Raw genomic sequence first — 57,671 nt, forward strand, 5'->3', positions numbered from 1 at the left:
CGGATGCGTTTGGCTGGGATTTAGCAACATGGCCGTCAGCGAACGGAGCGAGAATTTGTGAGACAATTCGCTGTGCGGAATCGAAGGTATTCGTCGCGCGGCGGATGCGAGCCCGAGGTCATCAAGCTCGTCTGCATCGAGATTCTCGATCAGCGTGTCGATCGCCGACGGTGCTGCCTCGGCGGTCTCGAATCGATCGTCAGGCTCGTGACACGCGACACAACCGACCGTGTGATACAGTCTTTGCCCGGTGGTCGGATCGCCATGCCGCCAAAATTCATGGATCACCGGCAAAGCACCGCCTGCTTTAGGTTCGATGAATGCCTTCGTTCTCGATCCCAAGTAAGCGACCAAAGCGTCGATCGCGTCGTTTTTTTCGACCGACTCAAATTCTGTGAACATCGCCGGCATGGTCGCCCCCGGCTTTGTCGATTGTGGATCGTGCAAGAACGCCCGTATCCAGTCACCGTCTAAACGATTGCCAACTCCGTCAAGACGTGGGGCGAGCTTCGGAGTCAGACGAAGTGCGGAACTTGCATGACATGCGATGCAATTCAATTCGCTAACCAGCAGTGCTGACATCAGCTTTTCATCCACTTCCCCGTGTCGGCCGAACCGCTCAAAGCCAATCACGAAAGCAACATCAGAGTCTTCCGCATAGACACTTGCTGTAGCGAAGGTGATGGCATCCAGTCCGAACGCCATCACGATCCAGACAGAGGTCCGGTGCCACCACGTCAGCCTTTGCCAGCCGCCCATTACTTCTACTCGCGCGAATCCAACCAACCGACGAACACGTCACCGTCCATCGGTGGATCGTCACTTTGAATATAGTCGCTTCCACGACCGAGCGTGGGTTAAGGCGGGCCCTCCACGCGATTGGATGTTGATTGATTAGGAGTCGAGCAAGTCAACAATGTTATCGATCGGCCGACCGATGGCAGCTTTGTCACCCTGGATGACGATCGGGCGTTCAATGAGTTTCGGATTCGCGACCATCACATCGATCCAATCGCGATCGGTAAATGACTCCGCATCCAAATCCAGTTCCTTGTACAACTTCTCCTTCTTCCGCACGAGCTGTTCTGGCTTGATGCCAAGCTTTTTAATCACTTGGCGTAGGACCTTTGCCGAGGGCGGATCGTCCAAGTATCGGATTTCTTCGAATTCAATCCCGCGTGACTTTAATAGCTCCACCGCTTCTCGTGACTTGGTGCAGCGTGGGTTGTGAAACACTTCGATCATGCCGTGCGATTCCTCTTGAGTGGCGTCTTATTCCGTCAACGGCACATCACGATACTTGACGTGGCAAGCTTTACAGTTGGCCGAGATTCGTTGGACCAGTTTATCGAGCGACTCAGGCGGGGCGAAGCGGTTGCCGGAAGCATTCCATTTTTCAAGCTGCTGCTCAAGTTCTTCAGTCGCTTGTTGAGAATCCAATAGCCACGCACGGAAGTCGGCAGGCTTACCGGTGACCTCGTTGGTTCGCAAAAGTTCGGCGTAAAGCTCGCGGTTGAGCAACACCTCATGCGCGGGATCGAGATCGGGGTGATTGGGGGGCGATTTCCAACTGGCGTTTGCAATCGCGACCAGATGATTATGCGTGTGACTCATCGTCACCATTGCTTCCGCCATCGGCGGGATCGCTTGGACCTCCTTGAATTCGACTTCCAGATCCGACAACTGGTCGGGCGAAATCGGCGCGGCCTTTTCGGCTGCCTTGTAAAGGCCTTTGTAGTTCGGATTGGTGCCAGCGAGTTCCAAGATGGCGACTGCTTGGCTGGACGGGATCAGGCCAGCGGAGACGCAGGCCACACTTGCCGCCGCAGGACTGCGGTGTTTTCCATGGTGACAGTGAATGTAGATCGGCCCCTGCAGTTCTTTGACAGCTTTGGCCAATTCTTTGACTCGTGAAGCAGGGATGCCATCGTAGCCGTGCGGCAAATGAACGTAGTGCAATCCGTACTTCGCTGCGGTATCGATGTCAGGAGTCATCCCATCAACGCTGATGATCGTTTTGATGCCACGCTCGGCAAGCTCGCGAAACGCTTCGTCGCCTTCGGGCAAACCGCCCGAAATGACGCGATCGTGGATACGGATCGGATTCGGTAGGTTCGAGTTCTCGATCCGTCGTGGTGTAACGTTGGTCGCAGTCTGGGCGAGCGTGGAATTGTTGCCCCACTCGTAGCTACAGCAGACGCCGATCAGCAACGTCGAAATCCTAATCAGCCGATAGACGCGAGCCGACCGTCGAAGCGAACCCACCATGAACAATTCTGCCAACGCGAAAATGAACCCGACCGACAAGCCGCAACCGAACGCCACTCGCCGGCGGCAGCATTCTACCAAACAACCGAGAACTCAAGTTCCTCCATTGTGGCCAGCGACCAGATGAACTTGCCGAGCTTTATCGCGCGGATTCGTTGGAATGGGTTCAGGCGTGGCAACGTTCAAGCATCAACGCCGGCCCCTCCGGGGCGATCGTACTTCGTGTCATTTCATCTCTCGGGGCTGCCGCCCCGAGCTACCAATGAAGACTCCTCCGGAGCCAAAAAACACCGCCACGGGACCGAGACGAGTGCCTAGATGACGCAAGGCGATCGTCGTTCACCGAGACACATCGTGGTCAGAAGAAGCCTGGCCAACATTCATCTGGCACGGCCCGTTTGGAGCCGTGCGTTTTCAACAATGCGACGCCACAGAAGATGTCTCCCAAAGTTCACCCGATAGCTCGAATCATCGCCCCGGGGGGGCCGGCTTCGTTAGCTCGGGGCGGAAGCCCCGAGACTTGCGGTCCATCAAACGTAACCGCCCCGGAGGGGCCGACGTCGGTCGAACACCGCATCAACGCTGGCCCCTCCGGGGCGATCGTACTTCGTATGATTTCATCTCTTGGAGCTGCCGCCCCGAGCTACCAACGAAGACTCCTCCGGAGCCAAAAACACCAGCACGGGACCGAGACGAGTGCCTAGATGACGCAAGGCGATCGTCGGTCTTGAAACACACCTTCGCTTCAACGATTTGACAAACCCGTCTGCGGAGCATTCTTCTGCTCGAACACAAACGTCAAATTCGAACCGCTCGTGACAGGTACGCAAAAAAGCGGCGCACGCATTAGGCGGCAGGGCGTTGGACCGGGCCCTGAACAGAAACAGCGGATGGGGTGGGATTCGAACCCACGGTAGGTTGCCCTACGCTGGTTTTCAAGACCAGTGCCTTCGACCACTCGGCCACCCATCCGGCATTTTTTTGATTGACTTGCGATAGCTTAGCACCGACTTCACGATTGGAAAACCGGTTGTCCACTAAGCAGCCTTAGACAGTCCGTCGCCCTGTTCGGGTTCGCTGCTCGCAGACGCCTCATGCTCGGTTTCTGCGGCGACATCGCTCTCTTCGTCAACGGTCTCGGCTGCCGCGGTCATTGGAATCGAAACTGGGCCCGAATCCTGCTCGTCGGCTTCTTCGACCTCCGCCGCAACGGTGGACTCCTCTTCGACGACCGCTTCTTCGGTCACGATTTCCTCAGCAGGCTCCTGTGAATCCGCCACAACCTCTTCGACGACGTCGGTTTGGGCGACCACCGCTGGTGTTTCTACGGCGTAAATCTCTTCGCCAGAGAAAACGACGATAATCGATCCGTCTAATTCACGGATTTTCAGCTCGTCAGGTTCCATGAACCAAGTCGCCCGAATCTCGCCTTCCCCGGTTCCGATACAGAACGTTCGTCCGACATAGTAGCCTTCGCGAATTAAAATCGACTCCGACGCAATTCCGACCGTCGCCTGACTCTCGAACTCCGCCAAATCCATTCCGGCAGCGTAGGTGGCTTGAATCCACCTGCGTAAGTGGGCGCGAACGGTCGTCAGTCGTTGGGAATTGGTCATTCGAAGCGTCTTGCCGCGGGGGTTCCTGCACTCGTGCTGTTAAGCCTGTCGGTGTATCGTTCATCGGTTCATAATGACGGTTGCATCGCATTTGCGAGTTGGAGAACGCAAGCGGAGCCCAGCTTGCCTAGTTCGCCAAAAAGCTTGTGTCGGCAATCCCCAAAACGTGTTTGGCGATCCGCTAAGGTGACTTGCGAGACCCTCCCGAGACTCACGAATAACGCCGCTGTTGCGATGCAATGACATCAGATGTGATGTGACAGAAACAAGTGATCGGCCGCAGACTGTGGCGGATTCGACAAAGAATGAAATTTTTTTCGCTCGGGACGACCGATCGTGCCGCCAACCACTTCAATGGCGGAGAATCGTCCCACACTGGAACAACAGGAATCTGGATCGAATGCGAGTTTTGTTGGACGAACAACAATTACAGGCCGGCGTCGAGCGACTGGCCACCGAAATCGACCGCTTCTACGGGAGCGAACGCCCGCTGACCGTGATCGCGGTCATGACGGGAAGCTTGGTGCTGTTTGCGGATTTGATCCGCCGTCTGTCGATGCCGCAGCGCGTCGGCGTGATCCAGGCGTCAAGCTACCGTGGTGGTACGGAATCGGGCCAGCTGGATGTCTCCGCCGATATGTTGATTGACGTTGCCGATCGCGAAGTGCTGCTGGTCGACGACATTTTTGATACAGGCAAGACACTCGACCGCCTGACAGGATTGATCAAAGACCGCGGCGCCAAATCGGTCAAGACCGCCGTATTGCTTCACAAGCACCGTGAACACGCCGTGTCGCTCCGTCCCGATTTTGTCGCGTTCGAAATCCCCGACGAGTTCGTCGTCGGCTATGGACTCGACTACCTGGACATGTACCGGAACCTGCCATACCTGGCTGTTCTGGAACCCGAAGAAATCGCCGCGACTGAGCATAAATCGAAGCAGTGAATCAATCGGATCGTCGGCTCCGTGTGCTGTTGATCGGTCGCCATTTCTGGCCATTGGGTTCGTTCGACGATGCCGGACACCTGATCGACTTGGCGACGCGGCTACATCAACTCGGCCATCATGTCGAAGTCGTTACGCCACGCCAGGCCAACACCTGGTCGGAGCAGTTTCAATTTCGCGAGTTCGCGATCCATCGGCCACTAAGAATCTTCCGCTCCGGTTGGACCAGTCGTGGCGACCGTTCCGTAGGCAAGTACATCAAGTCCTTGCGTGATTGGGTCTGCGAAAATCATGCGTCGGCGGACTTGATCTATTGTGACGGGGCGACCGAAGAGTGCGTGGCCGCCGTCGAATCGGCACGCAAACTGAATCTCCCCGTCGTGGTCCGTGTCGCCGGTTTTGGTGCCGCAAGCGACTTAACTTCTAGCGACAGCCGCCGGAACGTGCGGCGCTGCATCAGTGCGGCTCGAGACGCCGACGCAGTGGTCGTCAATTCAGCTTCCGTGCACCGACGGATGTTGAGTGAAGGGTACAACGACGCGAAGTTTTGTCGGATCCCGATCGGCATCGGTCGAGTCCCCGATTCATCGCTCCACGACAAAGCCGAACTGCGCACGGCATTGGCCAAAATTAACGGTGACCTGCACGTCTTCGACACCATGTCCGTCGTCCTGTCGGTCGAGCGGATGTGCCAAGATTCAGGGCTAATGAAACTGGTTCAATCGGCACGCATCTTGAGCGAACGGATCCCCGGACTTCAGTATTGGATGATCGGAGACGGGCCGAAGCGTGATTCGATTTTTTCACACCTCAAAGGCGAAGGACTTCGCCAAGCGATGGCGATGCCGGGATCATTTGGGATCATCGGCGACTTGTTTCAAGCAGCGGATCTGTTGGTCCATGCCGGGGATGACGGATACCAAAGCCATCTTCCGCAAGCAGTCGCACACGCGATCCCGTTGGTCATCGCGAACACCGAAGTTGCTCGTGAATTCTTCGCGGTATCAACTGCCGAAGTCCAGCAAGAGATCGCTGACGGGCGATTCGAATCTGGCATTCGCTGGTTTGAACCACAACGGCCTCGCACGCTTCGCATCGCGATCGAATCCATTTTGAGTGACATTCCGGCAGCACAGCGCCAATCCAAGGAACTTTTCAAACGCATGCACAGCTTGCGAGACGAGAATGAATCGCTGCAGGCTTACGTTCGACTGTTTCGGGGATTGGTTCAAGATCGAAACAATTCGAACGGACATCGCATGCAGGGTGCTTAGAGAACGATGAAGCGAAAACTGGCATTGATCATCCCCACGATGGACCGTGGTGGTGCGGAAAAACAGCTCGCACTGCTGGCTTGCAATCTTCCTCGCGACGAATTTGACGTGAAAGTCTTCTTGCTGACGCGGGGTGGCCCACGATGTAACGAACTACGCGATGGCGGTGTCGACTACACCGTGATTGGGAAGCGTTTCAAAGCCGATCCGAGCGCGTTGTTTCGACTGAGAAACGAACTGCAACAGTTCGCACCCGACATCGCGCACACTTGGATCTTCGCCGCAAATGCGTTCGGGCGGATGGCCGCACGTCTTGCGAAAGTCCCGGTGATCATTGGCAGCGAGCGTTGTATCGACCCGTGGAAAACATGGTGGCACTGGAAAATCGATCGCTACCTGGCAAAGCACTCTGCCGCGATGACAACCAACAGTGCCGCGACGCAGACGTTTTATACCCAGCATGGAATTTCAGCGGAGTTGTTCCATGTCATTCGCAACGGAATTCCCGCCAGGCAACCATCGTCGATCGATCGCTATGAAGCGTTCAGGCGATTGGGCGTGGCGCCGGACCGTCGTTTGATCATCTCTGTCGGTCGTCTGTGGGCACAGAAACGCTACCGTGACTTGGTCTGGGCAGGTGAGCTCGTTGGTGCGACACGGCAAGACACGACTTTCGTGGTTATTGGTGAGGGCCCGCAGCGTGACGAACTGCTTCGGTTTCGCGATGCGGTAACGACCCCAAAACACGTCGCCTTCGTCGGTCAACGCAACGATGTGGCTGATTTGCTGCCCCATGCAGATCTGTTTTGGAATGGAAGCGAGTACGAAGGGCAAAGCAACGCGGTTATCGAAGCGATGCAGGCCGGCGTGCCTGTGATCGCATCAGATATTCAGCCCAATCGAGAGCTGATCCGGAACGGGGAAACGGGTCGCTTGGCACCACTTGGTGATCGTGCCGAATTCGCTCGACACGCATTGGAGTTGCTGGACGATCCCGATGAATGCCTGCGATTGGCTGAGAACGCCAAAGCACTGGTCGAGCGTGACTTTTCCGTTTCGCAAATGATTGACGGCCATGTCGCGCTCTATCGCAAGTTGATGGCAGCACCAGCAGCGTAGCCGTTTTACTGTTTTCGGAGCTTGGACGAATGGTGGTGACAGCGGGGGGGAGGCACGAATCGGTGCGAATGTCCGTACTTGAGCATTTTATCCAGTTTTGACGGCAAGCCCTGATAAGGCATTCCGTTCGTAACGATCACGCGAACGCAAGGCTTCGGAAAATGAAATGAAACATTGGATTTGCTTCAGTTCAAAGTTGAGTAGCGGTGGCTGACAGATAACATCAAAGCGTCAATCGGAAACGCACCTGCGAAACACTTCGATCGATGCTGGCACGCCTCAGTGACGGACCTGACGGCTTCCATGCCAGCCCCACCCGCGCAAGATTGGACTCTATCGAACCCAATGGACATGCGAGAAACCCGCCGACAAACGTTCGACGAAGTCGACTTGTTGCTGGCCAATGCACGGCTACGGGACGAGCTGGAGCCCTACCGCGACGAGTCGATCGATCACTCGATCAATCGCATGCCCCTGCATGCCGAAAACGAGTACTTGGCGTCGATGCTCGCATGGGAACGCGCCCCAGCATTGCCGATCGCCGAATGGTTTGACCCGCCGCTCGCACTCGGTTCGCCGGACTCGATCAGCGAACGCGAACTTGCTGTCACGCTGTACGAAACGATCGAACGACTGCACAGCAAGAACATTGTACTACGGTGCACCGATCACCTCAGTGATCGTGACCTTTACATGATCATCTATCGCGACATCCTGCCATGCTGTGAAAAGATGGTCGACGTCCCCGGCAAGGCTATCGAGTGGATGTGTGTCGAAGACACAGACACTTGGCTGCGATTCTACGCCAGTGCCGTTGAACGACGGCGCTACCAAGAAGAACGTGGTGTTCCATTGCCTCCGGCCGAAACACCAATGTATCCACGCCATTTGCCTGAATAAGGCAGGCGAATGATCAAATGAGTGCTTCACTGATCGCGATGGTCATCCGACCGCGATCAGGATTCTTTGCGAACCAGCGTTCGTTTGGCTAAACGCCCGATCCCTTGGAAACCACGTCGGAACCATCCGCGGTTTCGATAGCGCCACATACATGCGAACGCCGCGACACCGTCTTTCCAGGTGATCTTTTTGCCTTCTTCGTAGCTGCGGTATTCGTAACCGGTCGGGACTTCTGCAATTCTGACACCGCGGGCAGCAACCTTGCTGGTGATTTCTGGTTCGAATCCGAAGCGGCATTCGCGAATCGAAATCGATCGAACGAGATCGCCACGAAACGCCTTGTGACATGTTTCCATATCGGTCAGGCGCTGGCCGGTCATACAGTTGCTGGATGCGGTCAGTACCCAATTCCCGAATCGGTGCACCCAAGACGGGTCATCGATCTCGCCCAGGTAACGCGACCCATACACGACGTCTTCGTCGCCTTTCAAAACCGGCTCGATGACTTGCAACAGATCCTTGGGATCGTATTCGGTGTCGGCATCTTGAATCGCGACGACACGACCTTGGCTATGGCGGATCCCCAATCGCACAGCCGAACCTTTGCCATGATTGCAGATCCGGCGAAGGATTTTGCGGTTGCTTCGCTGCGGCAGCGACGCCAACCAAACCGAGGTGCCATCGGTGCTGGCATCATCGATGACGATGACCTGCGTCGACTCTGGCATAACCTCATCAATCCGCTCTAAGATCTTTGGCAGCGTTTGCCGTTCATTAAAAACGGGAACGATCACGCTGAGTTCGAACGGATATTCGGCTTGGTCGATTTGTTCGAGTTGGCCGTCCACGTTTGCCAAGGCATCGTCAATTCGATTGACCAATTGGCGTGTGTCGGCGTAGTTCGAATCAAAGGCAGACACGTTGGGTTGGCTCACCGTCGTCGTGTTCGGGGTATTCATGGATGAAAAAACGATACTCTTCGGCAGGCATGGTCGTCGAGCGGGGCGCAGTGAAGAGTTGCGTCCAATTGCGGACCAGGCGTCTCGAAGCGTTCACGTCATCCTGGCGAGTACCCCTCATTGTGTTGATCGATCCGATTGCAAGGATCATTCACTTGGTCCATCAACCCGCCCTTCGTCCAGCTCCCCCTCGCGGTTGCTCGGAACTGGCTTATGATATACCAAACCAATCCACGAACTCTCTGACCGGGAAACGATGCCGCTGGAGCCTTTCTTTCTGCTGATCGCGTTGTTTCCGCTGATCGCGTATTTGTTGCTGCTGGCGATGATCCGGTTAAGCGGTCGCGTTCTGGTCACCACGGGCGGCCGCGACATCGCCGCGATCAGCTTTGCGATTTGTGGGCTGATCGCGATTGGTCCGGGGGAACTGTTTTTCCCCAAAGCAGCGGCCGGCGCTTTTGGACCCTGGGTTTGGGTCGCATTGATCACCTTTTACGCCTTGATCGTAACACTGATCGCAATGACCAGCCGACCGCGTTTGGTTGTCTATGGCCGCACGCCGGAACAGATTCTCGAACCGTTGTTAGCCGCGGCTCGCGAAATGGACCCCGATGCGAGTTGCGACAAACAGGTCATGCAAGTGTTTTTGCCGCGACTGAAAGTGCACCTGCGAGCCGCCGGAAATAAAGCTGTCGATTCGGCGACCGTCGAATCATTCGAACCGATTATCAATGCCGCATTCTGGGAAACGCTGCTCGGTCACTTGCGACACAAAGCGGCATTGACGCCGCGGCCCACACCGACACGCGGGGCGACCATGTTGCTGGTCGCTATCGCTCTAGCCAGTTACGTCGCCTTTCGCGCGATTAACGAACGTCAACAAGTCGTTGAAGGTTTTCGCGAATGGCTTTGGCGGTAGTTCCGCCGCTCGTTACATCCGCACGCCAACCGTCAGCAAAATGTTGGCGTAGCGTTGCTGGTCCGCCGTTTGGATCGTCAGAACGTGATCTTCGGTGCTGACCGCTTTGTAGAAGTCCCACTTCTCGATCGGTTGTAAGTCGAGATCCAGGCCTTCGTTGCGAATCGTCTTTCGATAATCATCCCAGACCGGCGGGTCCCCGTCCAATGCATAAGGCCCCTCCGTTTCCGTTTTCATCGTCTCGATCTTTTCCACCGGGATCGCCGAAATCAACGCTTCCAAAACCTGGTCGCAAGTCGGGACACCTGGCATCAAATTCAAACTGACCAGTTCCGCACGAGGCCCCCGTTTGCTGGCAGCCGGATAGTTCCCGTCGGCAATCAAAATGGTACTGTGATGCCCGGACGCTGCCAAAATGGAAGAGATCTGGGGGTGAATCAGTTTGTGGCGTAACATAGTGCGGTGCGGTACAAGAGAGAGGCTTTCAATGTTGCGATCGACGATCCGGTTGTTTGCCGATCCAATCAATTTCCCGATCATACCCTTAGGCTGACCGCCGTGTGGCAGCAACGACTAAACCTGGGCACCTACTTCGGAATCGCCGTTTACGTCCACTGGTCGTTTGCGCTGCTAGTGGCCTATGTCGGTTACGCAGGCTACCAGGATGGTCTGTTAGGAACCCTATTCGGCATCGCCGTTCTAGGCGGCATGTTTTTCTGTGTCACGCTGCACGAATATGGCCATGCATTGACCGCCAGGCGTTTCGGAATCGACACGCTTGATATCACTTTGTTCCCGATCGGCGGCGTCGCACGGTTAATGAAAATTCCACGCGTCCCGTGGCAAGAATTCTTAGTGGCGATCGCCGGCCCAGCCGTGAACGTTGTGATCTTGATCGTGCTGTTTACGGCTTGGTGGTTTCTACCAGAGGACTGGTTGCCTTCGCCGATTTCGATTTTGACCAACGAGGTCGCCGAAGCCAAATTTGCCGAAGCGTCGAATTCGATCGGCTTGATGGGCTACATGATCGCCATGGTTGCGGTAAACACAGTGCTGATCCTGTTTAACTTCATCCCCGCCTTCCCGATGGATGGCGGACGAGTCTTACGCAGTATTCTAGCGATGGCTCTCGAGTATCGCCGTGCGACCCGAATTGCGGCGACAATCGGAGTGTTCTGTGCCATCCTGATGGGCTGGGTAGCGATTCAATTTCAAGCCATTCCCGCCGGGCTGATCGCGTTGTTCATCTGCTATGCGGGAATCTCCGAAGCACGTCATGTAGATATCGTCGAACCGTTGCGTGGCTTCTCGGTTTCGCAAGGCATGATCCTCGACCCACCGGCCGTCCATTTCACAACGCCACTGGTGGACTTGGTACAGCGGATCCGCAGCATCCCGCTGGAATGCATTCCGGTGGTTGATGGTGCCGGCTACAACATCGGGGTAGTGACCGTCGCCGACATCGCCGAGGCCCTCAAGAATGACGCAGACCTGTCGACCACAGCCGGACAACTGGCGCGTCACGATGTACCGGTACTACCTCCCGATGCACCGCTCGAATCCATCATCTCGGGACTGCCGACGCAATTTCGTCAATTTCCAGTCACCGATCCTCATGGACGTCTGCTTGGCGTCTTAAATCTTAGCTCTGTCCGCGACCGGATCTCACTCGGGCCGATTGGCTTGCCAATGGAACAGGTCTCGCCAGCCGAGCCGGAACTGTTCATCTAAAACTGAATCGCACCAGATCACGGGACAGCGCCGGGCGACGGTGTCTTTCTGCGACCTGATGGAAATTTATCGCGGGTGCCCATTTCGCGCCCCATCTGGCCTCCATTGATGCCCTACGCTAACGAGTCCTAAGGTGACTCGAACGACTCGTGTAGGCGAAATCGCTGTGAATGAGGCAATCAAAGACTTTCTAGACCAACTGTTTATCGGACCGGTTTGGCCAGCCTCGGTGCTGGTCTGCTTGATGGTGCTTTATGCACTGATCGCGATGATCGGATTGGTGGATCTAGGTCTCGAAGGTGACGTTGATATCGACGGTTCTCTGGACCTTGATCCAGGAGCGGACGGGATCGACTTGGAAGCCGATGGTGGCGATTTCGAACTTGGTGACTTTGATGTCTCGCAAGGTGGCTTGGCAGGATTGCTGACCGGAATGGGTGCGATGACGATCCGGCTAACGAACTTCGGGCGCGTCCCGTTGGTGATCTGGTTCGGCGTTTTCACCCTGGTGTTCTGGGCGGTTTCGTACGGGCTGTGGCACGGCTTCGATTCCGAATCCTATGCCCCCACGTGGATCCCAGTGATTTTGCTGACGATCCGCAACGGGGTGATCGCGATGGTCGCGACCAAACTCGCGACTGAGCCTTTGGTGGGACGCTTCGAACCTCAGCCGGGATACGACCAGCACCGTCTGATGGGCGGTACTTGTGAAATTTCGTCGGTAAGTGCGACCCCATCATTCGGGCAAGCTAAGTTTCGGACGAATGCTGCGCCTTTGCTGCTAAATGTCCGTACAAACGGGCCAGAGATACCAAAAGGGACGGAAGTACGGATCGTAGCTTTTGATCCTGCACGACGTATTTACACCGTTACAGAAATCAAACCGGAGACTGAATTGTGACCACAATGTATCCAGGAATCCTGATCTTGGCTGACGGATGGGAGGCGCCGACCGCGTTCTTCCTCGGTCTGGTCGTGGTCGTTTTCTTCGCTGTGATTGCAACGTTCAAGAAATGCTTCAACGTCGTCGGCCCTGACAAAGCGATCGTGCGGACGGGACGCGGACCGATGATGGTCGCAACCGGCGAAGGCATGCTGGTCTTTCCAGTCATCCATCGCTACGAGTTGATGGACCTGTCGCTGAAGAGTTTTGAAATCAGCCGCCAAGGCAGCGAAGGTTTGATCTGTCGCGACAACATCCGTGCCGACATCAAGGTCGCATTCTTTATCCGCGTCGACAGCTCGATCGAGCAGATCAAAGAAGTCGCTGCATCGATCGGAGCAAAACGCTGCTCCGAAATCGACACCCTCCGTGAACTGTTCGACGCGAAGTTCTCCGAAGCACTGAAGACGGTCGGAAAGCAATTCGATTTCGTCGAGCTTTACGAAGAACGTGACAAGTTCAAAGCCGAGATTCTGAAAGTCATCGGCACCGACTTGAACGGTTACTGCTTGGACGACGCGGCGATCGATTACCTGGAACAAACGCCTTTGGAAATGTTGTCGCCGAACAACATTCTGGATGCCGAAGGGATCAAGAAAATCACCGAACTGACCGCGGCCGAAAAGGTCAAGGAAAACCAGTTCACCCGTGACAAAGAAAAGACGCTGAAAAAACAGGACGTCGAAGCCGAAGAAACAATCCTTGCTTTGGAACGCCAACGCGTCGAAGCGGTCGAAAAACAACGCCGCGAGATCGCCGAGATCACCGCCCGCGAACAAGCCTCGGCAAAGAAGGTCCACGAAGAACAACGCCTGGAATCCGAACGGGCTCGCATCGCGACCGAAGAAGAAATCGGTGTCGCAACTCAAAACAAAGACCGCCAAATCTTGGTGGCACAACGAAACAAAGAAAAGACCGACGCGGTCGAACTCGAACGTGTCAATCGAGACCGCGACTTGGAAGCCACCGAACGCCTGCGGGTTGTCGGTGTTGCCGAAGTCGAAAAAGAAAAGGCGATCGAAACCGAACGCCGCAACATTCAAGAAGTCATTCGCGAACGTGTCTCCGTCGAACGCGCTGTAGTCGAAGAACAAGAGCGTATCAAAGACACCGAAGAGATCGCGAAGGCCGAGCGTCTGAAGAAGGTTCAGGTCACCGCTGCCGAAATGAAGGCAGAAGAGGAACTAATCCGCCAAACCAAACAGGCTCAAGCGGAAAAAGAATCCAGCGCATTGCTGGCTGAAAAGGTCCGCATCGAAGCCGAAGCAAAACGCGACGCCGCCGAAAAAGAAACCGCAGCCGCGAAGATGCTGGCCGAAGGCGAAGCGGCAACCTCCGCCGCCAAGGGCTTGGCAGAAGCACGCGTGCAAGAAGCCAAAGCGGCAAGCTTGGAAAAAGAAGGCACCGCCGAAGCGACCGTCATGGAAAAGAAAGCGGTTGCCGAAGCCAAGGGCATCGAAGCCAAAGCGGCTGCCGTCGAGAAACAAGGCATGGCCGAAGCCAACGTCGACTTGGAAAAATACCGCGCCGAAGCGACCGGTATCACCGAGAAGGCCGAAGCGATGAAAGTGCTCGACAGCGTCGGCAAGGAACACGAAGAATTCAAGTTGCGACTCAACAAAGAAAAGGACGTCGAGATCGCGGCCATCGATGCACAGCGTGGAATTGCCGAAAGCCAAGCGGGTGTCGTCGGCGAAGCACTCAAAGCCGCTCGGATCGACATTGTCGGTGGCGATGGCGAGTTCTTCGAACAGATCACCTCGGCCGTCAAGGGTGGCAAGGCGATCGACCGGTTCGTGTACAACAGCCGTGTTGCGACCGACATCAAGGACACGTTCTTCGATGGCAATGCCGAGTACTTCAAAGACCAGCTCAGCGGCCTGATCAGCCAGTTCAACCTGGATACCGACGGCGTCAAAGACCTGTCGATTGCGGCTTTGATCGCAAAAATGATGGGAATGGCCGGTTCCGAGGACATGCGTTCTCAACTGACCAGCCTGTTGGGCATGGCCGGAACGGCGAACATCGCCGACCAAAAAGCCGGCCGTGTGCTCAACACCACCGCGACGCCCTCTAAAGCCACGAAAGCTTAGGCGACTCGCCTGCCCCGATGCGGCGGATCAACAACTGTTTCATCAGCCCGGTTGGTCCGCCGCTTCACTCCGTCAGCACTTGACCCCAACGTCTTCCACGCTTTTCAACAGGTAAAGGGAGCCCGACGATGACCGACTCCCAACTCGCCGCTGGCACGTACGAAGTCCTGCGGAACCGGATGCGTGAGGCCGCCAACGACCTTCGCGGACGACTGGCGAATCTGAACGACGCCCGCGCCGAAGTGTTCGGCAACATCGAAACCAAGTTGCTTTCGACCGAGCGCGTCACCACCGAACACAACTGTATCCCTCGCGATCTGGTCTCCGTCGGCGATCAGTTCCTGTTCGGCTACAACGTCCAATTCGGATTGAAAACCGAAATCGGTCTCGACGACGTTTTCTCCGCGTACCAGTTCTCCGACAACCAATTCCATTCAAAACCGCTGGACGTCTTAAGCGATTCACGATTCCAGAGCGACTTTTCGGAACTCTATCGCTTTTATAAAGGCACGTCATTTTCGCGTTTCTTTCGTGTCGGCCCAATGCTGCACATGGTCTTCCAAGTCGGCAAGACCGAGCGTGATATCAAGACGTTCAAATGGCGTGTGACGACAGACGGGCTGGAGTACATCGACAACCGCAGCGAACACGAGGTCAAAGACCCGCCGCAACACGAATTCCGCTGGACACGCACCACACGTGACCAACATCGTTATGGCGAACACCCACACATCTCGATCGATGACATCGTGTTCGTCGAAACGGTCGGTGGCGACCTGACGATCAAAGTCGAAAACAACACCGGCAGCGGCGAAGGCATCTATGCGGAACCCGTCGATAACTCGGACCAAAAACTAGACGACGCCGAAATCCATTACGCGATTCTTGGCAACCTCGTCCTCTTGAAAATGAAACCGTACCAAGAGGACACGACTCGGTACCTAGTTTACAACAGCAAGATCCAACAAGTCGTCCGTGTTGACGAGATCGCCGCTTCCTGCGTGATGTTGCCTGGCGACCAGGGCTTGATCTTCCCCGGCGGGTACTACCTGCAAACCGGCGAATACAAACGATTTGACACGGGCTTGAGTGACATGCGGTTCCAACGGACCATCGCATCGTCCAATGGCGAAGATTTTCTGTACCTGTTCTACTCGACGCAATCCGGCACCTACGTCCAGCTCCGATACAACCTGATTCGTCAAACCGTCGACACGCCACTGGTTTGCCACGGCCAAACGTTTTTCGAACGTGGCGAAATGGTTTGCTTCCGCACTCACGAAGAAGCTCAAAAACATCACGCGATCCAGATTTGGCAAACACCATTCACCGGGCCAAACTTCGTCCCCGAAAATCAAACCGATTCGCTGCTGTTCAAAATCGGCAACAAAGAAATCGTCCGTGGGATGGCCGAGTGCAGCGAACTACTGCAACTGATCGACAAAGACGACAGCTACGAAGGCTTGTACGTTGACCTAAACAAGAAATCCAGCGACATCCTGGATAGCTATTTTTGGATCGACAAGGAAGAAACGAAGCAGCTCAACGAGCCGATCCAAAGAATCCGCGAAGCGGCATCAGCGGCGGTCGAAGAATTCGAAAAGGTTGTCCGCGTTCGCAAACAAACCACCGATCGAACGACGACGGTCAAGTCAGAGATCGACGAATTGATCAAGAAGATCGAGCGTGCTCGGTTCGATTCGATCGACCACTTTGTCGATGCGTTGGCAAACCTCCGCTCTCAGCGCGGCCATGCACTTGGCCTGAAGGAGCTTCGTTACGTCGACGAAACACTCGTCGAACAACTCGAAAAAGACACTGCCGAATGGAGCGATCGGATCAGCCGTCGCTGTATCGATTTTCTGCTGACACCAGGAGCTCTCGATCCCTACACCCAGCGAATCGAAGACGCGAAGGAACGCGTTGCCGACGTCAGTACCGTTGTCGAGTCCAAGGCACTTGGCGAAGAGATCGATGCCGCCGCAGCGCAGCTCGAAATGCTTACCGAAACGGTCAGCAATCTGCGCATCGACGACACCACCAAACGGACCGAAATCATCGACGCGATCGGTGACGTGTTTGCCTCGGTCAACCGTGTCCGCAGCGCACTGAAAACGCGAACCAAAGAGCTGGTCAGCGTCGAAGGACGCGCCGAATTCGCGTCACAGCTCAAACTGCTCGAACAGACCACCTCCGGATACCTGGATGTCTGCGACAGCCCCGAGCGATGCGACGAATACCTGACCAAAGTCATGGTCCAGCTGGAAGAGTTGGAAGGCAAATTTGCCGAGTTCGACGACTTTATTGAACAGCTCGCCGTCCGCCGCGAAGAAGTTTACGCGGCGTTTGAGTCTCGAAAAATCCAACTGGTCGAAAAACGCAATCGCCGGGCCGAGTCGTTGGCCTCTGCTGCCGACCGAATCTTAAAAGGCATCGACAATCGCGTCCGCTCGATGGAATCATCGGACGATATCGCCGCATACTTCGCCGGCGACTTGATGGTCGAGAAAGTTCGCGACATCGTCGAACAGCTCCAAGAGCTTGACGACGCGGTGCGCGTTGAAGATTTGCAAAGTCGACTGAAAACAATTCGCGAAGATTCAGTCCGACAACTCAAGGACCGACAAGACCTTTACGAAGCCGGTGGCGATATCATCCGCCTGGGCAACCAGCGTTTCGCTGTCAACACTCAGCCGCTCGATTTGACAACCGTGCTGCGTGATGACGCGATGTGCTTGCACTTGACCGGCACGCAGTATTTTCGCGCGATGGTCGATCCGGCACTCGAAGCCGCACGCGACCTTTGGAACCAGGAACTGATCAGCGAGAACCGTCACGTCTACCGGTCCGAGTTCCTAGCCGTCAACCTATTCGACTCGATCAAACGAAGCGGCGGCACATTACCAGCGCACGACGACATCACCGCGTCCTGGATCCAATCCCAAATCGGCGGCCGCTTCGAAGAAGGCTATGCGAAGGGCGTCCACGATCACGACGGCGCATTGATCCTAAAAGCGCTCGTCGAACTGGACTCACAAATCGGACTGCTTGCCCACGCTCCTGACGTTCGCACTGCCGCGTTGTTTTGGTTCTACAAGCGACTCGACACAAAATCGCGGCAAAGCATGGTCGACTGGATCAGCGGTTTTGCGAACCTCGCCAAAGCGTTCCCCAATGCCGAGCCTGCCGAACAATTTCGATCTCGGCTAGCAGAACTAGCCGCGGAGGATCAGTCGTCTTGGGAAGCATTGTTTGGAACGAGTGTGAGCTCTCAAGCGATCGCCGCTTACCTGTTCGACCAATTGATTTACTCTGCGAAAACGCCAACGATCAGCTCTCATGCGAGCGATCTGATGCAGCAGTTCTGCGGATCGGTCCCAGAAGTCGACCGCGACAAACTGCTTTCCAAGGCTCTCAAGAGTAACGAAGCGGACGCCGAACGTAGCTTCCTGCTTGCCCGCAACTGGGCCGATGCGTTTCTCGCCAACGTTTCGGCGGACAACGCGATTGATCCGCCAAAGCTCTATCGCAACGAACTGGCTTGGCTGATCCTTTCCGGCGGAACACAAAACGCAACTATCACCGAAGCCCCCGTGTCGACTTCGGTCGACGGCCTCGTCGGTAGCCATGACAATCTGGCCAGCGGATCGCTGGTGGTGCACTACCACGAAATGCTCGGACGTGTTCGCCGCTACATCGATGATGTCGTGCCGCGTTATCGGGAATTGAATCGCACCAAAGGCCGATTGGTCGACGACGCCCGCGACGACATGCGGCTGGACGAATTCAAACCGCGCGTTCTGACAAGCTTCGTTCGCAACCGATTGCTGGACGAAGTGTACTTGCCGCTGATCGGCGACAACCTTGCCAAGCAAATGGGTGCCGCCGGCGAGAACAAACGCACCGATCGCATGGGATTGCTGCTGCTGATTTCACCGCCTGGTTACGGCAAAACGACCTTGATGGAATACGTCGCCAACCGCTTGGGTTTGGTGTTCATGAAAATCAACGGTCCGGCAATCGGACACCAAGTCACTTCGCTGGATCCCGCCGAAGCCCCCAACGCTGCTGCCAAAGAAGAAGTCGAGCGGCTGAACTTGGCACTCGAGATGGGCGACAACGTGATGTTGTACGTCGACGATATTCAGCACACGCACCCAGAATTCCTGCAAAAGTTCATCTCGCTATGCGATGCGACGCGAAAGATCGAAGGCGTCAGCAACGGGCGTACACGCACGTATGACTTGCGTGGTCGACGCGTCGCCGTGGTCATGGCCGGTAACCCCTACACCGAAAGCGGCGAACGGTTCCAAGTTCCCGACATGCTTTCCAACCGGGCCGACGTTTATAACCTCGGCGAGATTATCGGCGATTCGGCTGACGCGTTCGAAATGAGCTACCTGGAAAACTGCCTGACCAGCAACTCGACGCTCGCGCCGCTTTCGACGGCTGCCCCCGAAGACGCACGTGCGATCATCCGCGCGGCCGAACGCGATAGCGTCGAAGGCATCGAATTGCAAAGTAACCTGTCGTCCGATCAGGTCCGCGACATGTTCGAAGTCATGCGAAAGCTGCTCCGTGTCCGTGACGTTGTCTTACGCGTCAACCGCGCTTACATCCGCAGCGCTGCACAAGCCGACGCCTATCGCACCGAGCCGCCGTTCAAGTTGCAAGGTAGCTACCGGAACATGAATCGCATCGCCGAAAAAGTCGCTGCGGTAATGAACGAGCAAGAACTCCAAACGCTGATCGTCGCAACGTACGAACAAGACGCACAAACGCTTACAACAGACAACGAAGCGAACGTGCTGAAGTTCAAAGAACTGATGGGGATTCTTAAACCTGACGAACAGGAACGCTGGGACAGCATCAAATACGCCTTTGTCGAAAGCGTCCGCATGCAGGGTCTCGATAGCGACGACCAAGCCGGCCAGCTGATGCGGCAACTCGCTTCGATGCGTGACGGTCTCGAATCGATTCGCCAAGTCATCTCCAAAGCGATTGCGTCAACCAATCAAGGCACCGAAGAGCGAATGGACGCACGTTTGGACTTGCTCCGTCAAAGCTTGGCCGCGTCCGCTGACCAAGTCACGATGACGCTGCGTTCAACCGGCGAACAGCTGGAAAAAATCAGCCAGCATCAAGCGACCGCCGAGCCGCCCGAACAGCGTGTCCTGGTCCAGCACAAAGTCCCACGCGTCCTCGCTGACTTGATCAAAGGCCAATTCCATCTGATGCAAGAATGGCTGCGGCCGATCCTGTCCGAATCGCTTGACAACGGCAAAGACCTACAGCGGCTGAAATCGCAGCTCGACGCGATGGAACTGAACTATCGCGAGATCGAAAAGTCGTTTGACGCGGCCCATGGCGAAGGAATTGACGTCGATGCGAAGCTGCCCGATGACTCGGAGTAGTTTGGAGGCAGCGTTTTGGTGCTAGTTGGCCCGCAGATTGCACGCTGCATAATCGTAAAAGCTGTCGCATTCGGCAAACTGTCTGGTGATTGGCAAAATCGCGACCACCAAATTGGGCAACGGATCAGGCAATCTGGTAAAGCTGGCGCGGTGCAAAGTGCCCAAATAGCCGTTTTTTCTGCCGAATCTTTCGCTTTTCGCTAACGTCCTGCGTACCTTTTAGAGACGAACGCGCGGATCCGTACTCGGTCGCGTTTTCACACCCATTCAAAGAAAACTACTCGACGGTATTCTCACGATGCCTCGCTTGAAGACACTGCTACAGCTTGTAATCACATCCTCGGTCGCTTCTTCCGCTGTTACCGCATCGGCGCAGAATTACTGCTTCCCGCAAGCCTATCGGCTGCGACCGGCGACGATCTACGAAGAACAAACCGTGACTCGGATGCGACCGGTGACGCGTACAGAAATGGTCGCGGAAGAGGTCACTTCGTATCGGCCTGTGGTCCGCGAGAGAACGGAAATGCGCGAGGTCACGGTGCCAGTCAACACCGTTGAAACCAGCTACCGCGAGGAACGCTACACGGTCTGGAAACCGGTCACGACGACGTCTTATCGCGATGAAACGTACCAAGAAACGAAGTACGTGTCCGAAACGGCTGAACGCGAAGAACAATACACGACCTTCCGACCAGTCACCGAAACGTCGTACTACCAGCAGCAGTACACTGTCCAGCGGCCAGTGACTGAGACGGCATACGTCCAGCAACAATACGCGGTCCAGCGTCCCGTCACCGAAACGCAAATGACGACGCAGCAGTACACAACGATGCGGCCGCAAACCACGATCGAAAATCAAACGGTCGACGCGGGCGGATACGTTCCACAGACAACCGTCACGCCAGGCAGCTACGGGTATGGGCTGAAGTACCAGCGCGCACTGTATGCGACGCCAGGCCCACTTGGCATTTTCGCCCGCGTTCATGGCGGAAACGTCGTTACACCGACCTACACCCCACCGACTGCCCAAACGCAGTACGTCTATCGCCCCAACTACATCCAGCAGCAAGTCGCGCGGACGTCGTACATGCCAGTGACGGAGCAGGTCCAAGTGCCTGTTCAAGTCCAGCGGATGCAGACTGAAATGGTCACTCAAAACGTCCCCGTCCAGCAGACGCGGATGGAGAGCCAAGTGATCACCCAAAAGGTTCCCGTTCAAACGACCCGAATGGTTCCCACAACCATGGTCCGTAAGGTGCCCTACATCGTGCAGCGTCCGGTCACGGAAACCCACACCCGGAAAGTTCCTGTAACGACCCAGCAATGGGTCACCGAAGAACGTGTCCGCAAAGTTCCGGTCCAAGAAACCCGCGTGAACTATGTCACTCGCAAAGTTCCACAAACCGTACGCTACACCGAATACGAAGCCGTCACCCAAACGGTCCGAAAGCCAGTTGTCCGCGAAGTGATGGAGTCCTACACCGAAACCGTCACCGTTCCGCGTCAAATCATGCAGCGTGTGCCGCTGACGTACTACGACGCTTACAGCCCAGCGATTCTGAGCGGTTACAGTACCCTTGGTGTCGAGCCAGAAACTGTCGAAGCTCCTCAAGCCATCATGCAACCCGAAACGGATTCGGAACCTGAACTGCGTTTGAAGCCCGCTCAGGGATTCGATGGTGAACCACAAACGCGTTTGAAAAGCTACGAGTCGGTGCTGCCGGCACCAAAGTCGCCATCAAGCCCTAGTGATGAATCCGCTGGGGAACCATCGGAATTGGAAGGCCCGGCTAATTCGGACGTCGATGCTCCCGCCGTCATCGACGCTGGATGGAAGATTCGCTACACGCCACAGTTCGTAAGAACGATCTAGTAGCGAGCGATTGGCTTGATTGACGAGATGCGAAAGGGGCCTACCGAGGCCCCTTTTTTTTATGCGCCGCGATCGTTGATGTGCGATCATTTTCTTCGCGGCTGAAGTCAGTCAACGGTCGACTCACACCGTCATCGCTTCATGGGCACTTCGCTGCCGTTGACGCGTAGAGTTGCCGTCCAAAAACTCGAATCGATTTCGACGCTCGTCACTGTTGCATCCAGTGGAGCAACCGACACTCCATCGATAAAAATTGTTGTCGGGGAAAACACGAACGAGTGACCGCCAGCTTCGATTTCAGTCGACGGTGAATTCGCAGAACAAGAGAAAGGTCCGTTGATCACCGCGGTGCCTCCGTTGGGCAACGATGCGGTTCCAGAGACCTCGGAAGACTGATAAAGCAATGCGATCAGACCGCAGCCCGCGATAAAAACGATCACCGCAAGAAAACTTACAATAGGGCCGAAAATTGAGCGTCGCATTGCTTCCTGGTCCATCTCAATCGTCCGTGCTAAAAGATTGGTTCTCGAGCGATAGTGACACTATCAGCGTAACTATTCGATCGCAATACGACTAAGAGCTGCCTATCGCTCCGCGACAGTAGCGTTTCTTCCCAACAAACAAGGCGCCCCTGGAAACAATGAATACTTGGATGCAAAAGGCCGTGGAGCTCATCATGCGTCCGTCTCCGCGTCCACTTCGTCTTTGTAGTAAATGCGAGCGGCGACCAGCTTATCGCAGTGGGAACAGTGCGCAGGAATCCGTTTTCCAATAGAGGCGGCACGCCAACGAATTCCACCGGCGTCCCAGACGGATCGTTCCTTCCCACAGAGCGTGCATTGAATCATCCAATGCTTGGACGAATTGCAAACTTCATCGTACAGCGACGATGGAAAAAACATACGAGCCAAAGTCTGCGGAAAACTCATTGTCCAGCTCCTGGTCAGAGGGTCGTCAAATGCTCTGCGTAACGGACGGAATTGATGGGGAACTCAGTTGCACCTACAGCCTGTTGTTGAGTCACTGGTACGGCAAACAGTTGAATGCCATTCTTGATTGGGCACCTATCGTACGCTTTCAGGGCGGACAACACGAGATTGTTTCGCATTCCCTCCCCCAACGACAACAAATCCGCCCCGTAGTGGATTTTGTCAAAAACCCCTAAGCCATCAACTCAACCAAACCCCGGATCATTAACAAGGTCCACCATGCGTAGTGGATTTTGTTAAAAATCCCGATCCAGCATCGCATCCAACTCCTGGATCTTTAACAAGATCCACTACCCGGAAGCTGCTCTTGAACAAGGTCACCAATACGTAGTGGATTTTGTTAAAAATCCCAATCCAGCACCGCATCCAAGCTCCGGATCTTAAACAAGATCCACTACCAAAAACTGCCAAATTGGACGCGGCATGCGGCGTCGTTTAAATTGCTTGGCTCCGCTAGCTTTGCTTATCAGCCAAACCACAAGAACCACGAGATCTGCCGATGATTCGATTCGATCACCCCATTTCGACTAATCGACTCGTTCGTTGCGCGTACTTGCTCGTCGCCGCATCGCTGACTCAGTTTGCCTATTCGTCCCATGCAAATGCGGAGTCGACTGAACGCCCCAACATCGTGTTCATCTTTGCCGACGATCAGTGCTTTGACACGATCGCGGAACTCGGCAACGACGAAGTACAGACACCGAACTTGGACAAACTCGTTCGACGTGGGACCGTTTTCACGCACGCCTACAACATGGGTTCGTGGAGCGGTGCGGTGTGCGTCTCCAGTCGCATGATGCTGAACTCGGGACGCTTCCTTTGGGACGCCCATTCCCGTTACCAAACTGCCGAACAAGAACGTCGCGAAGGTCGCTGGTGGTCTGAGTTGATGAAGTCGGCCGGCTATCGAACCTACATGACCGGTAAATGGCATTGCCGCGCAAACGCGGAGAAATCCTTTGACGTTGCCCGTGACGTCCGCGGCGGAATGCCAAAGCAAACGCCTACCGGCTACAACCGGCCACTAGTTAATCCGACCACCGGCGAAGTCTCGGATCCCTGGTCACCGAGTGACCCTGCGTTTGGCGGTTTTTGGGAAGGCGGAACGCACTGGAGCGAAGTGGTTGCCAACCATTCGAAAGGCTTCATCGACGAAGCGAGCCAACGAGACGAACCGTTCTTCATGTACTTGGCGTTCAACGCGCCGCACGATCCGCGGCAGTCACCCGCCGAATATGTCGCGAAGTATCCGGTCGATCAAATCAAGCTGCCAGTAAACTTTTTGCCCGAATATCCCTATGCCGAAGCGATGGGCGCGGGACGACAACTGCGTGACGAACGACTCGCACCATTCCCACGAACGCCAATCGCCGTACAAACCAACCGACAAGAATACTACGCGATCATCACGCACATGGACGCGATGATTGGGCGGATCTTGTTAGCGCTCGAACAATCGGGAAAAGCTGACAACACCTGGATCTTCTTCACCGCCGATCACGGATTGGCATGTGGGCAACATGGTCTGATGGGCAAACAGAATCTCTACGACCACAGCGTTCGAGTTCCCTTCATCGCGATCGGCCCCGGTGTCGCTCCTGGAAAACGAATTGATGCGCCGATTTATCTGCAAGACGTGATGCCGACGACGCTTGAACTTGCCGGCGTCGCGCGCCCTGATCATGTTCAATTCCAAAGTCTACTTCCGCTTCTGGATGGCGAGCCCAGTCAGTACGACGCGATCTATGGCGCGTACCTCGATCGCCAACGCAGCGTGCGGACCGATCGATACAAATTGATCGTTTATCCGACGGCTAAAACGGTTCGGCTCTACGATATCGCAAACGATCCGCTCGAGATGAACGACTTGGCCAGTTCACCGAGCCATCAAGAAAACCTCACGTCGCTCTTCGATCAGCTTGTTGCCAAGCAAGCCAATCTACGCGACAAGTTGGATCTCGGTGAACTCGAGAGCTACCAACCCGTTGCCCTTCGCGAGTGATATCGGCCTACATGGGACTCGATGTGTCCAACCCACATCCGCCGCTAAACTCCGAATACCGGGTGGGCGGGCGCTTTCGGTCCTGGCCATTCGATTCCAAGTCCCATCAGCCACTGCGATTTCGGGATCCCATAGTCATCGAACAGATCCGGCCGAAACAGTGCCAACGCGGACGAGATCACACCCGAGTTTTCTGTTTCGAGTCCATTGCCATAGGACACTCGACGCTGAAGCATTTCTCGCATCGACGCGATCATCAACCAACTTGTCATCGTGCGATGCCGTTCGGTACCACACTCACGGAGCTCAGTGCGGAACGCTTGAGCGCGTTGGCGATTGACACAGTAATCGATCGGCAGGTCTGGGTTGATGGTCACACGAGCGACCAGCCAATCGGCCCAGCGTTCCACACCCAACCTCAGTCGGTTCAAACGAACGATCATTGCCAACGGTGCCGCAGTGGCTTCAAGCAAAATCTGTCCGATACGATAGCTGGCTTCAATTTGCGAGTGGAACACGCCATGGGTGACCGCCGCTAAACGTTCGTTGCAATCGAATAGCAGCGACGATTCGCAAACGCTGCCAAGCGTCGCAACGACGCGTGTTAGCATCTCTGAAATAATGATGTCGTCCAAGACGCCTTCGTTTTCATCCCACCACTGATGCAACGTCGGAAAGTCACCAGAATTCTTTGCGGTTCGATAGCCGGCCATCACCTTGTGCCACTCTTGGTGCCGTGTACGGAACGCAGTCCAGTACTGCATGATCGTTTCAGACGAGACTCGGCGTTGGCTTTTCGCAATCGAGTCACCGTGGCAGGCAAGGGTTGCAGCGAGGTCGGCAATAGCAAGTCGGTTCATTGGCGGTTCCATAGATCGAGATGTCCCTGGGCAGACAACTCGGTCCAAAGCACCGCCTGTGCCAGCGTCGCATTTGTGCAAGATCACTCGTAAAATCAGCATCCGATGCGACTCGCTGTTGCGTTTCGGCAACGCCGCTGTTGCCATGCATCATCGCGCGTGTGACGGGAACCAACAGCCCACCCCCACGGCAACCCAGACTTGCCTGCCCCCCGCTATCGTTGGCCGAAAGCGATTTTTCAATTGGTCCAGCCAGACACGTATTTGATTCTTGTGGTGCAAATCACGCCCACTCGTTTCCGCGGTGCCGCATTCCGCTGGTTTTGCCCTGCCGATTGGACCATCCTATAGGCGTCTCTCGGTCTGGGCGCCGCGCAGCGACGCCGATCGATTGATCGTTCATCCAATCAACACCGATCGCCTTGATGAAATTGAACTGTCTCCGAACGATGGTGGCTGCCATCGTAGTCGCCATGCTTGCCGGGTCGGCCGGAAGCAACTCGGTTCGAGCCGAAGAAATCCGGACTTGGATCATCCGCTACGATTCTGACACCGACACGCTGCGGCGCCGCTTTCGCCTGCCACTCGATCAGAACGCCCGAAAGCTGACCCAGCAAACGATCGCATCCTGGCTGGAACGGTTAGGCGAAGTTGACTTTGACGAACTCGATGCGGTGGAAAAAACAGACTACCTGCTGTTTCGGTCGGAGCTCGAATACCAACAAGCTCATCGTCAACTGCAATGGAAACGCGACGACGCCGCAGCAGAGCTTCTCCCCTATTGGAAAGACCTGCTGAAGTTTTGCTCCGATCGTGAAGAGGTCACCCCGATCGATGCGGTCCAAGTCGCAGGAGTACTTGATACTGTCGCCGCAACAGCCGAACAGCTTGCCAAAGACGTCAAAAAGACTGATCCAAGCGACACGTCAGAAGCGACCGTTCAGTATCGTCTCCAAGGCTTGCGCGCGGCCGAGCTCATTTCCGAGTTCAAAGATTGCTTGTCCGAAGCCCATCGTTTCTACGACGGCTATGACCCACAATACAGTTGGTGGGCGGAACAGCCGATGAAGCGACTGCAGGACGCACTCACTTCACACCGTACCGCAATTCGCGACCGCTTGGTGGGTGTGCCTGATTCAGACCGCGAGACAATCATCGGGTTGCCAATCGGCGCCGACGGTTTGGAACTCGAACTCCAGCACGAATGGATCGCCCATTCGCCCTCCGAACTGATCGAGCTCGCGAACCGCGAAATGAAATGGTGCGACGAGCAAATGGCGATCGCGTCGAAGGAACTTGGTTTCGGCGACGACTGGAAAGCGGCGCTAGAACACACCAAGTCGAAGCACGTCCAGCCGGGTGATCAGCCAAAGATGATCCACGACTTGGCTTGGGAAGCAATCCGATTTTTGGAATCACATGACCTCGTCACCGTGCCACCACTGGCCGCAAACGGCTGGCGCGTGACGATGATGTCGCCAGAGCGGCAACGTGTGAACCCGTACTTTTTGGGCGGTCCAATGATCATCGTGTCATTCCCGACCAACGAGATGTCACATGACGAAAAACTGATGAGCATGCGGAGCAACAACGAGCACTTCGCTCGCGCAACGGTGCACCACGAGTTGATCCCTGGTCACCATTTGCAACACTACATGTTGCCACGCTACCGCGCGTATCGCTCGATCTTCCGGACGCCGTTCTGGATCGAAGGCTGGGCGTTGTACTGGGAAATGTTGCTTTGGGATCTCGACTTTGCTCAAAGCGTCGAAGACCGAGTCGGGATGCTGTTCTGGCGCAAACACCGCTGCGCACGCATCATCTTTTCACTCAGCTATCACCTCGGCACGATGACACCGGAAGAATGCGTCGACTACTTGGTCGATCGCGTTGGTCACGAACGATCAGCCGCGACCGCCGAAGTGCGACGTTCGATCATGGGCGGCTATAGCCCGCTGTACCAAGCCGCTTATATGCTCGGCGGGTTACAGCTTCGAGAGCTGCACAAGGAATTGGTCGTCGGTGGCAAGATGACCAACCGCGAGTTCCACGATGCCGTTCTGAAAGAGCACTGCATTCCGATCGAAGTGTTGCGGAACTACATGACGGAGCAACCGGTCACCTCCGAAACGCGTCCGACATGGCGGTTCGCCGGCGAATAGGTTCGGCAACAGAGATGCATCGAAAATGACAACAGCTCGGTCAACATTGGCCGAGCTGTTTTGCATTGCATCTTCACAATTTGGCATTCCTCACCCATAGTCGCCTTTCGCTCCGCGAAAGTAGCGTTTTTCTCGATGCCAGATACACGAGCCACGTCAGGCCAATCGTTGAACAGCCAACATCCAAAACTCAATAAGCAACCAACATAGGTTCGGAGCGATCAAGAACTCGTGACAAGGCTCCCGCCTTGTCACGCACTGCCCTCAGGCTCCGGCCTGCCCCCTCACATCCACCGTGTGCTCACCACATGGCTCGCCACGAACACGAAGTCGCCATCCCTTTTTTCACTCAAGTTGCACTGCTGAGCCAGCGGCATCCGCAATTGGCGAGCCGCGAAGGACACGAAGCTTGAACGATGAAGTCAACCGTTTGGTACTCTGATCATTTCGCCTTCGTGCTCTTCGCGTCCTTCGTGGTTCAATCAAGTCCCCGGCGTGCCCGTGTCTTGCAAACCAAGCCCTAAGCACAAAACCAATCGCTCGACAGTACATTGAACGCCCAACGCCATTGAGAACGATCGTTGCTGCGAGCTGCCGCTCGGAGAAGGGCGCTACTTTCGCGCAGCGAAAGGCGACATTGGGCAATCTTTCGGCCGGCAGCACTTGCCCCAGTGCTCTAGCGGATTGATGTTGCCGAAGACTGCCATCCAGCCCGAAACAAATGGAATGTGATCAGTCGATCGGTTCTAATGGGCGCAATCGGTCGCCAGCCGAAAGCTACAAAGTTCGACGCACGATTGATCAAATTTTATTTCACCCAACCAGACTCGCCCGAGATGAATCCCTACGAGACTCCCGGATCGGCTGAACACCAACCAGAGTCACAATGGTCTACAACGTTGATCACCGGAATGGCTGCCGGGATTGGCTCATGGGGAACGATGCTGTTCGCTTCAAAGTCTGGTTCGGTCTTTTCACCAACGACCGTGCTGGGTCCAGGACAGGTTGCTGCCGCAGAGATGAATCATATCGAATTGGGATACATCTGGACGTCGTACCTCTTGGCTGCGATCGCTGTGATATTGCTCGTCATGACTCTAAGACGCAGACTTCACCGAACCCGAACAAAGATGTGGATGTCGTGTATCGTTTTCGCAATCTTTGTTTCAATGCTTCCCACGGCGATCTACCTTGTCCGCGGCGTACCGATTTCGTTGTGAGTAGAGAAAATGGAGGATCCTTCCGATCGTTCTTGCTCAAAAGCGAAACGAAAGACGGCAGGCCAGCAAAACCTTGAAGCTCGCTTGAAACCGCAGCGGCACCGCGGCCGCGATGATTCGTCGAGAGAATTTCGATTGCGAGACTGGCTGATTCATTACATCGAGAATGCGTTCGCCGACGTTCAGCTTGGTGAGGGCACCACACTCTACGAGGCCGCTTTCCAAGCTGACTACGGATTTGATCCAAGCGAGCTTGCACTTTCGAGGACTGCCGAGCGCACTGACTGGCGACGCATTCCGCTGAACGATCTGTTCGCGCGCGCTGATGCTATCTTCTTTATGAATTCCGCTGGCAAAAGGTTTTACTCACCCGCGATCCTTCGTGCCGTGTTGATCGAGGGCACGCGTGACGGATTGATGTACGATGCGTTCGTCTTCGACTTGGCTGGTTTTGTCCATGGGAAAAGACATGCAGACATTCCGTTCGCAGAGCTCTACACCGCAAACCAACGAGCAGCATTCGTCAGGTTCTGCAAGTTTGCGGCGTTCAATGCGCCAAGAGAATTTGGGCGAAACGATCCGCTCCGAATTTTAAATCGCATACGCAAACTTGACACACCATGAATGAATCAGCGAACGTGACGCTGCATGTAAGCAGCCAGGTTGTGTTGAATGACGTGTCAGTTTGCGCTAAGTCCACCCAACCAGGGAACTTTCGCGTGACGAAGAGAGCTCGAGGTAAATATCGTGGGCACTCGAACGATGGCTTCAGGTGCGCTGTTGCGGCCGTCGAAAATGACGGCTACGGTTCGCAAACGACCTGAGACGATGCATGATCGATTCGATTGCCGTTTAACATTCCCCGCATGTTTTCGCCCATTCGTCGCATCTAGAAACTCAACGTGAACCTCGACATTTCGACTCTTGCGACGCACTACTTCCATCTTGCAGGATTCAAGCACGATCGTTCCGTACCTGTCGCTTCATCAGTACCATTCGACCACCCAGCACACGACCTGCTCGCCCGATTCGGTGGTCTGCACATTGGAGTGGGCGAAGACAACGAAATGCTAGGCGGTGTAAGAAATGACGTCGCATTCGAGCCCACTGGACGATACGGCGAAATCGATCAATGGGAACGCCTACTAAAGACTCGCCTAGTTGGTGTTGCCGGGACCCACCATCGCCACGGACTCCTTTATGTGAGCGACGATGAGCGATTCTTCAATCTAAGTGGAATGCATGATGCCATGGGGTTCGCCGGACGCGGGGTTCGCAATGCAATTGACAACTTACTCTTTGATGAGTCTAAGCCAATGATCCGCCCTGAGCAAACTTCGGTCGCCTGGTACGGAATCGATTACTTTCATGGTGACCCAGCGTTGTACGACTACACGAAGTCAAACTCATAGGCTGCGACGAACCATTCCGCTGTGACTCACCCCGCGCGGTGAACCGTTGTAGGACGGCAGTTCATGCTGGAGTCTAGGCTTTAGCCGATTTTCGGTGCAAAGGAGTAGATTACAATCGGCCAGTAAGAATCGGCTAAAGCCTAGACTCCAGCGAAACCCCAAATCGTGATCGGGCAATTGCAGGATCGTGTTCGATAATTTGTTCGCAACTGGTCCGCCCGATTTGCGGACGACTGCGACACGAATGCTGGCCGCCAAGGACGCTCGAATGCGAATCGAACTTGCCGATCGGATAAACGTTCCGATCACAGCTATCTAAAGAGGATTCCTGCGAGCCAAAGCCCGAGTGCCCCATTTGCCGCAGCGATCAAACCCAGCAACAGCCCCAATGAAAGCGCGCGGTGACGATCACGACGGTCGTATTGTTCTGCGGCACCGGCTAGTACCTGATGGTCAACGCCAGAAGACGCCGACAAGCCATTCGTGAACGCGAATCCGACCATTCCCAACGCACCCGAGCTGTAAGCCAAGAAGGTCCCAAAGGACTCCCAGTCAAGCTGCATCAACCACCAGCAAACCAATCAGGCGGAAGCTTGAACGGACAATGTCGTAAACAACACCAACAAAAACACCCGTTTCAAAACGCGTGAAGCTCCTTGTTTTGGGTTACAGGCGGATACTTGTGACGGGTCATGCGGTAGTTTGCAAGACACTGAAATTCAAAGCAAACTGCATGACCCTGGATGTAAAGAACATTCCGTTTACAAATACGCCCGGACCGCCATTTCGTTCAAGTCTTAGCGATGGGTACTTGCGAGCGAGTCAAATTCTGAGATCCCAAAGCCCTCCAAACGGAATGAAAATGAGCAGTAAAGCGACAGATGTTCGCTTCTTGCACGCTAAAGAGCTTCAAAAGAACGCTACTTTCGCGGAGCGAAAGACGACATTGGAACCTCGCTTCGTTTCCTACCTTGCAACGACTTGTGCCCCACCTACTTCTCTTGTAATCGTATCAAACACTGGTCGGGTGCTGTGGATCCGCCGGTCTTTCCGTCGCCGCGGCTGACTCGGAATGCAAAGGCTGATCATGAAAGTAGCGGTTCGCGATGCGGCCGATCCCAAAGGACGAAAGGCCGACGAGTGGTGCGGTGACGACCGTGAACACGATTGGAATCAGCAGGTACGCCTCAACGGCATGCGGATCAGCAGAGTCCCTATAAGCGATGCTGTACATGAAATAAATCATGAAAAGCAAATCCGTGATGACAGCGGATGCGGCGACAGCAAGCGCGAGCGTCGCAACCCATCGCGCAATAATGAAAGAAACGATACTCGCCACCGATGCAATGAAAAGCATCAAAGTCAGCACGTGTAGCAGGTTTTGACCACCGCCGTTCGATGAGGTAAACAACATCGATGTCAGGAATCCGGCACCCGCGATCGCGAGGTCATTTTTCGTAGACTCCTGCAGTATCAATTCGATTTTCTCCTTTGCTGAACGAACGCCATTGGCGATGTTGGATTGTAGTCGGTGAACTCCGCTGGGAAGCGTCCAAGTGATCGCGGAGAGCCCGCGTTTCGGAGTATGGCTGCAGCGATGTGGCTTGCAGTCGTTGGACGCTTTTCCTGGCCTCAGACGGATGCTGATGCAGAACGCTACTTTCGCGGAGCGAAAGGCGACATTGGGTGCGGCCTCTTTTGGATCAAGCAGTAGTGGAAACCTGAAGCCATCCAGGTAATGCTGACCGCGAGGACATTGCTATTGCAGCCAGCGGTGTCATGACTACTGGCGTTCGACTAGCGGACCGGTTTTCGGTTTGCTCCATCGATTGGCTAGCTCATCATACAGATTCCAGCGTGGTCCGGTCTCTTCCGCATTTTTGCCTTCGATCCAGTGTGCATAGAGGGTGTCGATCGTGCCGTCGCCTGATTTCAGCTGAATCCAACGACTGATCATGTTTTCAAGCCGGATGGAATCGATTGCCATTGGGTAGCCGACACTGACTGTGAGCGTGACATCTTTTGGCAACACGACGCTGTACGATGGGTGCAGCAACGTCCACGCACTGCCGGCTTCGGCACTCATTACCAACGCATCGTAAGACGACTCGTTTTCGAAAAACTCGGCGGGTGAATTGATCTGTTCGATCTTCGCATGCGGGCACGACTGCCGGACTCGCGTTCCGAAATAAGGTCGCTCGAGAACGGCGATTCGGAGTGATGCCGGATCATCAATTTCACTCAAACGACTGAATTTTTCTCGTGCGTGATCCTTGACGATGAAGGCAAGGTTGAGCTGCAGATATGGCTCCGAAAACCGCATCTGCTCCACTCGCTTGGTCGTCGCAAACAGACCACCGACCAGCAAGTCATAGCAACGATCTTGATTCAGACATTTCGCCATGTCAGCCTTCGTATAAGGAAAATACTCTACAACGACGCCCAATTCTTCGGCGAGCGCTTGCACCATTTCGATATCGAAACCGACCAATTCGTCGTCCGCATTGAAGAAACTGAAAGGCATCCCATTGGGATCATATCCGACCTTCAAAACGCCACGCTGGCGAATTTGTGTGAGTGCTGTGCCATCCGAACTGTTTTCTGAACTAGCGGGCGATTCGCGATGCACGGTGCCCTCCGTTGGATAGGCGATTGGCCGCATCGCGGTGAGCACTTCATTCTTTGAATAGGCTTGATCAACAGTTTGAAGAAGCACAAAACGTGTCGCGGTAACAGCGATCAAAAGGACCGCGAACGACCCGGCTGCAAACATCGAGATTTGTTTGGGTTTGAAACGCAACCAACGCGCATTGCCGGCTGCACTTAACAGCGCCACGCCGGCCAAGTGCATCACCGCCAGCATCGTCGCCAATCGCCCGATGTAGACGAGCGTCACCACATGCAGCTGAAACATATCGGTCGGAATTTTCAACTGCTGCAACACGAACGGCAGTCCAATTTCGACGCTACCAAAGAAGCTGAAAAATCCGAGTGTGAATAACTTCGGATAATCCGCAAACCCAAGCGAGTTGCCGGTGAACCAGCCCGCAAAGGGAACAAACAGCAGCAACAGGACGACACCGAGGTTTGGAAACGTGAACGCAATGGGAAGCGAAACATCGATGATCGATTCGGCGTGACGGTAGTTCGCTTCGTCGCGTTCACGGAACAGTTGTTTGCAGTTGTCCGCCAGCATCGCAAGGACGACCAGCAAGTTGCCTGTCGTAAAGCCCGTGACAAGCGGATCACGCGTGATGCGAACAATGTCCCGGTAACTGAACGGTGTCAACGAAGAAACCAACATTGGAACCAACCAGAACGCGAGCAACAGCGCACCGACGGTGTAGGCGATAAAGTAGACCTGTAATCGACTGAGGTCCTCCAGTGTCATCGTTCCGGAGGCACTTGCGGCCAATGCGAAAACACCGATCGGAGTCAAACGCACGACGAAGCCGGTGATCCTCCCGAGTGCATCCGCCAAACTGTCAAGCACAGTCAATAACTGTTTCTTTTCCGGGACACCGATCAGCGCGACGCCCAACGCGATCCCAAACACGACGACACCGGGAATGATCGCTTCGGAGAGGCTGCTGAACGGATTTGCCGGAATGTAAAGCTCAACAAAATTCACCGGCTCCGGCGTTTCCACCATCGTCGTGCTGAAGAAACTGGCCGATTCCAAATTCGGGAAGGTGAGCGGCAAGATCCCAACCAGCAAAAACGCCAGCGCCCAAAGAATCACCGAGAATAACCCTAGACGCATTGCCAGCATCTTGGCTTCCTGATAATTCAATCGCCCGAATCCGAGCGGCAGCGCGACGATAAAGTACGGCAGCACCGCCATCTGCAACAGGCGAATGAAGCCTTCCCCGATTGGCGCGAGGGCGACGGTTCGCTCGCCGAAAGTGAGGCCGGTTAAGATTCCGAGGACGAGTCCAGCGAGAATCAGTGTGGTGAGGCTGAGTTTGCGCATTGGGAGCGAGTCGAATACGAGTCGTGTCGAATGGAAACAGGTGCCCGCCAATCACACCAGTCCCATCGTTACCGCAGACCCCACTTTGACTCAAGGAAGCTTTCTCTAACGCCAGTTCACCGCCCCGAAACGCGTGATAGCGGAGCGCCCGGGCAAGCTGCCTCCATTCGCTACACCACAAACACAACTGTCAACGCAAGGCTAACGCGCAGCCTGCCATTGCTGGACTCCACCATCGACCGGTTGGAGCTTGAATCCGTCGGCGGTCAAATCCTGGTTGTAAAAATAGCTGTATGCCATCGCATCGGCTGGCTCGTCGGAATCAGCGGAGATGGCGTGTGGATTCGACTGAAATACTGCGACAGTCTGGCGATGGTACAGATCATCCGACGAGTTGGTGGTTGTCCCTTCGATCTCGTCAAGCACCTCGAGCACTTGCGGCATTTCGTCGAAATCAAATGACCAAAGTTCACCGACCACGCGATTGCCGCCTGCCACGATCGCAGGGTAATCGTGCCGCCCAAACAGTGCGGCACGAATCCACGCCGGGTGGACGGACTTGGGCGAGACGGGCCAAGCGTGTTCTCGACATTCGCCACGTTTAAGTGTTCCGTAAACAAAAACTTGCGTGATGCGTTGTGAACTCATTGCGATTACTTCCCGCCTGGCATAGGTCGCATGCAAGCAAACTCGTCGGAATAAAGCGTCATCGAACGTTCGATATCTTCTCTGCCAATTTCGTCAAATATCGTCGACCACCCTTCGTGACTGTTGAAACCGAGTCCGCCCACCATCGCCGCATCAATGACGTCCATCGATTCGACAAGGCCTTCCTTTAAGATTTGGTTGGCTTCGATCCACATTGGAATCGCAAGCAAACGTAGCACATCGCCATCGCTCCATGACTTGTTTGCAATGCGATAGGTTTCCACCAACGCCTTGGCCGCTTCGCCAAGATCAGAACTCCGCTCACCCCGGCGATAATCAAAAAGCCCCTGTTCCGCGGTACGCCCCAACAGTTTTTGCTTGACCAAAGCCGGAACGATTGGTGACGGATTCATACGCGACGGGAACGCGTTCAAGTAAGCCCGTCCGGCATGAAACATCGTGGTCGCGCCGATCCAATCGATTAATTCCAAAGGAGAAATGGGCATCCCGTAGGCGAACGCGACGCGTTCGATTTGATCGGCGGTGGCACCACGACAAAGCAACAGCAATGCCTGGTTCAAGTACGGCGACAACATTCGGTTGACAATAAACCCAGGCCCATCCTTGCAACGAATCGCACGTTTATGCAGCTTCGCAGCATGGTCCACGGCAAGATCGACGACCGCCGCGTCGCTGTCCGTTCCGGAGACGACTTCGACTGCCGGACGCAAATGGACTGGCATGAAAAAGTGCAGCCCACAAAGTTGTTCGGCGTTGAAGCCGTTGCCTTGAGCGATCGCGTCGATCCGCAAGGTTGATGTGTTGCTGCAAAGGATTGCCTCTGCGCCAAGTGCCGACGCCAGGTCTGCAAACAACTGCTGTTTCGCCGCAAGCTGCTCGACGATTGATTCAATCACCAACAACACATCGCATGATTGCGAATCGTCTGCTAACGGTGGCGGTTCCTTGGGGATTACAGAGATCCCGTGCATCTGTGGAAGCGGAGGCTGAATCGTTTCGATGATGACGTCGAATGCTTCGAAGCCGCGACGCGCGTTCAAGATTGCCGATTCATTTTGGTCGCACAAACAAAACGCTTGCTTGGCAGATGCGTGGGCGTCAGCGATTGCGATCCCGACCACGCCCGATCCAATCAGAATCGTCTTCGGGTAGTGATCGGGCCAGTTGGTAGGCTGCATTGTGAAATAGGTAAATTAGACAGCGACACGAGCGTGGTAGCGATGATTTTCGAAACCTAGTTCATCATCAACAAGCGACACGAGCAAGCCGACTGCCATCACAGGGGGAAGGAACGGCAACCGAAGCCGCTTGCGAGTCCAATTCGATTCTTGGCTTTTGGCCGATGAATCCGGCCCAGCCTGTAAACGTACTCGGCGGCCCAATCATCAAATCCGTCTCCGCAAGTGCATACAGATCGCCAACCGCTGAACCTGGTCCACGGGAAAGCGACAAGCCTTCGAAACACTTCTCGTCCAATGTTTCGTTGCTACACACCAAGAAGCGGACTCGACGGCCCGGGTATTGTTCTTGGATCTCCCACATCCAACGCGCATAACAGGCATCATCGAAGTAGTAACGCCCGCCCATGAAATTCGCGTAATCACCGCGCCGAATGTGAACTCCAACCAGTACATCGCAACCTTGGCGAGCAGCAGTGACACTAGAATTGACATGAGTCTGACTCACATCGTCAAGCTTAAAGAAATCACGAATCCGCGCCCAATGCTGCATCAGCAGCTGATCACTTCTAAAACGCCAACCTTGCAATAGCACTGGACGTCCGCAGCGAATCGCATCCCCAAACCGATCTCCCAATAAGTCACAGCTCTCATCCTTCGCGAGCCGAATCACTTGGCATGGGACTCGGCGCAAACCAGAAAGGTACAAGGCTTTGGTTGTAATCTCGACCGCATGACTGACAGCATTTCGTTGCCGCCGCGTCGGGTGGGAACCATCATTACCAATTCGACCGGCTGCATTGCTGGGACTTCCGCCGAGATACCGGCACCAAAGATCCTGTCGGGTGCTAGGGAACAAATCCGCATACTCAGAAAAACACGGATTCCGCAGTTCGACCCCATAGTGTTCTGCAGCGGCAATCAAATGTGCAAACAAGAACAGGCGGTTGCCAAGTTGTCCGTAGCGTCGGGCGATGACCAGCATGTCTGTTAACTCGGTGTGGGACCAGCAGCAATTAGTTCGCCGCTTTTACCTGGATTGCCATCATCGCGGCAAGCCCGGCGGGGAGACGGTACGCCACATCAACAAATCCGACGAATTTCTGATTGGGCTTGCAGTCAGGTGTCGAAAAGTGCGATAGCAAGGATCAACGGGCTTGATTGGTGACCGGCCCCGCTGAAGATGCATATCCCTGAAAGAGCTATTGCGATGAAAATCCGTTCTGCCGCTTTCGCCACCGCGGTCTTAACGACGTTGTTGGTGCTTCCCCCTTCGTATTCGCTCGCAGACGAAACCGCCCCCGAACTCCCTCCCCCAAGTCCAGTTTCTCAGGTGATGAACAACCTGAACCCAATGAACTGGAAGATGCCGTCGCTGGGCAGCATCCTGCCGAACAAGGAAGAGAAGGATCGCGTGATTACCAAGAAAAACAACTTGGTGACCGAGGTTTCGACGACGGCGAAAAAGAGCTGGCAACGAACCAAAGAGACGCTGAACCCAATGCGTCTGATCCCTGCGGGCTTTCGCCAAAACACGACGACAGCACCTGCCGAGCCGAAATCCGAGAGCTTCTTTAGCAAACTGCTGAATCCGTTCCCGCCGAAAGAAGAAGAGTCTCCAACAGTCACCGAGTGGCTGAAGCAAGACCCGATCAAATAACGCCGCGTTTCGCATGCGACTGATCTGGCAGATTGCGGCAACGCAACGCATCTGCCTGGAAAGCGTCCGCCTGGAGAATCGTCAAGGTAAAATTTGACGCCAGTGCTGCGAGGGACGGGCAAGCGTGGTAGACTAAACGTCCTACCCGCCTTCCGCTCTGACCTCTGCCGAAAAGCAACGCGTCTGCTTCAGACGCCCTGCTCCTCGGCACCCGCCTGTAGATCAGTCATGCGAACCTCCCTGTATAGCACCACGCTTATCGCAGCGTGGTTTCTAATTTCGGCTCTCCCTTCGCTACAGGCGACAGAACTCGATTCACAGGAATCGCACCAGGAGTTCACAACCGATGTGATGCCGGTGCTGTCGAAAGCTGGCTGCAACCTAGGCACATGCCACGGGAACCTGAACGGCAAAGGCGGTCTCAAGCTCTCGTTACGCGGTCAAGACCCTGCGTTTGACTACCATGCTTTGGTGAGAGCATCACGCGGACGCCGCATCAGTGTTGCCTCGCCAGAACGCAGCCTGATTCTGATGAAAGCCGTTGGCGAAGTACCTCACGGCGGCGGGCTTCGTTTGGACCGCGAAAGTGAGCACTACGAAATCCTTTCCGATTGGTTGCGTGAAGGAGCATCTGGTCCGTCCGGAACCGCAGCGACACTGGTTCACTTAGAAGTCTCGCCAATCGAAGCGATCGTCGCCGATCCGCAGTCGCAAGTTCAAGTCAGAGCCGTGGCGACGTTTTCCGACGGAACGATTCGAGATGTCACTGACACTGCTTGCTACGAACTGTCAAATCTAAACGCCGAGGTCGCTCCGAACGGCTTGGTCACTCGCAAGAAACATGGCGAGACAACTCTGATTGTCAGGTACCTGCAAAAACAGCAGCCGATTCCAATTGCGTTCATCCAATCTCGCCCCGACTTTCAGTGGCAGGCTCCCGCACCAGCCAACGAAATCGATACGCACGTTTTCGCAAAGCTGCAACGACTGCGGCTGAACCCGTCCGCCCCGTGCGATGATTCGGTATTTGTCCGCCGCGCGTATTTGGATGCGATCGGTAAAGCACCAACCTCCGCCGAGGCCAAAGCGTTTGTCACCAGCGAGAATCCCAATAAGCGCACGGAACTGGTTGACCAGCTTTTGCAACGACCTGAGTTTGCCGATTTCTGGGCACTGAAGTACGCCGACATTTTGCGGACCGAAGAAAAAGTACTCGACACAAAAGGAGTCGAAGTTTTTCACGGTTGGATTCGAGAGAACATCGCTTCGGCAAAGCCCATTGACCAATTTGTCCGAGAATTGGTGACATCGTCCGGCAGCAGCTTTGACAACCCGCCTGCAAACTATTACCGGGCCAATCGCGATCCGTCGACGCGGGGCGAAACCACGGCGCGGCTCTTCCTGGGTACTCGTTTGCAATGCGCCAAGTGCCACAATCACCCCTTCGATCGCTGGACGCAGGAAGATTACTACCAATGGGCGTCGCTGTTCTCACAAATGAAATACGAAGGTAGCGATGCCAAGCGTCAGGACGACCTCGATAAGAACGAAATCCCCGGTGACGAAACAGTTCTGATTACGAAAAACGACGAAGTCAAAAACCCCAACACCAGCCAAATCGCACCTCCCAAGTTTCTCGGTGGCAGCCAACTGTCCGAAGATCAGCAACAGAGCCGATTGACTGAACTGGCCGGCTGGATGACGTCGCCACAGAACGACCTGTTCGTCAAGTCACAAGCGAACTTCATTTGGTACCAGTTCTTTGGCCTGGGCGTCGTTGACCCGATCGACGATTTCCGATTGACGAACCCGGCAAGCAACCCGCCACTCATGCAAACGCTTGCCAAAGAATTGGTCAAAAGCGAATTTGACCTTCGCAGCCTGGTCGCCTTCATCATGAAGTCGCAGACTTATCAACTGGCATCGGAGCCGAACGAGACGAACGCGTTCGATCACACTAGCTATTCGCATGCCTCGGTGCGGCGTTTACCAGCCGAAGTCATCTTGGACATGCAAAGCGATGTGCTTGGTGTCCCCGCCGAATTCCTCGGCCAAGAAAAAGGCATCCGCGCAGTTCAACTGCCTGGAGTACTCAGCAAGCAAGCTCGACGCAAAGGACCCAATGACGGTGATCGGTTCCTCAAAACGTTTGGCAAGCCGGATCGAATTCTCGCTTGCGACTGCGAGCGATCCAACGAGACAACGCTCAAGCAAGTGCTGATGCTGATCGGCGAAGGCTTGAACGAACGAATCGTGTCGCCAAGCAACCGTGTCACCGAACTGGCCACGTCCGATCGAAGTGACAACGACGTGGTGGAAGAGCTGTACTGGTCGGCGCTCTCACGTCCGCCAACCGAAACGGAAATGGCGGCAGCGACAGCCATGATCGCGGGGCACAACGAACAAGCATCGCCTGACGAGAACGGCACCAGCAACAATCGCTTGGTTGCCTTGCAAGACCTCGCCTGGGCACTGCTGAACGCCAAAGAATTCCTGTTTCGCCGTTAGCGGACCGCTGATCCAATTTACCGATCGCCCTAAGAGTCAAACGATGACATTTTCTGCAATCAATCGGCGAGCCGCGATTCGAGTCGGTGGGGCTGGAATGCTTGGGATGAACATGCCCAAACTGCTCCGGGCGGCCGATCAATCCGGCTCGATCAAGCCACGTGCGAAGTCGGTGATTTTCCTGTTCCAGTGGGGCGGCCCCAGCCAACTGGACACGTTCGACATGAAACCGAACGCCCCGGAAAAGGTACGTAGTCCCTATCGGCCGATTTCCACGAGCGCCCCCGGCATTCAGATCTGCGAGCTGATGCCCGAGATGGCCAAGCGGATGCATCATTGCTCGTTGATTCGCACGATGACGCACACGATGAACAACCATGCGTCGGCAGGATACTATGCCCTCAGCGGTCACAAACCACCGACCGACGACCAACGTCTACGTGATTCCTTAGACTTGTACCCCGCGTACGGAAGCGTTGTCGATCACTTGGCCCCGAACACCAATGGCATGCCAACGTTTGTTGCGTATCCACACGTGATTCGCGACGGTTCGGTCGTGCCTGCGCAGCACGCAAGCTTTCTTGGCAAGCGACATGATCCGCTGCGTTTCTTGGAAGACCCAAACGACCAAAGCTTCAAACTGCCCGAGCTGAGCCTTCCACAAGGCCTGTCGATCGATCGCCTGCATCGACGTCGCGAGATGCAAAAATTGATTGATCAGCAAACCAAGATCCTCGAATACTCCGACCGTGCCAACGGGTTTGACGATTACTACCAACGCGCGATGTCAATGCTGACATCGGACCGCGTTCGCAAAGCGTTTGACTTGTCCTCGGAACCGGAACAAGTACGCGATCGCTATGGCAGAACGACGTATGGTCAAAGCTGTTTATTGGCGCGCCGATTGGTCGAAGCCGGTGTGAAGTTCACCACCGTTTACTTCTCAGCGAGCATCGGCGGACGACGAGTAAACGAGGGCGGCTGGGACACTCACGGCTTCGACAACACGCGGATGTACGAGATCGTCAACAACTATCAACTGCCGATCACCGATCAAACGCTGCCAACGTTGCTCGACGATCTGGAGGAACGCGGGTTGCTGGACGAAACGCTGGTCGTTTGGATGGGCGAGTTCGGACGAACGCCCGATATCAACAAAAACATCAGCCGCGATCACTGGCCGCGGTGCTACACCACTCTGCTAGCCGGCGGCGGTGTAAAAGGCGGATACGTGTATGGAACGTCGGACGAGCATGCCCGGATGCCTGCCGAAAATCCGGTCAAACCGGAAGACCTCGCCGCGACGATCTTTCATTTGCTTGGCATCGATCCGCTGACGGAAATTTACGACCGCGACCATCGCCCACTCGTGATCGGCGGCGACACGATCTACGACCTGTTCGCATAGTCCCCAACCGTCCTGGCGGCGGGGATCGGTCTGCCAACAAAGTCGCGTCCGCTGAAAGTTCTTGGCAAAGCTGACCTCTCCCTCGCCAGCGTCCGATTGTTATAAACGGTCGTGGCGCAGAAGCCAGTTGATGACCCAGTGTCGCCTTTCCTTCCGTGAAAGTAGCGTTCTTCCCCGCTGTTTTTGCGTTGCATCAGGCGACTTTTGGGCAGAGTAAATCTGCAGGTCAACCGGCAGCTTGCCCTAGCCACGTGTTCTGTTTTCATCACTCGGATTGACTATTGTCGCGTATGGACGAGCAAACCCTCCGTCAGATCGCAGAGCAGCTGGAACTGCCTCTCAAACAGGTTCGTGCCGCTGTCGAGCTCCTCGAAGCGGGAAACACGATTCCGTTTATCGCCCGTTATCGAAAAGAAGTCACCGGCGGGCTCGACGAAATCGCGTTGCGCGCGATCGAAGACGCCGTTGAACGCGAAAACGCACTCGCCGCACGCAAGACAACCGTTCTGAAATCGATCGATGAGCAAGGCCTGCTGACAGACTCGCTGCGAAAGAAAATCGAAGCCTGCACCGATATCAAAACACTCGAAGCGATCTACCTGCCGTTCAAACCAAAACGACGTACCCGCGCGACAATCGCCCGCGAACGCGGACTGCAACCGCTCGCAGATCTGCTCCTCAGCGCTGGCAAATTGGGCAAGTCAAAAAAAGACGTGCTGGCGTCTTATGTGAATGCCAAGAACGAAGTCCCTGATGGGGACAGTGCGCTCGCCGGTGCGCTGGACATCATCGCCGAGCAGTGGTCCGAAGAACCCGAGACACGGACTTGGCTGGCTGAAAAGTCGATGAAGTTCGGTAAAGTCACTTCGACGATCAAACGCGGTAAAAAGACCGCCGAAGGTGCTGAAAAGTTCGAGCAGTATTTTGATCGCCAAGAATCAGCCGGCCGTATTCCGGGGCACCGCCTGCTCGCGATGATGCGTGGCGCCGGCGAAGGTTTGCTGCGTCTGAATGTCCAGCTCGAAGGCGATCGTGAACTGACCGATCTTAAACGCAAGCTCGTTCCCAATCGCAACGGTGACTTTGCAAACGAACTGCTCGATTGTGTCGACGATTGTTTCGAGCGTCTCTTGATGCCAGCGACCGAATCGGCCGTGCTCGCCGAATTGAAAGAACGCGCCGACGAGGAAGCGATCGAAGTGTTTGGCAAAAACTTGCACGAGTTGCTGATGTCGGCACCGGCAGGTCCTCGTGTCACGCTGGGTATCGATCCGGGCTTCCGAACGGGCTGCAAAGTTGCCGTCATCGACGGGACGGGAAAGTTTCTGGAGAACACAACGATCTATCCGACTGCTCCGAAGAACGACACGCAAGGCGCCTCGGCTTCGCTGCTGCGTCTGATCAAAAAGCACAATGTGGAATTGATCGCGATCGGCAACGGAACCGCTTCCCGCGAAACCGACGCCTTCGTCGGCGACGTGATCAAGCAAAACAAGCTTGATGCGACCAAAGTCATGGTCAGTGAATCGGGCGCGTCAATCTATTCGGCAAGCGAGCTTGCGGTGAAAGAGTTCCCCGACTTGGACATCACCGTCCGCGGCGCGATCAGCATCGCACGGCGGCTGCAAGATCCGCTCGCCGAGCTCGTTAAAACCGACCCGAAATCGATCGGCGTTGGCCAGTACCAGCACGACGTCAATCAAACACGGCTGCGAAAATGCCTGGACCGGACGGTCGAATCGTGCGTCAACCAAGTCGGAGTGGACTTGAACACGGCCAGCGTTTCGCTGCTGTCGTATGTTGCGGGAATCGGCCCCAAGCTCGCCGAGAAAATCGTCGCGTATCGTGACGAACAAGGCCAATTCAAAAATCGCAAGCAGCTTACCGCTGTGCCGAAGCTCGGTAAAAAAGCGTTCGAACAGGCGGCGGGGTTCTTGCGCATTCGTGGTGGTGATCAACCACTCGACGGATCCGCCGTTCACCCGGAAAGCTATCCGCTGGTCGAACAGATGGCCAAACGCTTGAAGACCGACTTAAAAGCAATGGTTGGCAACGCGACCTTGTCGACCAAGATTCGTGCCGAAGACTTTGTCGATGACCGATTCGGCTTGCCAACCGTCAAAGACATCATATCCGAGCTTGGCAAACCCGGCCGCGATCCCCGTCAAGAATTCCGAGCTGTCAAGTTTGACGATGCACTCAACAGCATCGAAGACCTTCGCGCCGGCTTGGTCCTCGAAGGAGTCGTGACCAATGTGACTCACTTCGGCGCATTTGTGGACATTGGCGTCCATCAAGATGGTTTGATCCACGTCTCGCAGTTGTCCAACGAGTTCGTCTCGGACCCGAACGCAGTCGTTTCGGTCGGCGAAGTCGTCCGAGTCAAAGTCGTCGATGTCGACGTCGAACGGAAACGCATCGGACTGACACGTAAGTTCTGAATGACGACTGCGAACTAGTCGAGTTTGACTTTCACCACGACCTTTTTCATCGAGGTCGTGGCGGCGAGCGGTGCGTGCACGTCTTCGGGATAAAAGATAGCGAACGAGCCTGCGGGAACCCGGCACCAACAGTCCGGCCGGTCGAAGTAGAACGCAAGGTCTTTTTCCGCGTCATAAGCTTGCTTCGGACGCTCGCAGGCTTCCAGAGGCCGCCAGCCCATCACATCAAAGCCCGATACGACGTATTGAATGTCGATGTACTTGCGGTGAGCTTCTAAGACGGCATCCGCTTGGCCATTTCCAAATCCAGCCCAAGCGATTGCGAACAGATCATCACCGTCGATTTCGTGCCGACCTTCCGCAAAGTTGCTTGGTGACAGCGAACGCAAATACTCAAACGCCTTCGCAAAACGCGGATGAAGTGCCTGGTACCGCCCGGCCTCTGCAAGTGTTGACACAATCATGGGTAAATCCGATCCGTGGTTAGTGAGCGACGTAGTTGTTCGGGGCAGATTAAATCAACGAGCCGCCCTCACGCAATCCGGCTCGCCGCTGCGGTCAAGCTTCTCTGCCACACCGCTCAGCGTTTTCCGTCTGAACGCCGATGCCTACCAAGGCACTTTTGGCTTTTCCAAGTCAAAATGGCCGCTGTTTTGCTGCGAGGATCGAGCAAGTCGGTTTATGATAGGGGGCCAATTCCCTCCTACCGTTTCAACTCAGTCCCTCCATGAAACATTCCGCCCTCTTTGGCGTGCTGGCACTGTGCTGTTCAGCAGCCCACGGCCAAGACAACACCGCCCAACCGTCACGCTTCAACACGCTTGTCCTGAGCGAGGAGTTCCATAGCGAAGGGGCTTCCGTCGCGGACATCAATCAAGACGGTCACAAAGACGTGATCTCGGGGCCCTACTGGTACCAAGGCCCTGACTTCCGTACTCGTCACGCGTTCGCGGACGTCAAGCAGTACACGATCAAAGGCTACTCGGATCACTTCTTCTCGTTTCCTCGCGACTTTGACGGTGACGGCTGGGTCGACATCTTGACGATCCCAATTCCCGGCGGACCAAGTCACTGGCATCGCAATCCCGCCGACGCGGGCAAAGTAACCGAGCAAAACGGGACTTGGGAAAAGCACTTGGTGCTCAACGACGTCGGAAATGAATCACCGACGCTCGTTGATGTTGATGGCGACGGTATCGACGATTTGGTTTGCGACCATGCCGGTAAACATGGCTACGCGAAAATCCAAACCGACCAACCGACCGCCCCATGGAACTTCATCGCGATCAGCGATCGAAGCGGATTTGGCCGGTTCACGCACGGCCTTGGCGTTGGCGATTTGAACGCTGACGGACGCGTTGACTTGTTGGACAAAGACGGTTGGTGGGAACAAGGTAGCGATCCGACAGCAACCTTTGAATTTCATCCTGTCGCGTTCGCTCAGTCGGGCGGATCACAAATGCTGGTCTATGACTTCGATGGCGATGGCGACCAAGATGTCGTGTCCGCACAAAACGCACATGGTTATGGATTGGCCTGGTTCGAAAACCGCTCGGCTGACGCCGCTGATCCCGTGTTCGTCAAACGCACCATCATGAACGATGACGCATCGCCCAATCCTTATGGCTTGGCAATCTCGCAGTTGCACGCCGTTGATTTGGCTGACATCGACGGCGATGGCATTTCGGACATCGTTACCGGCAAACGTTTCTGGGCTCACGGCGGCAATGACCCCGGTGCACAAGAATTACCGCTGCTGTATTGGTTTCGCACCGTTCGCACCACACATGGCGTCGACTTTGTACCGATGTTGATCGACCGACGTGTCGGCGTTGGGACTCAACTGGTCACCGACGACATCGACGGCAACGGCCATCCAGACATCATCGTTGGCAACAAGCTTGGCACCTATGTTGTGCTCAACAGCGGCAATCGAAGTGGTAACAGTGAAGCCGCTCCCGAGCTTGATCCAACACCACGGCATACTGCGGGAACGAATGAATTTCGCTCTGGGGTCCGCACGACCGAACCACGTACTCCCGAACAAGAACGCGAGACGTTTGTCTTGCCGCCTGGCTTCGAAGTCGAGTTAGTCGCTTCGGAACCTCAAATTGCTAAACCGATGAACTTGGCGTTTGACCATCGGAACCGGCTTTGGGTGACCAGTTCGAACGAGTACCCCTATCCGGCGAAAGACGGTGAAGGCCACGACACCATCAAAGTGCTGGAAGACACCACCGGCGACGGCCAGTATGACAAAGTCACGACATTTGCCGACAACCTGAACATTCCCATTGGGCTGTATCCCTATGGCGACGGCGTGATCTGTTTTAGCATCCCCAACATCCTGTTCCTGCACGACACTGACGGGGACGGCAAGGCCGACCAACGCGAAGTCCTCTATGGACCATTCGACACCAGCCGCGATACCCACGGCATGTGCAACGCCTTCACGCGAGGCTATGACGGTTGGTTGTATGCCTGCCACGGTTTCAACAACCAAAGCTCCGTCACAGGTCGCGACGGAAATCAAGTCACCATGCACTCGGGCAACACCTTCCGAATGCGACTGGACGGTTCACGTATTGAGCATTTCACACACGGTCAGGTCAATCCTTTTGGTCTCGCGTTCGACCTTCAAGGCAACGCGTTTACCGCCGATTGTCACACCAAACCTGTCACGTTGCTGATCCAAGGCGGCTACTACCCCAGTTTTGGGAAACCGCACGACGGGATCGGATTTGTCCCCGATGTGATGGACCACCTCAACGGCAGCACCGCGATCGGCGGGATGGCCCTGTACAACGGCGGCAGCTTTCCGACCGTTTACCAAGGCAGCGCGTTCGGCGGCAACGTCATGACCAGCCGAATCAACCGCAATGCGATCACTCCCCGTGGCGGTTCGATCGAAGCCGTCGAAGAACCCGATTTTCTGATCTCAGGCGACCCTTGGTTCCGCCCCGTCGACTTGCAAATTGGTCCCGACGGATGCCTATATGTCGCCGACTTTTACAACCGAATCATCGGTCACTACGAAGTCCCACTCGACCACCCCGGACGCGACCGACACCGCGGGCGAATCTGGCGAATCAAATACACCGGCGATGACGCTCGACGTGACGCCATCGGGCCCCAGGAAACCATCACGGTTCCCGCCGCTGACGATCTTGCGGGGCAATTGGACAGACTGGCGTCACCCAACTTCGCCGCTCGGATGCTCGCAGCCGACACGATTGTCGACCAGCATGGTGAAGCCGCGATTAAACCCGTTCGCTCCCGTCTGGCCAAAGCAACCGATACGACCTCGCAAGTTCACTTGCTGTGGGTCCTGCAGCGACTCGGTGACCTGGCGCCCAGTGATCTGGAAGCGGCCCTGAATTCCTCCCACGCAACATTACGTGGTCACGCATTCCAGATGCTCGCGGCCGCCGGTGGCGAAGTACCCCACGAGTTCCTGACCGCTGGGCTGAACGATCCATCGCCACAGGTTCGCCGCATGGCTGCTGCCGCGATGATTCAGCATCCTGCTGAATCCAACATCGCAGCGTTGCTCGATGCCCTTGGCCCCGCGCAGAACGATCCACACTTGCGTCATGTGATCCGCATGGCGCTCCGCGATCACCTTCAACATGCGGATTGGTTCAACACCGCGACGGCTTCGATCAATGATCACCAACGTGCCACGGTGTTGGATTTGTGCTTGGCGATCCAGACCGATTTCGCCGGTCGTTACATTGCCAACAACCTGTCGAAGCTGGAAAACGTCAGCGTCGACCAACTGTCGCAGTACCTGACGTTTGCCAGTCGCTACTGTGCGGACGCTGACCTCGCCTCCGTCGTTGAACTTGCTAGGAATCGCTTCTCAAACAATGCCGGTTTCCAGGAAACGCTCCTCCGTTCGATCAAGAACGGACGCTCTCAGCGAGGCGAAGCTATTCCGCCGGTCGTCCGCCAATGGGCGATTGACCTCGCGTGCCACTACCTTGGCATTGACGATCCCGCCGCTCCGCTGCCGCAAGTTCGCACGCCGGCAGATTGGACGTTTGTTCCAGATTCGGCACGCCCCAACCAGCCCCAGCCGTGGGACATCTCCGATAAACGCAATTCGTCCGATGGGCAGCAACACTCGAAACTCTACAGCAGCTTTCCGCATGGCGAGCCGTTGACGGGGACCTACCGCAGTTCCGCATTTGAATTACCAAAGACATTCAGCTTTTACTTCGCCGGCCACGATGGCGACCCGAGCAAGCCACTGCAACAGAAGAACTTTGTCGCGTTGCACGACGTTGCAACGGGCGCCGTGATTCAGCGTTGGAGCCCGCCACGCAACGACACCGCCCAGCAGATCACCTGGGACTCCGCGGATGCCCAAGGCAAATCCGTGTATCTGGAACTTGTCGATGGAGACACCGCGGGTGCTTACGCTTGGATCGCCGTGGGACGATTTTCCGTGGACGCTTTGAATCCGTCGGAACTGTTACAGAATCGACGATTGGCGACCGCCCTCGTCGCCGACTTTCAACTCAAACAACTCAAGCCAGCTCTTCGCACGCTTCTGACCGACCCCGAGGTTTCACCTTCGTTGGCAACAGCTTATGCCGACGCGTTGGTTGCACTCGCACCCTCAGCGATTCAAACCGCAATCGCGCAGTCTTTGTCGCTCAGTGGAGTTCATGACGAACTGCGTGGACAACTTGTGGACGCCTTGATCCGTCAACAACCAGACGCTGTCGAACCGATCCTGCAGAGCGTCATGCGTGTCGCACCTTCACTTGACCAAGCGAAAATTGCCGAAGCATTGTCATCCGACCAAGCCGGCGCAGAGCAATTGATCCGCTTGATCGAACAAGGTGCCGCGTCACGAACGTTGCTCAAACTTCCTTCGGTCGAAGCCAAACTTTCGCAGCTCGCCACGCCGGAACAGCAGCAACGCATTGCAACACTTGCCAAAGACCTCGGCAATGAACCGGAATCGGTGGCCGTCGCAATCGAATCACAGCGTGCGAGCTACCTTGCCGATCCGGGGAACGAGTCCCGCGGTGGCGCCGTCTTCAAAACGCAGTGTGCGATCTGCCACAAGGTCAAAGGCGTCGGCGCCGAAGTCGGTCCCAACCTGGATGGGATCGGAAGCCGTGGCTTGGATCGCGTCGTCGAAGACGTTTTGGCACCGAACCGCAACGTCGACGCGGCGTTTCGCACGAGCGTGATTTTGCTTGATGACGGGCGTGTCTTGAGCGGTTTGATCAAACGTACCGAAGGTGCTCAGATCATCCTGGTCGACGACAAGGGTAAAGAAATCGCAGTCCCTACTGACGCGATCGAAAACCAAAAGCAAAACCGCAACTCGCCGATGCCAGCGAACCTGCACGAGATCCTGACGCCGCAACAGCGAAACGACTTGTTCGCGTATCTGTTGTCGCTAACGTCATAACGGTTCGCACCGTCGCCGATTTGGGCGAAATGCGAACCGTTTTGATCCGTTTTATTACTAGAACTACTCGCGTGGTGGTCGATCGCCTTGAGAGCGTGGGCCGCCTTCACGTCGCGGGCCACCTTCATGTGGTGGTCCTTGCGGTCCGAATTGCAGCTTCTGAGCCTGCTCTTCTGTCAGGATTTTCTCCATCCGCTTGTCGACCAACTCCTGCAATGCGGCGAGTTTTTTGCGCTGAGCATCAGTCAACTCCAACATTTCAATAAGCTGCTCTGGCAAGATCGTTCCAGGGCGAGGCGGTTGAAACCCGTTGGGTCCGCCAGGTCCGCCGCCAAAACCCTGAGGTGGTCCACCACCGAAGCCCTGCGGTGGCCCGCCACCGAAGCCGCCTGGACCGCCCCCGAAACCTTGCGGTGGGCCGCCGGGACGACTTCCGGCTTGGGATTGGTTTGTGAACATCGCAGCCATTTCGTACTGAGTCAGAGTCCCATCGCCATTGGCGTCGGCCCTTTTGAACAGATTCTGCAATCGCGGGTCACTTAGTTCATCTTCGCTAAGTACGCCGTCCCCGTTGGCATCGAATTGCATCAACTTTTCGATCGGCGACTGCCCCGCGTTGCGTCCCGGACCACCAAATCCATTTTGCATGCCCCGGTTTCCACCTCGCGGCCCGCCTTGTTCGCCACCGCGTGATCCTGGACCGCCGGGCGGTTGTGCCAACGCCATCGTTGGGGCAATGCAAACTGCCATTGAAAAGAGCAAACGTTTCATCAGTACAACTCGATCGAGAAGAGAAAAGGAGCGACAGGAACACAGACGCCTAAAGAGTGGCGTGCGTCTAGGAATTGCGTGGACGTTCGATTTGTCGATCGTCCGGGGTTCGTCCAAGCACGATGTCGAACACCGCGCTGTATTCATCCAGTTTCGAATCGGGGACCTTCTTAAAGTCCGCCTGAATCAATTCATGGTCCACGACGTCACCGGCGCTTCGGAAAACTCCATCACGTGAGTTGCCTTCGTGACCACGAATCATGCACTGTGTGGTCAAAAGCTCGCGATCACCGGCTGATACTTTGATGTGGATGTGTGGCGCGGGGCGACCCGGATAGGGCACTGGTTTAATCGTTCGGAATCGGTATCCGCCGTCGGATGCCGTTTCGAATTTTCCATAGCCCTGAAAGTGCTTGTCCTGTTGATCTTTTTTGCCGTTGCTGTCAGCCGAATGTAAGTAAACGGCGTTGGCATCGCACTGCCAGATTTCGATCGTCGCGTTACGAATAGGCGAGCCACTACGGCTGAGGATACGACCGGTAAAATGTGTGATCTCGCCCACCGCTGGCGTCGTGCTGTCCTTGATCACGATCAGGTCATTGTCCTGGTCCAACGGCAAGTGATCTGGATAGAACGGTCCTTCAGTCAACCGAGGTGTCGGCAACATCAACTGTTCGGCGAACAAACCTTTGGTGGTCCAAAGCGACAGCGAGCCAGCGGCGAGTGCGCGACGTCGTGAGATAAGGTGCATGTCATTCTCCGAGGAATAGCCGGCGGGAAGTGGTAGTGTGTGATCCAATCAGACATCTTATCAAACCCGGCTTCACTCAATCAGTTGCGAATCGCCGTCCGAACCGCCGATAAATACCGGCGAAATTGAAAATCATTTTTTTGGCGATCATCGCCTGCCGCAACTTCGGTTCTGGCAACGGTTTTCAACTCGCCATCCATCGCATGTACCAAATCGTTGACGCCCCACACCTTAGCGGCGACAATGTGACCTTCCCCCGACCACGCGGCGCAGCGGCACCGGTTCCGCCCCCTGCCGCAAGCTTCGGTCGACCCACCTAGCGACTTCTCCCCCCGCTGCTACTGCTCATGAATCGTTTATTGCTGCTCGGCGTTCTCGCCGCCTGCCCGCTGTTCGCCGCCAAGTCACCTGCTCAGTCGAAACCGCTCTTTGACGGCCAGCATTTCACCGATTGGGACTGTGACCGTGACTACTGGACGATCCGTGACGGGGCGTTCGTCGGCGAGATTAAACCGGGCACCCAACTACGCAAAAACACTTGGCTGGTTTGGAAAGGCGGCGAGTTGTCTGATTTCGAGCTCAATTTCCAATTTCGATTGACCGGTGCACCAGGCGCAAACAGCGGCGTGCAGATCCGTTGCCAAGTCGACAATGTTGATCATGTCTCCGGCTACCAAGCCGACTTGGATATGGGCGACATCTGGCTGGGGCGGATATATGACGAACACGGGCGGGCCCTGCTGGTCGAGCGCGGAAGCCGCGTCAAAATTGAAACCGACGGACAACGTCACACCCAAACGTTTGCACCGAAGGAACAATACAAGGTGTTGTTTCGGGAGAAGGCTTGGAACGAATATCGAATTGTCGCCGTGGGGCCCCGAATCGATGTCTACGTCAACGGGACGTTGTTCTCGCAACTCTTGGATCTCCAACAAGGCGAACGTGATTTGAAAGGCCAATTGGCGTTCCAACTTCACAGTGGTGGCGAAACCAAGATCGAATTCAAAGACATTCGGCTGGAGACGTTGAGCGACGAAGACGAATCGCGTCTGACGAAATTCGAACTGAAAACGGCTGCCCCAGCAGACATCGATCAATCCAACCAAGGCGTCTTTCCTAAAACCGACCAAGGCAGCGAACTGGATCTAGGATTCGAATCCGGGTCCTTGCGTGACTGGGTCAGCGAGGGTGAAGCGTTTCGTGGTCAACCGGTCAAGACTGACACGATCGCTAGTCGCTGGGCGGGACAGAGCAGTCAAAAAGTCGGCGATTACTTTATCGGTGGATTCGAATTATTACGTGATGCTCCCACCGGAACGATCACATCAAAGCCGTTCAAACTCGACCAGCCTTATGCCAGTTTCATGATCGGCGGAGGCAACACCGAAGCGACTCGCGTCGAAATCGTTGCGATAGCAGAGGACGGAACGCAATCGCCGATCTTTACCGCCGTCGGTGACAATCGCGAACAAATGCGACGCGTTGTTGCCGACGTGACCAAGTACATCGGAAACACAGTTGCCGTCCGCGTGATTGACGAGAACACCGGTGGCTGGGGCCATATCAATTTCGACGACTTCCGATTGCACGACACTCCGCCGGCTCCGGTACAAATCTCACAAGCATGGCGTTCAACAGAGAACCCGTTGCTTCAGCATTTGGTTCCCAACCTGCCAACCGAGCGATCTTTTGCGAGCGAGCGCCCGGAAGTCGCGTCGACGGTCGAGCAGATGTATGTCCCGGAGGGCTTTTCTTGCGACGTCGTCGCTGCCGAGCCAATCGTTCATCAACCGATCGCGTTTACCTTTGATGCTCGTGGCCGTTTGTGGATCGTCGAAGGACATTCCTATCCGCAGAAGCGTCCGGCAGGCGAAGGCTTGGACAAAATCGTCATCCTTTCGGACAAAGACGGTGACGGTCGTTTCGAAACACGCGACGTCTTTGCCGAAGGATTGAATCTGGTCAGCGGCCTGGAAGTCGGATTTGGCGGTGTCTGGGTGGGCGCGGCTCCAGAGTTATTGTTCATCCCGGATCGCAACGGCGACGATCAACCTGATGCCGATCCGATCGTGATGTTAGACGGATTCGGATACGGAGACACGCACGAAACATTGAACAGTTTCATGTGGGGCCCGGACGGATGGCTCTACGGAAACCAAGGCGTCTTTAACACGTCAATGATCGGCGCACCAGACGCTGCGGAGAACCAGCGTCAGCACCTAGCAGCCGGTGTCTGGCGATTCCATCCGACACGACGTGAGTTCGAAGTCTTCGCCCATGGCGGTAGTAACCAATGGGGCTTGGACTATGACCTCCATGGCCAGATGTTTATGACGCACTGCCGAAGCCACTGGGGACGTGGATCGACGACCCACGTGATGCGGAATGGTCACTATTGGAATCAGGTCAACGGTGGCTACGCGGACTTCATATCCGCGAACGAGTTGCCCGGCATGCCACACCTCAAGAGCTATCTGCTTGCGTCGGCCCGGTATGGCCACGGCGAAGGCGGCGCCGGAAAACCAGGTTCGCGAGCCGTCTATGGCGGCCACTCCCATGTCGGAACCATGATTTACTTGGGCGACAATTGGCCGGATGAGTACCGCAACCATCTGTTTACACTGAACCTGCACGGCCACCAAATCAACCATCAAGTCAACCGACGTGAAGCGGGTGGATACAACACCCAACACGCTGGCAGCGACGTATTGTTTTGTGCTGACCAACAATTCGTCGGCGTTGACTTAAAAGTCGGTCCTGATGGAGCGGTTTATATCAGTGATTGGTACGACCCAAGACACTGCCATAATCCCAACACCGAACTATGGGATCGGGGCAACGGCCGGATCTATCGCATGCAGTTCGATGCCACCTACCAACCTAGTACTGTTGACTACGAGAACGCGTCAGGCGCCGAATTGGTCGCGGCGTTAACTCATGCGAATCATTGGCACGCACGCACCGCACGGCTCGTTCTCGCCGACCGAGCGTCAACCGGAACGGTGGATGCGGCAACGATCGCCAGTTTGCGAGGCTTGCTTTCTAACCATGACGTTGCGATCCGACTTCAAGCGATTTGGACGTTGCACACAATCGGTCAAACCGATCAAGAGCTCGTTCGCTACCTACTGCATGACCAAAGCGAGTACGTTCGCGCCTGGGCTGTCCAACTAGGCTGTGAAGCACTTTCGGAAACGATCATGGGAGCGATCTTACAACGGTACTCCGAATCAGACGCTTTTACGAATGATCATTCACTCCTTGTCCGCCGAGCGATTGCATCGGCACTTCCGGACGTTGAACACGAGGCAGCGTGGGCAATCGCGGCGACACTTTTGTCCGACCAAAACAGCGTTTCCGATCGTGATTTGCCGCATTTGATCTGGCAATGCTTTGCACCGCTCCTGCGGTCTGATATCCGTCGTGGCATTCAACTTGCCGACGCCTCGCCATTGATCGCGATCAATGATCTTTCGCTGTGGTACGCGGCGCGGACCGATGCGACAGGACGCGATATTCTTTGTCAACGAATTGCCGACGCAGACGACCAGTCGTTGGCCCGCTTCACGACACTTTTTGCGGGGGCGGTCGCGGGCATGCGAAACATTGCCGCGCCGGAAACCTGGTCCTCGGTCTCTTCGCGTTTGTACGATTCTCACGACCTTCAAGTACGCACTTCAGCCGAACAGATCGGTGCTGCCTTCGCCGATCCAACCTTGTTCGCAAAACTACGACAAGTCGCTACAGACGAATCCGTTGATCCCGGGCAACGACGTCGAGCCATCCAGCTTCTGCAGGCTGACTCCAGTCGCGGAAACCTGGACGTCTACCTGGCCTTGGTCGATGAAACTGAATTTGCCGCAACGGCACTTCCACTCCTGGCCCGCTTTGACGATTCAAGGATCGCCGACAAAGTCCTACATCACTACAAGGGATGGCACCCTTCGATTCAAAATGCCGCGTTGGAGCTACTTTCCAGTCGCCCTCAATCGGCAGAACGGGTGTTGGACCAAATCGCCGCCGGCGAAATGGAAAAGGCTCAACTTACCGCGTACTTCGCGACCAAAATGGCAAACCTTGGCAACGACGAATTGAACACGCGTTTGGCCAAGGAATGGGGACGACTGGGTGCTTCTTCAGCAGAGCTCCAGGACGAGATTCGCAAGACGATCAACGCTTACAACGCAGCACCGAAATGGGCGTTCAGCGAACAACAGGGTGCGGCACATTTCAAAAAACTGTGCGCGGCATGTCACCAACCCGAGCAAGAGAACGCTCGCTTGGCGCCAAAGCTGGAAGGCACCCGCACGAAAGGTGTTGAGTATGCAATCGAAAACGTCATCGACCCAAACGCCGTGATCGGCCAGGACTTCCAAGCACGCGTGATCCTGACTTCGGATGGTCAGGTAGTCACGGGTCTGATTCAAGACGAAACCGAGAGTGCGATCACGGTAAAAACCGCAAACAGTGTCGTGACGATCAATCAGGACGAGATCGAAGAAATCAAAGTCTCCGAAAACTCCTTCATGCCCTCCGGCCTGCTAAACACACTAGACGATCGCGAAAGGATCGAACTATTCAAGTATGTTTTGTCGCTGTAGGCACCTGCGAAACTTGGTCGTGAATTCTTGATCAGCAAACCCCTGCAGGGATAATCGCAACATTCCCTGCCGGGCCATTTCTGATCGACAACGGATCGCATTCGTACCTTCGGATTGCGGAACGGCGTTGTGCGAAGACAGCCGTTGCACCAAACCGTTGACCGAGCAATGTGGGCTGAATAAGTTGGCGGCTACGACATGTTCCAGGCCAGGAGCCGATCAAAGTCGACTAGGCCTCCGCCCCTCTACTCCGTCGGAGTTTGCTGTGAAAGTACGCTGTTGTTTTGCGATGCTACTGGCTTGCACCTGGTTTGCGAACGTTCAAGCTGAAACGCCAACGGAACGCAGCAAGTCTACCGAAAGCGATTTGAATGTGGTTCGCGTCGTGTACTTGGTCTCGCGTGATCGAACGGAGCGACCCGAGTACACCGCAGCGATCGAACAAGCGATTGTTGATCTGCAAAAATGGTATGCCGGTCAACTTGGCGGAGCGACATTCCGATTGCATTCTCCAATCGTGGAAGTCATCAAAAGCCCCAAGCCGGCAGTTTGGTTCCACGCCAACCCTGCCGGCGAGCACAAAGAAAACTGGGGTTACAACAACACATTCGCCGAAGCCAGCGAATTGGTCGGTGCCAAGCACAACGACCCTCACATCACTTGGGTTATCTATTCAGACAGTCCGGGAAACAGCGGCCGAGGCGGAAGTGGAGTCGCCTGCATGCCCGAGGACGACTTGCTAGGGCTTGTTGGAAAGCATCCGACCCAGAAAGACAAACTTCGCTGGGTTGCCGGTCTCGGCCATGAACTCGGTCACGCCTTTGGGTTGCCGCACCCCGCAGATACGGTCAAGGACGCCGATGCAATCATGTGGACTGGCATCTATGGCAAGTACCCCGATCGCACCTACTTAACGGACGACGATAAAAAAATCCTGAGCCGCAGCCCGTTCTTCTACAACCCAGACGACAGCCCTGTTTATCGTTTGCCCAAGGTTGTCGCTCGCTACAGCTATCCGGGTGGCGCGTTCCTGCAGCACTCTTCAAAGTCGCCAACGATCTGGACCGAGACCAAAACCGACAGCGCGGCTCGATTCACATTCGAAGAGTCGAAACGCGAAAACGGCATGATCTACATCGACGACAGACCAAGGGGAATCAAAATCCGATTCCCGAGTGTAGGTGGTCATGCTGAGCTGTCAGCCGATTCTGGGACGACCTGGAATCGGTTCAGCGAATTCAAGTTGGACGAATAGCCGGCGATGCGCTCCGCCCGGCGCACTAGACCAGTACATACATTCGCCCTGTATCGATGGGTGCCACCGCAAAACTCTTCGGCTCGCCAGAACGGATGCGTTACGGTGTGTTTCTGATGGTCACACGCTGACTTCTGCGTCATCACGGCCAAGCCGCGATTCTTCCGATCACGCCTGCGACGGAACGCCACATGCGTTTCACCTCAATACCTCGCTACCTTCCTAGGTATAGACAGTTAAAACTATCAGTACCAGTAAGCTCGTCAGTCGCCTTTTCAGATTCACGAGCTTCCACCAGCATCGCTGGCGTTTCCCCACCTTTAGC

41 protein-coding genes and 1 tRNA gene (1 of these 42 only partly in view) are annotated in these 57,671 nt (G+C 55.4%); 23 read left to right on the forward strand and 19 right to left on the reverse strand.

The features are described from left to right. From CGZ80_RS07960 to CGZ80_RS07980, 5 genes are all read right to left on the reverse strand, one after another. Positions 1-759 carry the start of a c-type cytochrome gene (locus CGZ80_RS07960; protein WP_094413124.1) on the reverse strand. 1,671 nt of this gene lie to the left of the window's left edge, so the window shows 759 of its 2,430 coding nt (coding positions 1-759); the start codon lies at positions 757-759; the stop codon falls past the left edge of the window. Between the two features lie 135 nt (positions 760-894). Then, entirely contained in the window at positions 895-1,245 is a 351-nt protein-coding gene (gene arsC / locus CGZ80_RS07965; RefSeq protein WP_094413126.1) for an arsenate reductase (glutaredoxin), read from the reverse strand. Positions 1,246-1,272: 27 nt separating this feature from the next. Next, complete coding sequence (locus CGZ80_RS07970; protein ID WP_143543795.1) at positions 1,273-2,283, reverse strand: hypothetical protein; 1,011 nt, start codon at positions 2,281-2,283, stop codon at positions 1,273-1,275. Between the two features lie 872 nt (positions 2,284-3,155). Continuing rightward, positions 3,156-3,240 (reverse strand) — tRNA-Ser (locus CGZ80_RS07975). A gap of 65 nt (positions 3,241-3,305) precedes the next feature. Beyond that, positions 3,306-3,884 (reverse strand): hypothetical protein, encoded by a 579-nt coding sequence (locus CGZ80_RS07980; RefSeq protein WP_094413130.1) that lies wholly within the window; start codon positions 3,882-3,884, stop codon positions 3,306-3,308. 400 nt (positions 3,885-4,284) lie between these two features. On the opposite strand from CGZ80_RS07980, the gene hpt reads away from it, so the two are divergent. The 4 genes from hpt (at position 4,285) to CGZ80_RS08000 (ending at position 8,123) form a co-directional block, all read left to right on the forward strand. Beyond that, a complete protein-coding gene (gene hpt, locus CGZ80_RS07985) occupies positions 4,285-4,830 on the forward strand; it encodes a hypoxanthine phosphoribosyltransferase (protein WP_094413132.1) in 546 nt (181 codons plus the stop codon). Beyond that, positions 4,827-6,104, forward strand: a complete 1,278-nt coding sequence (locus tag CGZ80_RS07990; protein WP_158222605.1) for a glycosyltransferase — start codon at positions 4,827-4,829, stop codon at positions 6,102-6,104. The genes hpt and CGZ80_RS07990 overlap by 4 nt, the downstream gene beginning before the upstream one ends. A gap of 6 nt (positions 6,105-6,110) precedes the next feature. Continuing rightward, positions 6,111-7,223, forward strand: a complete 1,113-nt coding sequence (locus tag CGZ80_RS07995; RefSeq protein ID WP_094413137.1) for a glycosyltransferase — start codon at positions 6,111-6,113, stop codon at positions 7,221-7,223. Positions 7,224-7,526: 303 nt separating this feature from the next. Continuing rightward, a complete protein-coding gene (locus CGZ80_RS08000) occupies positions 7,527-8,123 on the forward strand; it encodes a hypothetical protein (RefSeq protein ID WP_233148299.1) in 597 nt (198 codons plus the stop codon). A 56-nt stretch (positions 8,124-8,179) separates the two neighbouring features. Here the strand turns inward: CGZ80_RS08000 and CGZ80_RS08005 are convergent, their stop codons facing one another. After that, complete coding sequence (locus CGZ80_RS08005; protein WP_094413139.1) at positions 8,180-9,082, reverse strand: glycosyltransferase family 2 protein; 903 nt, start codon at positions 9,080-9,082, stop codon at positions 8,180-8,182. 256 nt (positions 9,083-9,338) lie between these two features. Here CGZ80_RS08005 and CGZ80_RS08010 point away from each other — a divergent pair, with 256 nt between their 5' ends. Continuing rightward, entirely contained in the window at positions 9,339-10,001 is a 663-nt protein-coding gene (locus CGZ80_RS08010; protein ID WP_094413141.1) for a hypothetical protein, read from the forward strand. 12 nt (positions 10,002-10,013) lie between these two features. On the opposite strand, the gene CGZ80_RS08015 is transcribed toward CGZ80_RS08010, so the two are convergent. Continuing rightward, the gene (locus CGZ80_RS08015) at positions 10,014-10,457 is read right to left on the reverse strand and encodes an RbsD/FucU family protein (protein WP_094413218.1); all 444 of its coding nucleotides are present in this window, start codon (positions 10,455-10,457) and stop codon (positions 10,014-10,016) included. A gap of 102 nt (positions 10,458-10,559) precedes the next feature. Here CGZ80_RS08015 and CGZ80_RS08020 point away from each other — a divergent pair, with 102 nt between their 5' ends. The 5 genes from CGZ80_RS08020 (at position 10,560) to CGZ80_RS08040 (ending at position 22,055) form a co-directional block, all read left to right on the forward strand. After that, a complete protein-coding gene (locus tag CGZ80_RS08020; RefSeq protein WP_094413143.1) occupies positions 10,560-11,732 on the forward strand; it encodes a site-2 protease family protein in 1,173 nt (390 codons plus the stop codon). A gap of 133 nt (positions 11,733-11,865) precedes the next feature. After that, a complete protein-coding gene (locus CGZ80_RS08025) occupies positions 11,866-12,633 on the forward strand; it encodes an OB-fold-containig protein (protein WP_094413145.1) in 768 nt (255 codons plus the stop codon). A 5-nt stretch (positions 12,634-12,638) separates the two neighbouring features. After that, positions 12,639-14,768, forward strand: a complete 2,130-nt coding sequence (locus CGZ80_RS08030) for a flotillin (protein ID WP_094413147.1) — start codon at positions 12,639-12,641, stop codon at positions 14,766-14,768. A 128-nt stretch (positions 14,769-14,896) separates the two neighbouring features. Beyond that, positions 14,897-20,182, forward strand: coding sequence for a DNA repair ATPase (locus tag CGZ80_RS08035; RefSeq protein WP_094413149.1), 5,286 nt, complete (start codon positions 14,897-14,899; stop codon positions 20,180-20,182). A gap of 298 nt (positions 20,183-20,480) precedes the next feature. Continuing rightward, positions 20,481-22,055 carry a hypothetical protein gene (locus tag CGZ80_RS08040; protein ID WP_094413151.1) on the forward strand — a complete coding sequence of 525 codons (1,575 nt, stop codon included), beginning with the start codon at positions 20,481-20,483 and terminating at the stop codon, positions 22,053-22,055. 131 nt (positions 22,056-22,186) lie between these two features. Here the strand turns inward: CGZ80_RS08040 and CGZ80_RS08045 are convergent, their stop codons facing one another. Next, positions 22,187-22,537, reverse strand: a complete 351-nt coding sequence (locus CGZ80_RS08045; protein ID WP_143543796.1) for a hypothetical protein — start codon at positions 22,535-22,537, stop codon at positions 22,187-22,189. A gap of 192 nt (positions 22,538-22,729) precedes the next feature. Beyond that, positions 22,730-22,984 (reverse strand): hypothetical protein, encoded by a 255-nt coding sequence (locus tag CGZ80_RS08050; RefSeq protein ID WP_094413156.1) that lies wholly within the window; start codon positions 22,982-22,984, stop codon positions 22,730-22,732. A 559-nt stretch (positions 22,985-23,543) separates the two neighbouring features. Here CGZ80_RS08050 and CGZ80_RS08055 point away from each other — a divergent pair. Beyond that, positions 23,544-25,046, forward strand: a complete 1,503-nt coding sequence (locus tag CGZ80_RS08055; RefSeq protein WP_094413158.1) for a sulfatase-like hydrolase/transferase — start codon at positions 23,544-23,546, stop codon at positions 25,044-25,046. A gap of 44 nt (positions 25,047-25,090) precedes the next feature. Here CGZ80_RS08055 and CGZ80_RS08060 read toward each other — a convergent pair whose 3' ends face one another. After that, positions 25,091-25,906: a hypothetical protein gene (locus CGZ80_RS08060; RefSeq protein WP_143543797.1), complete on the reverse strand. Its 816-nt coding sequence runs from the start codon at positions 25,904-25,906 to the stop codon at positions 25,091-25,093. 425 nt (positions 25,907-26,331) lie between these two features. Between CGZ80_RS08060 and CGZ80_RS08065 the strand changes: the two genes are divergently transcribed. The 4 genes from CGZ80_RS08065 (at position 26,332) to CGZ80_RS08080 (ending at position 30,700) form a co-directional block, all read left to right on the forward strand. After that, entirely contained in the window at positions 26,332-28,068 is a 1,737-nt protein-coding gene (locus tag CGZ80_RS08065) for a DUF885 family protein (protein ID WP_094413162.1), read from the forward strand. 797 nt (positions 28,069-28,865) lie between these two features. Beyond that, a complete protein-coding gene (locus CGZ80_RS08070) occupies positions 28,866-29,288 on the forward strand; it encodes a hypothetical protein (protein ID WP_143543798.1) in 423 nt (140 codons plus the stop codon). A 9-nt stretch (positions 29,289-29,297) separates the two neighbouring features. After that, positions 29,298-29,912, forward strand: coding sequence for a DUF6714 family protein (locus CGZ80_RS08075; RefSeq protein ID WP_233148300.1), 615 nt, complete (start codon positions 29,298-29,300; stop codon positions 29,910-29,912). Positions 29,913-30,190: 278 nt separating this feature from the next. Next, on the forward strand, positions 30,191-30,700 hold the full coding sequence (locus tag CGZ80_RS08080) for an SUKH-3 domain-containing protein (protein ID WP_094413166.1): 510 nt from the start codon (positions 30,191-30,193) through the stop codon (positions 30,698-30,700). Between the two features lie 311 nt (positions 30,701-31,011). On the opposite strand, the gene CGZ80_RS08090 is transcribed toward CGZ80_RS08080, so the two are convergent. The 6 genes from CGZ80_RS08090 to CGZ80_RS08115 all read right to left on the reverse strand — a co-directional run bounded on the left by CGZ80_RS08090 (position 31,012) and on the right by CGZ80_RS08115 (position 37,505). Continuing rightward, complete coding sequence (locus CGZ80_RS08090; RefSeq protein ID WP_094413170.1) at positions 31,012-31,263, reverse strand: hypothetical protein; 252 nt, start codon at positions 31,261-31,263, stop codon at positions 31,012-31,014. A gap of 449 nt (positions 31,264-31,712) precedes the next feature. Further along, positions 31,713-32,177: a hypothetical protein gene (locus CGZ80_RS08095; protein WP_103296657.1), complete on the reverse strand. Its 465-nt coding sequence runs from the start codon at positions 32,175-32,177 to the stop codon at positions 31,713-31,715. Between the two features lie 306 nt (positions 32,178-32,483). Beyond that, on the reverse strand, positions 32,484-34,673 hold the full coding sequence (locus CGZ80_RS08100) for a cation:dicarboxylate symporter family transporter (protein ID WP_094413174.1): 2,190 nt from the start codon (positions 34,671-34,673) through the stop codon (positions 32,484-32,486). A 201-nt stretch (positions 34,674-34,874) separates the two neighbouring features. Beyond that, a complete protein-coding gene (locus tag CGZ80_RS08105; protein ID WP_094413176.1) occupies positions 34,875-35,321 on the reverse strand; it encodes a gamma-glutamylcyclotransferase in 447 nt (148 codons plus the stop codon). A gap of 5 nt (positions 35,322-35,326) precedes the next feature. Continuing rightward, positions 35,327-36,520, reverse strand: a complete 1,194-nt coding sequence (locus CGZ80_RS08110; protein WP_094413178.1) for a 3-hydroxyacyl-CoA dehydrogenase family protein — start codon at positions 36,518-36,520, stop codon at positions 35,327-35,329. A 67-nt stretch (positions 36,521-36,587) separates the two neighbouring features. Beyond that, positions 36,588-37,505 carry an alpha-1,2-fucosyltransferase gene (locus tag CGZ80_RS08115; RefSeq protein WP_094413180.1) on the reverse strand — a complete coding sequence of 306 codons (918 nt, stop codon included), beginning with the start codon at positions 37,503-37,505 and terminating at the stop codon, positions 36,588-36,590. Between the two features lie 225 nt (positions 37,506-37,730). On the opposite strand from CGZ80_RS08115, the gene CGZ80_RS08120 reads away from it, so the two are divergent. The 4 genes from CGZ80_RS08120 to CGZ80_RS08135 all read left to right on the forward strand — a co-directional run bounded on the left by CGZ80_RS08120 (position 37,731) and on the right by CGZ80_RS08135 (position 44,537). After that, positions 37,731-38,180 (forward strand): hypothetical protein, encoded by a 450-nt coding sequence (locus tag CGZ80_RS08120; protein ID WP_094413181.1) that lies wholly within the window; start codon positions 37,731-37,733, stop codon positions 38,178-38,180. A 228-nt stretch (positions 38,181-38,408) separates the two neighbouring features. Next, positions 38,409-40,688: a DUF1549 and DUF1553 domain-containing protein gene (locus CGZ80_RS08125; protein WP_094413182.1), complete on the forward strand. Its 2,280-nt coding sequence runs from the start codon at positions 38,409-38,411 to the stop codon at positions 40,686-40,688. Between the two features lie 43 nt (positions 40,689-40,731). Then, positions 40,732-42,096 (forward strand): DUF1501 domain-containing protein, encoded by a 1,365-nt coding sequence (locus CGZ80_RS08130; RefSeq protein WP_094413184.1) that lies wholly within the window; start codon positions 40,732-40,734, stop codon positions 42,094-42,096. A gap of 290 nt (positions 42,097-42,386) precedes the next feature. Next, a complete protein-coding gene (locus CGZ80_RS08135) occupies positions 42,387-44,537 on the forward strand; it encodes a Tex family protein (RefSeq protein ID WP_094413186.1) in 2,151 nt (716 codons plus the stop codon). A 14-nt stretch (positions 44,538-44,551) separates the two neighbouring features. Here the strand turns inward: CGZ80_RS08135 and CGZ80_RS08140 are convergent, their stop codons facing one another. Further along, a complete protein-coding gene (locus tag CGZ80_RS08140; protein WP_094413188.1) occupies positions 44,552-45,001 on the reverse strand; it encodes a YhcH/YjgK/YiaL family protein in 450 nt (149 codons plus the stop codon). Between the two features lie 263 nt (positions 45,002-45,264). Between CGZ80_RS08140 and CGZ80_RS08145 the strand changes: the two genes are divergently transcribed. Further along, positions 45,265-49,968, forward strand: a complete 4,704-nt coding sequence (locus CGZ80_RS08145; RefSeq protein ID WP_094413190.1) for a PVC-type heme-binding CxxCH protein — start codon at positions 45,265-45,267, stop codon at positions 49,966-49,968. A gap of 63 nt (positions 49,969-50,031) precedes the next feature. Here the strand turns inward: CGZ80_RS08145 and CGZ80_RS08150 are convergent, their stop codons facing one another. Both CGZ80_RS08150 and CGZ80_RS08155 read right to left on the reverse strand, forming a co-directional pair. Further along, entirely contained in the window at positions 50,032-50,739 is a 708-nt protein-coding gene (locus CGZ80_RS08150) for an EF-hand domain-containing protein (RefSeq protein WP_233148301.1), read from the reverse strand. A 67-nt stretch (positions 50,740-50,806) separates the two neighbouring features. After that, positions 50,807-51,490: a protocatechuate 3,4-dioxygenase gene (locus CGZ80_RS08155; protein WP_094413192.1), complete on the reverse strand. Its 684-nt coding sequence runs from the start codon at positions 51,488-51,490 to the stop codon at positions 50,807-50,809. A 125-nt stretch (positions 51,491-51,615) separates the two neighbouring features. On the opposite strand from CGZ80_RS08155, the gene CGZ80_RS27560 reads away from it, so the two are divergent. From CGZ80_RS27560 to CGZ80_RS08165, 3 genes are all read left to right on the forward strand, one after another. Then, entirely contained in the window at positions 51,616-51,810 is a 195-nt protein-coding gene (locus tag CGZ80_RS27560; protein ID WP_143543799.1) for a hypothetical protein, read from the forward strand. Positions 51,811-51,837: 27 nt separating this feature from the next. Further along, a complete protein-coding gene (locus tag CGZ80_RS08160; protein ID WP_094413194.1) occupies positions 51,838-56,091 on the forward strand; it encodes a PVC-type heme-binding CxxCH protein in 4,254 nt (1,417 codons plus the stop codon). A gap of 265 nt (positions 56,092-56,356) precedes the next feature. Next, on the forward strand, positions 56,357-57,346 hold the full coding sequence (locus CGZ80_RS08165; RefSeq protein ID WP_143543800.1) for a hypothetical protein: 990 nt from the start codon (positions 56,357-56,359) through the stop codon (positions 57,344-57,346). Positions 57,347-57,671 lie beyond the last annotated feature (325 nt).

The organism is Rhodopirellula sp. MGV, from assembly GCF_002251265.1.
GTDB classification, from domain to species: domain Bacteria; phylum Planctomycetota; class Planctomycetia; order Pirellulales; family Pirellulaceae; genus Stieleria; species Stieleria baltica_A.

What these genes read in the sequence shown, in the direction of transcription:
- CGZ80_RS08125 (WP_094413182.1), top strand. Translation starts at nt 38,409, where the DNA reads ATGCGAACCTCCCTGTATAGCACCACGCTTATCGCAGCGTGGTTTCTA.
- CGZ80_RS08055 (WP_094413158.1), top strand. Translation starts at nt 23,544, where the DNA reads ATGATTCGATTCGATCACCCCATTTCGACTAATCGACTCGTTCGTTGC.
- CGZ80_RS08155 (WP_094413192.1), bottom strand. Translation starts at nt 51,490, where the DNA reads ATGCACCTTATCTCACGACGTCGCGCACTCGCCGCTGGCTCGCTGTCG.
- CGZ80_RS08010 (WP_094413141.1), top strand. Translation starts at nt 9,339, where the DNA reads ATGCCGCTGGAGCCTTTCTTTCTGCTGATCGCGTTGTTTCCGCTGATC.
- CGZ80_RS08145 (WP_094413190.1), top strand. Translation starts at nt 45,265, where the DNA reads ATGAAACATTCCGCCCTCTTTGGCGTGCTGGCACTGTGCTGTTCAGCA.
- hpt (WP_094413132.1), top strand. Translation starts at nt 4,285, where the DNA reads ATGCGAGTTTTGTTGGACGAACAACAATTACAGGCCGGCGTCGAGCGA.
- CGZ80_RS08135 (WP_094413186.1), top strand. Translation starts at nt 42,387, where the DNA reads ATGGACGAGCAAACCCTCCGTCAGATCGCAGAGCAGCTGGAACTGCCT.
- CGZ80_RS08015 (WP_094413218.1), bottom strand. Translation starts at nt 10,457, where the DNA reads ATGTTACGCCACAAACTGATTCACCCCCAGATCTCTTCCATTTTGGCA.
- CGZ80_RS07995 (WP_094413137.1), top strand. Translation starts at nt 6,111, where the DNA reads ATGAAGCGAAAACTGGCATTGATCATCCCCACGATGGACCGTGGTGGT.
- CGZ80_RS08115 (WP_094413180.1), bottom strand. Translation starts at nt 37,505, where the DNA reads ATGCTGGTCATCGCCCGACGCTACGGACAACTTGGCAACCGCCTGTTC.
- CGZ80_RS08100 (WP_094413174.1), bottom strand. Translation starts at nt 34,673, where the DNA reads ATGCGCAAACTCAGCCTCACCACACTGATTCTCGCTGGACTCGTCCTC.
- CGZ80_RS08075 (WP_233148300.1), top strand. Translation starts at nt 29,298, where the DNA reads ATGGAGGATCCTTCCGATCGTTCTTGCTCAAAAGCGAAACGAAAGACG.
- CGZ80_RS08000 (WP_233148299.1), top strand. Translation starts at nt 7,527, where the DNA reads ATGCCAGCCCCACCCGCGCAAGATTGGACTCTATCGAACCCAATGGAC.
- CGZ80_RS08130 (WP_094413184.1), top strand. Translation starts at nt 40,732, where the DNA reads ATGACATTTTCTGCAATCAATCGGCGAGCCGCGATTCGAGTCGGTGGG.
- CGZ80_RS08060 (WP_143543797.1), bottom strand. Translation starts at nt 25,906, where the DNA reads ATGAACCGACTTGCTATTGCCGACCTCGCTGCAACCCTTGCCTGCCAC.
- CGZ80_RS08065 (WP_094413162.1), top strand. Translation starts at nt 26,332, where the DNA reads ATGAAATTGAACTGTCTCCGAACGATGGTGGCTGCCATCGTAGTCGCC.
- CGZ80_RS08005 (WP_094413139.1), bottom strand. Translation starts at nt 9,082, where the DNA reads ATGAATACCCCGAACACGACGACGGTGAGCCAACCCAACGTGTCTGCC.
- CGZ80_RS08090 (WP_094413170.1), bottom strand. Translation starts at nt 31,263, where the DNA reads ATGCAGCTTGACTGGGAGTCCTTTGGGACCTTCTTGGCTTACAGCTCG.
- CGZ80_RS08105 (WP_094413176.1), bottom strand. Translation starts at nt 35,321, where the DNA reads ATGAGTTCACAACGCATCACGCAAGTTTTTGTTTACGGAACACTTAAA.
- CGZ80_RS08030 (WP_094413147.1), top strand. Translation starts at nt 12,639, where the DNA reads ATGTATCCAGGAATCCTGATCTTGGCTGACGGATGGGAGGCGCCGACC.
- CGZ80_RS08035 (WP_094413149.1), top strand. Translation starts at nt 14,897, where the DNA reads ATGACCGACTCCCAACTCGCCGCTGGCACGTACGAAGTCCTGCGGAAC.
- CGZ80_RS08050 (WP_094413156.1), bottom strand. Translation starts at nt 22,984, where the DNA reads ATGAGTTTTCCGCAGACTTTGGCTCGTATGTTTTTTCCATCGTCGCTG.
- CGZ80_RS08040 (WP_094413151.1), top strand. Translation starts at nt 20,481, where the DNA reads ATGCCTCGCTTGAAGACACTGCTACAGCTTGTAATCACATCCTCGGTC.
- CGZ80_RS08160 (WP_094413194.1), top strand. Translation starts at nt 51,838, where the DNA reads ATGAATCGTTTATTGCTGCTCGGCGTTCTCGCCGCCTGCCCGCTGTTC.
- CGZ80_RS08140 (WP_094413188.1), bottom strand. Translation starts at nt 45,001, where the DNA reads ATGATTGTGTCAACACTTGCAGAGGCCGGGCGGTACCAGGCACTTCAT.
- arsC (WP_094413126.1), bottom strand. Translation starts at nt 1,245, where the DNA reads ATGATCGAAGTGTTTCACAACCCACGCTGCACCAAGTCACGAGAAGCG.
- CGZ80_RS07980 (WP_094413130.1), bottom strand. Translation starts at nt 3,884, where the DNA reads ATGACCAATTCCCAACGACTGACGACCGTTCGCGCCCACTTACGCAGG.
- CGZ80_RS08120 (WP_094413181.1), top strand. Translation starts at nt 37,731, where the DNA reads ATGAAAATCCGTTCTGCCGCTTTCGCCACCGCGGTCTTAACGACGTTG.
- CGZ80_RS08045 (WP_143543796.1), bottom strand. Translation starts at nt 22,537, where the DNA reads ATGCGACGCTCAATTTTCGGCCCTATTGTAAGTTTTCTTGCGGTGATC.
- CGZ80_RS08150 (WP_233148301.1), bottom strand. Translation starts at nt 50,739, where the DNA reads ATGAAACGTTTGCTCTTTTCAATGGCAGTTTGCATTGCCCCAACGATG.
- CGZ80_RS08110 (WP_094413178.1), bottom strand. Translation starts at nt 36,520, where the DNA reads ATGCAGCCTACCAACTGGCCCGATCACTACCCGAAGACGATTCTGATT.